The organism is Streptomyces griseoluteus (genome assembly GCF_004784465.1).
GTDB classification, from domain to species: Bacteria; Actinomycetota; Actinomycetes; order Streptomycetales; family Streptomycetaceae; genus Streptomyces; species Streptomyces griseoluteus.
This window is the reverse complement of the sequence record NZ_SRRU01000004.1, coordinates 112,124-168,706: the sequence shown is the minus strand read 5'-3', so window position 1 is coordinate 168,706 and position 56,583 is coordinate 112,124. Positions and strand designations below refer to the sequence as shown.

General features: G+C 70.3%; 51 protein-coding genes (2 of these 51 only partly in view). 25 read left to right on the top strand and 26 right to left on the bottom strand.

Features of this window, described 5'->3' with window-relative positions:
- A protein-coding gene (locus E5082_RS12675) for an inositol-3-phosphate synthase (protein ID WP_086692024.1) crosses the window boundary here: on the bottom strand, nt 1–747 show its 5' portion. 336 nt of this gene lie to the left of the window's left edge; the window shows 747 of its 1,083 coding nt (coding positions 1–747); the start codon lies at nt 745–747; its stop codon lies off the left edge, out of view.
- A gap of 43 nt (nt 748–790) precedes the next feature.
- Nucleotides 791–1,474, bottom strand: a complete 684-nt coding sequence (locus E5082_RS12670) for a PadR family transcriptional regulator (protein ID WP_086692027.1) — start codon at nt 1,472–1,474, stop codon at nt 791–793.
- 718 nt (nt 1,475–2,192) lie between these two features.
- Here E5082_RS12670 and E5082_RS12665 point away from each other — a divergent pair.
- Nucleotides 2,193–4,472 (top strand): transglycosylase domain-containing protein, encoded by a 2,280-nt coding sequence (locus E5082_RS12665; RefSeq protein WP_135791673.1) that lies wholly within the window; start codon nt 2,193–2,195, stop codon nt 4,470–4,472.
- 126 nt (nt 4,473–4,598) lie between these two features.
- Nucleotides 4,599–6,104, top strand: a complete 1,506-nt coding sequence (locus tag E5082_RS12660; protein WP_190045265.1) for a glycosyltransferase family 87 protein — start codon at nt 4,599–4,601, stop codon at nt 6,102–6,104.
- 83 nt (nt 6,105–6,187) lie between these two features.
- Here the strand turns inward: E5082_RS12660 and E5082_RS12655 are convergent, their stop codons facing one another.
- The 3 genes from E5082_RS12655 to E5082_RS12645 all read right to left on the bottom strand — a co-directional run bounded on the left by E5082_RS12655 (nt 6,188) and on the right by E5082_RS12645 (nt 8,976).
- Entirely contained in the window at nt 6,188–7,219 is a 1,032-nt protein-coding gene (locus E5082_RS12655) for an alanine racemase (RefSeq protein WP_135791358.1), read from the bottom strand.
- A 135-nt stretch (nt 7,220–7,354) separates the two neighbouring features.
- Nucleotides 7,355–8,476 carry a lipid II:glycine glycyltransferase FemX gene (locus E5082_RS12650; protein ID WP_135791357.1) on the bottom strand — a complete coding sequence of 374 codons (1,122 nt, stop codon included), beginning with the start codon at nt 8,474–8,476 and terminating at the stop codon, nt 7,355–7,357.
- 182 nt (nt 8,477–8,658) lie between these two features.
- Entirely contained in the window at nt 8,659–8,976 is a 318-nt protein-coding gene (locus E5082_RS12645) for a hypothetical protein (RefSeq protein ID WP_135791356.1), read from the bottom strand.
- A gap of 275 nt (nt 8,977–9,251) precedes the next feature.
- On the opposite strand from E5082_RS12645, the gene rpsF reads away from it, so the two are divergent.
- From rpsF to rplI, 4 genes are all read left to right on the top strand, one after another.
- Entirely contained in the window at nt 9,252–9,542 is a 291-nt protein-coding gene (gene rpsF / locus E5082_RS12640) for a 30S ribosomal protein S6 (RefSeq protein ID WP_003975025.1), read from the top strand.
- Between the two features lie 77 nt (nt 9,543–9,619).
- On the top strand, nt 9,620–10,207 hold the full coding sequence (locus E5082_RS12635; RefSeq protein ID WP_135791355.1) for a single-stranded DNA-binding protein: 588 nt from the start codon (nt 9,620–9,622) through the stop codon (nt 10,205–10,207).
- Nucleotides 10,208–10,247: 40 nt separating this feature from the next.
- Entirely contained in the window at nt 10,248–10,484 is a 237-nt protein-coding gene (gene rpsR / locus E5082_RS12630) for a 30S ribosomal protein S18 (protein ID WP_003949403.1), read from the top strand.
- A gap of 17 nt (nt 10,485–10,501) precedes the next feature.
- Nucleotides 10,502–10,948 (top strand): 50S ribosomal protein L9, encoded by a 447-nt coding sequence (rplI, locus tag E5082_RS12625; RefSeq protein ID WP_030806085.1) that lies wholly within the window; start codon nt 10,502–10,504, stop codon nt 10,946–10,948.
- A 126-nt stretch (nt 10,949–11,074) separates the two neighbouring features.
- On the opposite strand, the gene E5082_RS12620 is transcribed toward rplI, so the two are convergent.
- A complete protein-coding gene (locus tag E5082_RS12620; RefSeq protein WP_135791354.1) occupies nt 11,075–12,412 on the bottom strand; it encodes an MATE family efflux transporter in 1,338 nt (445 codons plus the stop codon).
- Nucleotides 12,413–12,872: 460 nt separating this feature from the next.
- On the opposite strand from E5082_RS12620, the gene dnaB reads away from it, so the two are divergent.
- Both dnaB and E5082_RS12610 read left to right on the top strand, forming a co-directional pair.
- Nucleotides 12,873–14,354 (top strand): replicative DNA helicase, encoded by a 1,482-nt coding sequence (dnaB, locus tag E5082_RS12615; protein WP_030806092.1) that lies wholly within the window; start codon nt 12,873–12,875, stop codon nt 14,352–14,354.
- A gap of 105 nt (nt 14,355–14,459) precedes the next feature.
- On the top strand, nt 14,460–15,848 hold the full coding sequence (locus E5082_RS12610; protein ID WP_135791353.1) for a serine hydrolase domain-containing protein: 1,389 nt from the start codon (nt 14,460–14,462) through the stop codon (nt 15,846–15,848).
- Nucleotides 15,849–15,912: 64 nt separating this feature from the next.
- Here E5082_RS12610 and E5082_RS12605 read toward each other — a convergent pair whose 3' ends face one another.
- Together E5082_RS12605 and E5082_RS12600 are read right to left on the bottom strand one after the other, a co-directional pair.
- Nucleotides 15,913–16,365: a GNAT family N-acetyltransferase gene (locus E5082_RS12605; protein ID WP_135791352.1), complete on the bottom strand. Its 453-nt coding sequence runs from the start codon at nt 16,363–16,365 to the stop codon at nt 15,913–15,915.
- A 10-nt stretch (nt 16,366–16,375) separates the two neighbouring features.
- Nucleotides 16,376–16,834, bottom strand: a complete 459-nt coding sequence (locus E5082_RS12600) for a MarR family winged helix-turn-helix transcriptional regulator (protein ID WP_135791351.1) — start codon at nt 16,832–16,834, stop codon at nt 16,376–16,378.
- Nucleotides 16,835–16,977: 143 nt separating this feature from the next.
- On the opposite strand from E5082_RS12600, the gene E5082_RS12595 reads away from it, so the two are divergent.
- Together E5082_RS12595 and E5082_RS12590 are read left to right on the top strand one after the other, a co-directional pair.
- The gene (locus tag E5082_RS12595) at nt 16,978–18,183 is read left to right on the top strand and encodes an MFS transporter (protein ID WP_135791350.1); all 1,206 of its coding nucleotides are present in this window, start codon (nt 16,978–16,980) and stop codon (nt 18,181–18,183) included.
- Between the two features lie 93 nt (nt 18,184–18,276).
- Entirely contained in the window at nt 18,277–18,696 is a 420-nt protein-coding gene (locus E5082_RS12590) for a GlcG/HbpS family heme-binding protein (RefSeq protein WP_135791349.1), read from the top strand.
- Nucleotides 18,697–18,757: 61 nt separating this feature from the next.
- On the opposite strand, the gene E5082_RS12585 is transcribed toward E5082_RS12590, so the two are convergent.
- The gene (locus E5082_RS12585) at nt 18,758–19,624 is read right to left on the bottom strand and encodes a GNAT family N-acetyltransferase (RefSeq protein WP_135791348.1); all 867 of its coding nucleotides are present in this window, start codon (nt 19,622–19,624) and stop codon (nt 18,758–18,760) included.
- 315 nt (nt 19,625–19,939) lie between these two features.
- Between E5082_RS12585 and E5082_RS12580 the strand changes: the two genes are divergently transcribed.
- The gene (locus E5082_RS12580; protein ID WP_135791347.1) at nt 19,940–21,145 is read left to right on the top strand and encodes a globin domain-containing protein; all 1,206 of its coding nucleotides are present in this window, start codon (nt 19,940–19,942) and stop codon (nt 21,143–21,145) included.
- A 10-nt stretch (nt 21,146–21,155) separates the two neighbouring features.
- Here the strand turns inward: E5082_RS12580 and E5082_RS12575 are convergent, their stop codons facing one another.
- The 5 genes from E5082_RS12575 to E5082_RS12555 form a co-directional block, all read right to left on the bottom strand.
- Nucleotides 21,156–21,638, bottom strand: coding sequence for an NUDIX domain-containing protein (locus tag E5082_RS12575; protein WP_135791346.1), 483 nt, complete (start codon nt 21,636–21,638; stop codon nt 21,156–21,158).
- An 89-nt stretch (nt 21,639–21,727) separates the two neighbouring features.
- The gene (locus E5082_RS12570) at nt 21,728–22,633 is read right to left on the bottom strand and encodes a LysR family transcriptional regulator (protein WP_135791345.1); all 906 of its coding nucleotides are present in this window, start codon (nt 22,631–22,633) and stop codon (nt 21,728–21,730) included.
- Between the two features lie 194 nt (nt 22,634–22,827).
- Nucleotides 22,828–23,985, bottom strand: coding sequence for a cystathionine gamma-lyase (locus tag E5082_RS12565; protein ID WP_135791344.1), 1,158 nt, complete (start codon nt 23,983–23,985; stop codon nt 22,828–22,830).
- Nucleotides 23,982–24,473 (bottom strand): low molecular weight protein-tyrosine-phosphatase, encoded by a 492-nt coding sequence (locus tag E5082_RS12560; protein ID WP_135791343.1) that lies wholly within the window; start codon nt 24,471–24,473, stop codon nt 23,982–23,984. Before E5082_RS12560 ends, E5082_RS12565 begins: the two co-directional genes overlap by 4 nt.
- Nucleotides 24,474–24,480: 7 nt before the next feature.
- The gene (locus E5082_RS12555) at nt 24,481–24,858 is read right to left on the bottom strand and encodes a phage holin family protein (protein WP_135791342.1); all 378 of its coding nucleotides are present in this window, start codon (nt 24,856–24,858) and stop codon (nt 24,481–24,483) included.
- Nucleotides 24,859–24,918: 60 nt separating this feature from the next.
- On the opposite strand from E5082_RS12555, the gene E5082_RS12550 reads away from it, so the two are divergent.
- From E5082_RS12550 to E5082_RS12535, 4 genes are all read left to right on the top strand, one after another.
- Nucleotides 24,919–25,236 (top strand): cupin domain-containing protein, encoded by a 318-nt coding sequence (locus E5082_RS12550; RefSeq protein WP_135791341.1) that lies wholly within the window; start codon nt 24,919–24,921, stop codon nt 25,234–25,236.
- Between the two features lie 130 nt (nt 25,237–25,366).
- Entirely contained in the window at nt 25,367–25,579 is a 213-nt protein-coding gene (locus tag E5082_RS12545) for a DUF5326 family protein (protein ID WP_030806132.1), read from the top strand.
- A 215-nt stretch (nt 25,580–25,794) separates the two neighbouring features.
- On the top strand, nt 25,795–26,652 hold the full coding sequence (locus E5082_RS12540; RefSeq protein WP_229918817.1) for an IclR family transcriptional regulator: 858 nt from the start codon (nt 25,795–25,797) through the stop codon (nt 26,650–26,652).
- A 97-nt stretch (nt 26,653–26,749) separates the two neighbouring features.
- On the top strand, nt 26,750–27,187 hold the full coding sequence (locus E5082_RS12535; RefSeq protein ID WP_030806138.1) for an SsgA family sporulation/cell division regulator: 438 nt from the start codon (nt 26,750–26,752) through the stop codon (nt 27,185–27,187).
- 101 nt (nt 27,188–27,288) lie between these two features.
- On the opposite strand, the gene E5082_RS12530 is transcribed toward E5082_RS12535, so the two are convergent.
- The gene (locus E5082_RS12530) at nt 27,289–28,740 is read right to left on the bottom strand and encodes a YibE/F family protein (RefSeq protein ID WP_135791340.1); all 1,452 of its coding nucleotides are present in this window, start codon (nt 28,738–28,740) and stop codon (nt 27,289–27,291) included.
- A gap of 236 nt (nt 28,741–28,976) precedes the next feature.
- On the opposite strand from E5082_RS12530, the gene thiC reads away from it, so the two are divergent.
- Nucleotides 28,977–30,782 carry a phosphomethylpyrimidine synthase ThiC gene (gene thiC / locus E5082_RS12525; protein ID WP_135791339.1) on the top strand — a complete coding sequence of 602 codons (1,806 nt, stop codon included), beginning with the start codon at nt 28,977–28,979 and terminating at the stop codon, nt 30,780–30,782.
- A gap of 24 nt (nt 30,783–30,806) precedes the next feature.
- On the opposite strand, the gene E5082_RS12520 is transcribed toward thiC, so the two are convergent.
- The 3 genes from E5082_RS12520 to E5082_RS12510 form a co-directional block, all read right to left on the bottom strand.
- On the bottom strand, nt 30,807–31,667 hold the full coding sequence (locus E5082_RS12520; RefSeq protein WP_135791338.1) for a hypothetical protein: 861 nt from the start codon (nt 31,665–31,667) through the stop codon (nt 30,807–30,809).
- Between the two features lie 194 nt (nt 31,668–31,861).
- Complete coding sequence (locus tag E5082_RS12515; protein WP_135791337.1) at nt 31,862–32,935, bottom strand: metallophosphoesterase; 1,074 nt, start codon at nt 32,933–32,935, stop codon at nt 31,862–31,864.
- 299 nt (nt 32,936–33,234) lie between these two features.
- Complete coding sequence (locus E5082_RS12510; protein WP_135791336.1) at nt 33,235–34,347, bottom strand: LacI family DNA-binding transcriptional regulator; 1,113 nt, start codon at nt 34,345–34,347, stop codon at nt 33,235–33,237.
- A 420-nt stretch (nt 34,348–34,767) separates the two neighbouring features.
- On the opposite strand from E5082_RS12510, the gene hisC reads away from it, so the two are divergent.
- The 4 genes from hisC to cydD all read left to right on the top strand — a co-directional run bounded on the left by hisC (nt 34,768) and on the right by cydD (nt 42,199).
- Nucleotides 34,768–35,853 carry a histidinol-phosphate transaminase gene (gene hisC / locus E5082_RS12505; RefSeq protein WP_135791335.1) on the top strand — a complete coding sequence of 362 codons (1,086 nt, stop codon included), beginning with the start codon at nt 34,768–34,770 and terminating at the stop codon, nt 35,851–35,853.
- 208 nt (nt 35,854–36,061) lie between these two features.
- Entirely contained in the window at nt 36,062–37,570 is a 1,509-nt protein-coding gene (locus tag E5082_RS12500) for a cytochrome ubiquinol oxidase subunit I (RefSeq protein WP_135791334.1), read from the top strand.
- 16 nt (nt 37,571–37,586) lie between these two features.
- Nucleotides 37,587–38,591, top strand: coding sequence for a cytochrome d ubiquinol oxidase subunit II (gene cydB, locus E5082_RS12495; RefSeq protein ID WP_135791333.1), 1,005 nt, complete (start codon nt 37,587–37,589; stop codon nt 38,589–38,591).
- A gap of 59 nt (nt 38,592–38,650) precedes the next feature.
- Nucleotides 38,651–42,199, top strand: a complete 3,549-nt coding sequence (gene cydD, locus E5082_RS12490) for a thiol reductant ABC exporter subunit CydD (RefSeq protein ID WP_135791332.1) — start codon at nt 38,651–38,653, stop codon at nt 42,197–42,199.
- 13 nt (nt 42,200–42,212) lie between these two features.
- Here cydD and E5082_RS12485 read toward each other — a convergent pair whose 3' ends face one another.
- Nucleotides 42,213–43,136 (bottom strand): Cof-type HAD-IIB family hydrolase, encoded by a 924-nt coding sequence (locus tag E5082_RS12485; protein ID WP_190045263.1) that lies wholly within the window; start codon nt 43,134–43,136, stop codon nt 42,213–42,215.
- Between the two features lie 107 nt (nt 43,137–43,243).
- Here E5082_RS12485 and E5082_RS12480 point away from each other — a divergent pair, with 107 nt between their 5' ends.
- On the top strand, nt 43,244–44,146 hold the full coding sequence (locus E5082_RS12480) for an LLM class flavin-dependent oxidoreductase (protein ID WP_135791331.1): 903 nt from the start codon (nt 43,244–43,246) through the stop codon (nt 44,144–44,146).
- A gap of 14 nt (nt 44,147–44,160) precedes the next feature.
- Here the strand turns inward: E5082_RS12480 and E5082_RS12475 are convergent, their stop codons facing one another.
- Nucleotides 44,161–44,709 (bottom strand): RNA 2'-phosphotransferase, encoded by a 549-nt coding sequence (locus tag E5082_RS12475; RefSeq protein ID WP_135791330.1) that lies wholly within the window; start codon nt 44,707–44,709, stop codon nt 44,161–44,163.
- A gap of 277 nt (nt 44,710–44,986) precedes the next feature.
- On the bottom strand, nt 44,987–46,741 hold the full coding sequence (locus tag E5082_RS12470) for an SDR family oxidoreductase (RefSeq protein WP_229918816.1): 1,755 nt from the start codon (nt 46,739–46,741) through the stop codon (nt 44,987–44,989).
- A gap of 197 nt (nt 46,742–46,938) precedes the next feature.
- Between E5082_RS12470 and E5082_RS12465 the strand changes: the two genes are divergently transcribed.
- The 4 genes from E5082_RS12465 (at nt 46,939) to E5082_RS12450 (ending at nt 50,617) form a co-directional block, all read left to right on the top strand.
- Nucleotides 46,939–47,901, top strand: a complete 963-nt coding sequence (locus E5082_RS12465) for an ABC transporter ATP-binding protein (protein WP_086689879.1) — start codon at nt 46,939–46,941, stop codon at nt 47,899–47,901.
- Nucleotides 47,891–48,808, top strand: coding sequence for an ABC transporter permease (locus tag E5082_RS12460; protein WP_135791329.1), 918 nt, complete (start codon nt 47,891–47,893; stop codon nt 48,806–48,808). The genes E5082_RS12465 and E5082_RS12460 overlap by 11 nt, the downstream gene beginning before the upstream one ends.
- Before the next feature lie 167 nt (nt 48,809–48,975).
- Complete coding sequence (locus E5082_RS12455; RefSeq protein ID WP_135791328.1) at nt 48,976–49,887, top strand: ABC transporter ATP-binding protein; 912 nt, start codon at nt 48,976–48,978, stop codon at nt 49,885–49,887.
- A 10-nt stretch (nt 49,888–49,897) separates the two neighbouring features.
- Nucleotides 49,898–50,617 (top strand): ABC transporter permease subunit, encoded by a 720-nt coding sequence (locus E5082_RS12450; protein WP_135791327.1) that lies wholly within the window; start codon nt 49,898–49,900, stop codon nt 50,615–50,617.
- 309 nt (nt 50,618–50,926) lie between these two features.
- Here E5082_RS12450 and E5082_RS12445 read toward each other — a convergent pair whose 3' ends face one another.
- The 5 genes from E5082_RS12445 to E5082_RS12425 all read right to left on the bottom strand — a co-directional run.
- Complete coding sequence (locus E5082_RS12445) at nt 50,927–51,730, bottom strand: HAD family hydrolase (protein WP_135791326.1); 804 nt, start codon at nt 51,728–51,730, stop codon at nt 50,927–50,929.
- On the bottom strand, nt 51,727–53,004 hold the full coding sequence (gene serS, locus E5082_RS12440; RefSeq protein WP_135791325.1) for a serine--tRNA ligase: 1,278 nt from the start codon (nt 53,002–53,004) through the stop codon (nt 51,727–51,729). The genes E5082_RS12445 and serS overlap by 4 nt, the downstream gene beginning before the upstream one ends.
- Before the next feature lie 370 nt (nt 53,005–53,374).
- Nucleotides 53,375–54,307 carry a prephenate dehydratase gene (pheA, locus tag E5082_RS12435; protein ID WP_086693466.1) on the bottom strand — a complete coding sequence of 311 codons (933 nt, stop codon included), beginning with the start codon at nt 54,305–54,307 and terminating at the stop codon, nt 53,375–53,377.
- Between the two features lie 111 nt (nt 54,308–54,418).
- Nucleotides 54,419–55,696, bottom strand: coding sequence for an iron uptake transporter deferrochelatase/peroxidase subunit (gene efeB, locus E5082_RS12430; RefSeq protein WP_135791324.1), 1,278 nt, complete (start codon nt 55,694–55,696; stop codon nt 54,419–54,421).
- 8 nt (nt 55,697–55,704) lie between these two features.
- Nucleotides 55,705–56,583 carry the end of a copper resistance CopC/CopD family protein gene (locus tag E5082_RS12425; protein WP_135791323.1) on the bottom strand. The gene runs 1,110 nt beyond the window's last position, so 879 of the gene's 1,989 nt are visible here — the last part of the coding sequence; the start codon falls outside the window, past its right edge — the gene reads right to left on this strand; its stop codon occupies nt 55,705–55,707.

Genomic DNA, 56,583 nt, shown 5'->3' with positions numbered 1-56,583 from the left:
GGGGATCTGGGAGGTGACGGCCTGCGTCTTGGAGATCTTCTTGGACTCCAGGCGCTCACGCTCGAGCATGTTCTTGAAGTCCATGTTGCCGCCGACGTTGAGCTGCATCGTGCGGTCCAGGATCACACCGCGGTCCTCGAACAGCTTCGCCATGACGCGGTGCGTGATGGTGGCGCCCACCTGGGACTTGATGTCGTCACCGACGATCGGCACGCCGGCCTCGGTGAACTTGTCCGCCCACTCCTTGGTGCCGGCGATGAAGACCGGGAGGGCGTTGACGAAGGCGACCTTGGCGTCGATGGCGCACTGGGCGTAGTACTTCGCCGCGTCCTCGGAGCCCACGGGGAGGTAGCAGACCAGGACGTCGACCTGCTTGTCCTTCAGGGTCTGGACGATGTCGACCGGCTCGGCGTCCGACTCCTCGATGGTCTCGCGGTAGTACTTGCCGAGACCGTCGAGGGTGTGGCCGCGCTGGACGGTGACACCGCTCGAGGGCACGTCGCAGATCTTGATGGTGTTGTTCTCGGAGGCGCCGATGGCGTCCGCGAGGTCGAGGCCGACCTTCTTGGCGTCCACGTCGAAGGCGGCGACGAACTCGATGTCCCGCACGTGGTAGTCACCGAACTGCACATGCATCAGGCCGGGTACCTTGGCCGCCGGATCGGCGTCCTTGTAGTACTCGACTCCCTGCACCAGCGACGCGGCGCAGTTGCCGACACCGACGATGGCTACGCGAACCGAACCCATTCCGGTTGCTCCCTGTGTGTACGAGTGAGGCCCTGGTGGGCCGTCACGTGGCGGTGTCGCCGGGCGTATCCGTCCCCGGAAGATCCCTGGGACGGGGCAGGCCGCCCGTCGATCCAGATGTGGTGTCCTGCTGAGCGGACCCGCCGGACTCGGGACCCTTCAGGTCCCGCCCGGCCCGCTCGCTCTCGATCAGCTCGTTCAGCCAGCGCACTTCGCGCTCCACGGACTCCATTCCGTGGCGCTGAAGTTCGAGCGTGTAGTCGTCGAGGCGCTCCCGGGTGCGTGCCAGGGAGGCGCGCATCTTCTCCAGGCGCTCCTCCAGCCGGCTGCGCCGGCCCTCCAGCACACGCATGCGCACATCGCGCGAGGTCTGCCCGAAGAAGGCGAACCGGGCGGCGAAGTGCTCGTCCTCGTATGCGTCGGGGCCGGTCTGCGACAGGAGTTCCTCGAAGTGTTCCTTACCTTCGGCCGTCAGCCGGTAGACGATCTTGGCGCGGCGTCCGGTGAGAGGGGCGGCCAGAGCGTCTTCATGGGTGTTCCCCGGTTCCTCGATCAACCAGCCATTGGTGACCAGCGTCTTGAGGCAGGGGTAGAGCGTCCCGTAGCTGAACGCCCGGAACACACCCAGGGACGTGTTGAGTCGCTTGCGCAGCTCATAGCCGTGCATCGGCGACTCGCGCAGCAGCCCGAGCACGGCGAACTCAAGGATGCCGGAACGACGGCTCATGATCGCCTCCTCTCGGCACACGGCGCTTTTATCTCGCTCTGATGTATCGACTCGATACATCACGACGATAGAACGACCCACGGCATGCGACAAGAGGGTCGGTGGTGAACGGGATCACATCACCGATTCGTACGAGGCAAGTTGCCTGTTTTGGGGTGAACTTCGGGGCTCGGAGGGTTTTGGCGGTGCGTAGTCTGTGCGGCATGCACAACACCGGGAACCAAGGGGCGCTTGGGGAGCGTCGTGATCCTCGGTGCAGTACGGGTGAATGCAGCAACGACCGCATCCGTACTTCGGGGGGACCGGAAACCAGCCGCTGTTTCCAGGCGCGCACGGATGCGCCTGCCCGAGGAGTAATCGTTCGATGAGCGAGCACCGTCGCAAACCGCCGCAGCCGCAGGGAGGCGGACGGGCGGCCCGACGCGGCCAGCCCGGCCCGTCCTCCGGCCGTCCCGCGGCACCGCGAGGCGCCAACGGGGCCTCCGACCACTCCTATGGGTCTCATTCCCAGGGACCGGACGCCTATGGCTCTGGGGGTGATGGGCGTGAATACGGCAGCCGTGCCGAGGCGCGCCGTGCTGCCCAGAGAGGCGGCGGGCGTCGCCGGGGCGCGGACAACGCTCCCCCGGGTGGCGGCCGGGGCCATGACCAAGGACCACCCGGCAAGCCCCGGTTCATCGACTATCCCCGCGTGGGCAAGTACGGCTGGCGTCGCTGGGTGCCCTCATGGCGCCTGGTCACGGGCCTGGGCATCGGGTTCGTGGGCAGTCTGGTTGTCATGGCCGGCGTGGGTTACGCGTTGGTCGGCATTCCGGACGAGAACGCTGCGGCCGAGTCGCAGAACAACGTCTACTACTGGGGCGACGGGACCCAGATGGTGGCCACGGGCACCGGTGTGAACCGGCAGAACCTCACGATCGACAAGATCCCCAAGGCCATGCAGTACGCGGTGATCTCCGCGGAGAACAAGAGCTTCTACCAGGACTCGGGCGTGGACCCCATGGGTATCGCGCGGGCCCTGGCCAATATGGCGCGCGGCGGCCAGACCCAGGGTGGCTCCACGATCACCCAGCAGTTCGTCAAGAACACGTATCTGAGCCAGGACCAGACCCTCACCCGCAAGTTCACGGAGATGTTCATCTCCCTGAAGGTGGGCACGAAGCTCGACAAGAACGAGATCATGCGGGGTTACCTGAACACCTCGTACTACGGCCGTGGTGCGTATGGCATCCAGGCGGCCGCGCAGACGTACTACGGCAAGGACGCCGAGGACCTCACGCCCAGTCAGTGTGCGGTCCTCGCCGCCCTGCTGAAGGGTCCGACGTACTACGACCCCGCGGGTAACGCGGACCTCGACAAGAGTGCCACCGAGGAAGCCAACCGGGCCCGTTCCGAGGGGCGCTGGCGCTGGATTCTCGGTGAGATGCACAAGGACAAGCACCTCAGCGACGCCGACTACCAGAAGGCGGTCAGCAAGTACCCCAAGCCGCAGGGCCGCAAGGCGACCAGGGGTATGAACGGCCAGGTCAGCTACATGGTCGACACGGCGAAGAAGTACGTCCTGAACCACTCCGACATCACGGAGGCGCAGTTCGACAAGGGCGGCTACCAGATCTACACGACCTTCCAGAAGGCCAAGGTCGACGCCCTGAGCGCAGCCGTGAAGAAGATCCAGAAGTCGCGGCTGAACCCAGAGACCAAGGAGAAGGACAAGTACGTCCAGTTCGGCGCGGCCTCGGTGGTGCCCAACGACGGCGCGATCGTCGCCCTCTACGGCGGCGACGGCTACGAGAACGGCCACTTCACGAACAACGCCGACACCTCCGGTGTTCCGGTGGGATCGACCTGGAAGCCGTACGTGCTGGCCGCGGCCATGCAGGACGGCACGTACAACTCCAACGGTGAGGGCATCTCCCCGCTGAGCAGGTACAACGGCAACGACCACCTCAAGGTCCGCCGGCCCGACGGCTCGTACTACCTCAACAAGGACAACTCGTTCTTCTTCCAGGCGAACGAGAGCGACCACCCCTGGGGCTACATCACCCTGCGCAAGGCGATGGAGCAGTCGGTCAACACGCCGTTCGTGCAGCTCGGTGTCGATGTCGGCATGTCGAAGGTCCGGGACATGGCCCGTTCCACCGGCATCCTGGAGGGGAGCATGGCGAAGGACCTGAACCCGTCCTTCGCCATCGGTACCTCCACCCCCAGCGCGATCCGCATGGCGGACTCGTACGCGACGTTCGCCGCATCCGGCAAGCAGGCGGACCCGTATTCGGTCACCACGGTCAAGAAGGACGGCGTGGAACTGTCAGACTTCACCAAGCCGAAGCCCAAGCAGGTGATGGACTCCAGCATCGCCAACAACGTCACCGACGTCCTGGAGAACGTGATCCAGAACGGCACGGGTCAGAACGCCAAGGCGCTGGGCCGCACGGCCGCCGGCAAGACCGGCACCACCGACGAGAACAAGTCGGCCTGGTTCGTCGGCTACACCCGGCAGCTTTCCACCTCGGTGGCGATGTTCCGTGAGAACCCCAAGGATCACCGTCTGCTGTCGATGAACGGGACGGCGGGCACGGACTCCATCCACGGTGGTGACATCCCGACGTCGGTGTGGACCGAGTACATGCGGGCCGCGCTGCAGGGCAAGAACGACCCCGGCTTCCCGGACGCGATCAAGATTGGCAAGATCCACAACGAGGTGGGCGCTCCCACGCCGACTCCGAAGCCGAGCGTTACGGTCACCCAGACGCCGACCGAGTCGTCGAGCCCGTCGCCGAGCGAGTCCACGACGTCGCCCTCGCCCACCGCGAGCGAGACCTGCCGGTTCTTCTGCAACGACAACGGTGGCACTGGACCCGGTGGTGCCGATGGCGGAATCAGCCCCTCACCGACCGAGTCGACCTCACCCGGAACCGGTGATGTCAGGGGCAATGGCAACGCCGGGGCCAATGGGAATGACGGCGGAGGATTGTTCGGAGGTCAGGCAGGCCAGTAGGGCCACCTGCCCGATTGACGTTCCTTTCGACCGTCGTGGGTGTTTCACGTGAAACAAGGGCCGTCGCACCGACCAGGTGCGGCGGCCCTCGGCGCTTTCCCGAGCGAGTACGGCAGGATGTGCCCCATGCCCAGTGCAGAGACGACGCCCGCGCGCGTACGTGAACCGGAGACGGTACGGCCGACGCGGGAGGACGAGATCGCCGCGGCCGGCAGCGAGCTGATCGGCGGCCCCCTCGGGCGACGCGCCCTGACCGGGACGTCCTGGTGGACGCCGGTCCGGGTCGTCGTGCTCGTGGCGATCGGCATGTTCGCCCTCGGGCTCGTCCAGAAGGCCCCTTGCTACGACGGAGCCTGGTTCTTCGGGGCCAGCTCGCAGTACACGCACGCCTGCTACTCGGACATTCCCCACCTCTACCAGGGGCGTGGCTTCGCCGACGGGCTCGTGCCGTACTTCGACAAGCTGCCCGGCGACATGGACTACCTCGAGTACCCGGTGCTGACCGGCGTGTTCATGGAGGTAGCTTCCTGGCTCACACCGGGCAGCGGCGGTATCCAGCGGCAGGAGCAGTGGTACTGGTTCGTCAACACGGGGATGCTGATGGTCTGCGCGGCCGTTATCGCCGTCTGCGTCAGCCGTACCCACCGCCGCCGCCCCTGGGACGGCCTGCTGCTCGCTCTGGCGCCGGCCTTCGCGCTGACCGCCACGATCAACTGGGACCTCCTGGCGGTGGCCCTGACGGCCGTCGCGATGCTGATGTGGTCCCGTGGCCGGGCCGTCGCCTTCGGCGTGCTCCTGGGCCTCGCCACGGCCGCCAAGCTCTATCCCCTCGTCCTGCTCGGCCCCCTGCTGGTGCTGTGCTGGCGGGCGGGCAAGTGGCGGGAGTTCTTCCAAGCGGTCGGCGGCGCGGCGGGCACGTGGCTGGTGGTGAACGTGCCGGTGATGCTGTTCGCCTTCGAGGGCTGGTCGAAGTTCTATACGTTCAGCCATGACCGAGGCATCGACTTCGGTTCGTTCTGGCTGATCTGGTCCCAGAACTCCAGTAACCCGCCGAGCATCGACTTCGTGAACACCACTGCCAGCGCCCTGGTGGTGCTGTCGTTCCTCGGCATCGCGGCGCTGACGTTCACCGCGCCGCGCCGGCCGCGCTTCGCCCAGCTGGCCTTCCTGATGGTGGCGGCCTTCATCCTCACCAACAAGGTCTACTCCCCCCAGTACGTGCTGTGGCTGGTGCCGCTGGCGGTCCTCGCCCGGCCCAAGTGGCGGGACTTCCTGATCTGGCAGGCGTGCGAGGTGGCGTACTTCCTCGGCATCTGGTTCTACCTCGCGTACACGACCAGCGGAGACGCCCACAAGGGTCTGCCCACCGAGGGCTATCACTGGGCGATCGCCCTGCACCTGCTCGGCACCCTGTACCTGTGCGCCGTCGTCGTGCGCGACATCCTCCGCCCGGAGCGGGACGTGGTGCGCCGGGCCGGGGACGACGACCCCTCAGGCGGCGTACTCGACGGCGCGGCCGACCGCTTCGTCCTGCGTGGGCTCCGGCACCCGGAGCACGAGGCGCCCGAGGAGCCCTCTCGGACGGACTGGGGCGGCCCAGAACCCCTGCCCCACCAAGGTCGTTCACTCTGAGCGAACAGACCCCGAGGGCATGAGAAAGGCCGTGCACGAGATTCCGTGCACGGCCTTTCCGTCGGCTTGGGTCCGGTTCGGTCTTAGCGGTCCACGATCCGGTCGAACGTCGTGGTGGTGTGCCGCAGATGGGCCACCAACTCGTCCCCGACCTTCGGCTCGGGAGCGTCGGAGGGGACGAACAGGATCGACACCTGCATGTGCGGCGGCTCCGCGAACCAGCGCTGCTTGCCGCCCCAGACGAAGGGGGCGAGGTTCCGGTTCACCGTGGCGAGGCCGGCCCGCGCCACGCCCTTGGCGCGCGGCATGACGCCGTGCAGGGCCTTCGGGGCCTCCAGGCCCACCCCGTGCGACGTACCACCCGCCACGACCACCAGGTAGCCGTCCGAGGCCACCTTCTGCTGCCGGTAGCCGAAGCGGTCGCCCTTGGTCACCCTCGTGACGTCCAGAACAGCGCCGCGGTACTCGGTGGCGTCGTGGTCGCCCAGCCACAGCCGGGTGCCGATCCGCGCGCGGAAGCGGGTCTGCGGGAATTGCTGCTGGAGCCGGGTCAGTTCATCGGCCTTGAGGTGGCTGACGAACATCGTGTGCAGCGGCAGCCGGGCCGCGCGCAGCCGGTCCATCCACCCGATGACCTCCTCGACGGCGTCCGAGCCGTCGGTGCGGTCCAGCGGCAGGTGGATGGCGAAGCCCTCCAGGCGGACGTTCTCTATGGCCTGGTGAAGCTGCGGCAGTTCCTGCTCGCTGATGCCGTGCCGCTTCATCGAGGACATCACCTCGATGACGACACGGGCACCCACCAGGCCGTACACGCCGTCGACCGACGACACCGAGCGGACCACCCGGTCCGGCAGCGGCACCGGCTCCTCGCCGCGCCGGTACGGCGTCAGCACGAGCAGGTCGCCGCTGAACCAGTCCTTGATGCGCGCGGCCTCGTAGGTGGTGCCGACGGCCAGCATGTCGGAGCCCAGCCGGGTGGCCTCCTCCGCGAGCCGTTCGTGACCGAAGCCGTAGCCGTTGCCCTTGCAGACCGGGACGAGTCCCGGGAACTGCTCCTGCACGTGCTTGTGGTGCGCACGCCAGCGCGCGGTGTCGACGTAGAGCGTGAGCGCCATGGCCGGACCCGGAACCTTTCTCGTGGCTGCGGTGGATTCAGAGGGACGTCCCCGAGGGGGTGTTCGGGGACGGGTGACGGTGAAGCCTTGTGAAGGCTATGGAACCAGAAGGCGGGACGGGCGGCCGCCCGCCGCTCAGCGTCGCGACATGTAGATGTCGAGCGCCTTGTGCAGCAGCTTGTTGAGCGGGAAGTCCCACTCGCCGAGGTACTCGGCCGCCTGGCCGCCGGTGCCGACCTTGAACTGGATCAGGCCGAACAGGTGGTCCGTCTCGTCCAGCGAGTCGGAGATGCCGCGCAGGTCGTAGACGGTGGCGCCGAGCGCGTAGGCGTCGCGCAGCATCCGCCACTGCATGGCGTTGGAGGGGCGGACCTCACGGCCGATGTTGTCGGAGGCGCCGTAGGAGTACCAGACGTGGCCGCCGACGATCAGCATGGTGGCCGCCGACAGGTTCACGCCGTTGTGCCGGGCGAAGTACAGCCGCATCCGGTTGGGGTCCTCGGTGTTGAGGGCCGTCCACATGCGCTGGAAGTACGACAGGGGGCGCGGGCGGAAGTGGTCGCGGACCGCGGTGATCTCGTACAGCCGCTGCCACTCCTCCAGGTCCTGGTAACCGCCCTGGACGACCTCGACGCCGGCCTTCTCGGCCTTCTTGATGTTGCGGCGCCAGAGCTGGTTGAACTGCTTGTGCACCTCTTCCAGCGAGCGGTTGGCCAGCGGCACCTGGAAGATGTAGCGCGGCTGGACGTCACCGAAGCCGGCGCCGCCGTCCTCGCCCTGCTGCCAGCCCATGCGGCGCAGCTTGTCGGCCACCTCGAAGGCGCGCGGCTCGATGAAGTCGGCCTCCATGTCGCGCAGCCGCTTCACGTCCGGGCTCTGGATGCCCTTCTTGATGGTCTCCGCGTTCCAGCGGCGGATGATCACCGGCGGGCCCATCTTGACCGAGAACGCGCCCTGGTGCTTGAGGTGGGCCAGCATCGGCTGGAGCCAGTCCTCCAGGTTCGGCGAGAACCAGTTGATGACCGGGCCCTCGGGAAGATAGGCGAGGTAGCGCTTGATCTTGGGGAGCTGGCGGTAGAGGACCAGACCGGCGCCGACCATCTCGCCGGTGCGCTCGTCGAACCAGCCGAGGTTTTCCGAACGCCACTCCGCCTTCACGTCGGCCCATGCGGGGACCTGCATGTGACTGGCCGACGGCAGGCTCTGGATGTATGCCAGATGCTGCTCACGGCTGATGGTCCTCAGGGTCAGACTCATGTCGGGGCGCTCCTCGGGCTGGTGTGTCCCCATGGGATCAGGGGCTCCGGCTCTCGCGCCGAAGCCTACTGCGCCATGCGAGCGCCCCGAATGGGGCGTACAGCACCGGTGTTCCGGCCCGCTCGCGGACCGGAACATTCCGGGTGCTCGTGATGCCGTCCTGGACGGGCGGCCGGGTGGGGTCAGCTGCCGATGAGACCGCCGAACAGACCGCCGTTGGCCATGCCGATGAGGAAGCCGACCCCGGAGGCGCCGAGCCCGACGACCAGGCCGAAGCGCTCCCGGGTGGTGATCGAGATCCACTGGCCGTAGGCGCCGGTGATCATGCCGACCAGGCCGGCCCAGGAGGCCACCAGGTGGAGGCCGTCGATGAAGCAGGTGACGAAGGCGAGCACGCCCAGGACGAGCGTCACCACCGTCAGGGTGTCCTGAAGTGGATGGGGCTTTCCGTCACTGGCGAAGAGGGAGCCGGCGGTGGTCGGTCGCAATGCCTGTGTCATGAGGCACCTCCTGCGGATCGCGGCGCACTGTAGCGCCCTACACACCCGATGTGTACAGATTGCGGGGTTCCAGGGCCGGATTTCAACCGGAAGCGGGTGGGCGGGTAGTCTGTAACGTCTGCACCGGTGTCTGCCCTGGCCCGTGGCGGCCCACTGTGGACGGTTCCTCGCGGAACCTTCGGTTGTCAGTGGCGGCCGATACCGTTGCTCACGCATCACGACCCTCCTGCCACGGAACGACCGTGGCCGCTGAGTCCAAAGGAGGTGGGTTCCACATGCGTCACTACGAGGTGATGGTCATCCTCGACCCCGATCTCGAGGAGCGTTCTGTCTCCCCGCTGATCGAGAACTTCCTCTCTGTCGTCCGCGATGGCGGCGGCAAGGTGGAAAAGGTCGACACCTGGGGCCGTCGTCGTCTCTCGTACGAGATCAAGAAGAAGCCCGAGGGCATCTACTCGGTCATCGACCTGCAGGCCGAGCCTGCGGTCGTCAAGGAGCTCGACCGCCAGATGAACCTGAACGAGTCGGTCCTCCGGACCAAGGTCCTCCGCCCCGAGATGCACTGAGCTTTTCCGCTCAGCTGATCTCGGGATTCGAGTAGCAGCAACCAAGCAGCCAGAGCAATCCCGCCGAGAGGTTCCCCATGGCAGGCGAGACCGTCATCACGGTCGTCGGCAATCTTGTCGACGACCCCGAGCTGCGCTTCACCCCTTCCGGTGCGGCGGTCGCAAAGTTCCGCGTCGCGTCCACTCCCCGCACCTTCGACCGCCAGACCAATGAGTGGAAGGACGGCGAGAGCCTGTTCCTGACCTGCTCGGTCTGGCGTCAGGCGGCGGAGAACGTCGCGGAGTCGCTCCAGCGAGGCATGCGCGTCATCGTGCAGGGCCGGCTGAAGCAGCGGTCGTACGAGGACCGCGAGGGTGTCAAGCGCACGGTCTACGAGCTGGACGTCGAGGAAGTCGGCCCCAGCCTGCGCAACGCGACGGCGAAGGTCACCAAGACCTCCGGCGGCGCCCGCGGCGGCCAGGGCGGTTACGGCGGCGGCGGCAACCAGGGCCAGGGTGGTGGCGGCTGGGGCGGTGGCTCCGGCGGCGGCAACCAGGGCGGTTCCCAGGCCGACGACCCGTGGGCTTCCGGCGCTCCCGCCGGTGGCAACCAGGGTGGCGGCGGCTGGGGCGGCGGTTCCGGCTCCGGCGGCGGTGGCGGCTACTCGGACGAGCCCCCTTTCTAAGGGCTCGCATCCCACTTCTTGATCACACAGGAGAAACACCATGGCGAAGCCGCCTGTGCGCAAGCCTAAGAAGAAGGTCTGCGCTTTCTGCAAGGACAAGGTCACGTACGTGGACTACAAGGACACGAACATGCTGCGGAAGTTCATTTCCGACCGCGGCAAGATCCGTGCCCGCCGCGTGACCGGCAACTGCACGCAGCACCAGCGTGACGTCGCCACGGCCGTCAAGAACAGCCGTGAGATGGCGCTGCTGCCCTACACGTCCACCGCGCGCTAAGGAAGGGTGACCTACACATGAAGATCATCCTCACCCACGAGGTCTCCGGCCTCGGTGCCGCCGGCGACGTCGTCGACGTCAAGGACGGGTACGCCCGCAACTACCTGATCCCGCGGAAGTTCGCTATCCGCTGGACCAAGGGTGGCGAGCAGGACGTGGCGCAGATCCGTCGCGCCCGCAAGATCCACGAGATCCAGACCATCGAGCAGGCCAACCAGATCAAGGGCCAGCTCGAGGGTGTCAAGGTCCGTCTGGCCGTCCGCTCCGGCGACGCCGGTCGTCTCTTCGGTTCCGTCACCCCGGCCGACATCGCTTCCGCGATCAAGGCTTCCGGTGGCCCCGAGGTCGACAAGCGCCGCATCGAGCTGACCGCTCCGATCAAGACCCTGGGCGCCCACGAGACGTCCGTGCGTCTGCACCCCGAGGTTGCCGCCAAGGTGACCCTTGAGGTCGTCGCGGCCTGATCGCCGTGACCGCTCGGCTCGTTTGAGCTGGTGAGGGGCCGCATCCTTTCGAGGATGCGGCCCCTTTCTCATGTGTTCAGGGCCCTGACCGGGGGCGGAAGCCACGGCACGTTTCACGTGAAACGGTCAGCGGGTCGCGCCCGTCACGATCCAGCGGCCGGAACGGGCGCGCAGCCAGAGGGTCACCATCCGCACCGTCATCATCAGCGTCATGGCCGCCCAGATCGCGGTGAGACCGCCGCCCAGCGTGGGCACGAGCAGCGCGACCGGAGTGAAGACCGCCAGGGTGACCACCATGGCCCAGGCCAGGTAGGGGCCATCACCGGCGCCCATCAGCACCCCGTCCAGCACGAAGACGATGCCGCAGATGGGCTGGGACAGGGCGACCACCAGCAGCGCCGGCAGCGCCACGTCCTTCACCCCGGCGTCACTGGTGAACAGCGGCAGGAACAGCGGCCGCGTGGCCACGACCAGGAGCCCGAGGACCACGCCGGTGGCGATGCCCCACTGCACCATGCGGCGGCAGGCCGCGCGGGCGCCGGGTGCGTCGTCGGCGCCGAGGTAGCGGCCGATGATCGCCTGTCCGGCGATGGCGATCGCGTCCAGGGCGAAGGCGAGCAGGCTCCACAGGGACAGCACGATCTGGTGGGCGGCGATGTCGGCGTCCCCGAGCCGGGCCGCCATTGCGGTGGCGATCATGAGGATGGCCCGCAGGGACAGGGTGCGGACGAGCAGCGGTACGCCCGCCTGTGCGGAGGCGCGGATACCGGCGAGGTCAGGGCGCAGGGAGGCCCCGTGGCGCCGCGCACCCCGGACGACCACCCAGAGATAGACGGCGGCCATGCCGCACTGGGCGATCACGGTGCCCCAGGCGGAACCGGCGATGCCGAGTCCGGCGCCGTAGACGAGCACGGCGTTGAGGGCGGCGTTGGCGATGAAGCCACCGATCGCCACGTAGAGCGGCGTCCTGGTGTTCTGGAGTCCGCGCAGCACGCCGGTGGCGGCCAGGACGGCCAGCATGGCCGGGATGCCGAGAGCGGAGATGCGCAGATAGGTGGTGGCGTAGGGCGCCGCGGTGGCGGAGGCGCCGAAGAGGTCCACGATGCCGGGTGCGAGGGGCAGGACGACGGCGATCACGGCGGCGCCGATGAGCAGGGCCAGCCAGATGCCGTCCATGCCCTGGCGGATGGCGGCCCGCAGATCGTTCGCGCCGACCCGGCGGGCGACCGCCGCCGTGGTGGCGTAGGCGAGGAAGACGAAGACGCTCACCGCGGTGGTGAGGAGCGCGGAGGCCACGCCGAGGCCGGCGAGCTGGGCGGTGCCGAGATGGCCGACGATCGCACTGTCGGCCATGACGAAGAGGGGCTCGGCGACCAGCGCGCCGAAGGCCGGCACGGCGAGTGCCACGATCTCCCGGTCATGGCGTCGCCGGCTGGCCTTGGGGATCGCGGGAGCCTGTGTCATGCGCACCAATCTAACCGTCCACAGGTAAGAGATACAACTAGGCTGTGACCCTTACGCTCGTTTCCGGAGGGCAAGGTTTCGCGCGACGTTCGAGGGGATCTTGGTCCGACTGGGAAAGTTTTTCTTCTGCACAGCCGGTGGACGGTAAAGGTGCAGGTCAGTGCCGTTCCGCCGAGGAGGGCGAGGTCTTGTTCACAGGGCTGTCCACCGGGTCGTGCACAGGTTTCGGGGAGTTCTCCACAGCATATGGACCGTCGTCCACATGGCCTGTGGATAACCAGATTGGCTGACGGTGCCGGGGGGCCTACCGTGGTCCGGCGCCCGCTCCCTCTCCTGGCCGTGGAAACGTCACATTTCCGACGCACCGGAACCGGAGTTGGGCCTCTCATTTTGTCAGTGCCGTGCCGTAGAACAGGGGACACGGCGAGGTCCGCTCCGGCGGACGGGAGGAGGTGGCTCGGTGAGCATTTCCGAGCCCTTGGACGATCCGTGGGCCGACAGCGGTCCCAGCGATCGTCTCCCCGCCTCCCGGCGCCGCGGTGACTCCGGCCGCGGCGGCCGAGACGAACAGCATGAGCGCGGCCGTGAGAACGGCGGCTGGGAAGGCGGGGGTTCCGCCTTCGAGCGGGTGCCCCCGCAGGACCTGGACGCCGAGCAGTCCGTGCTGGGCGGCATGCTGCTCTCCAAGGACGCCATCGCCGACGTGGTCGAGATCCTCAAGGGCCATGACTTCTACAAGCCGGCGCACGAGACGATCTACACGGCGATCCTCGACATCTACGCCAAGGGCGAGCCGGCCGACCCCATCACCATCGCGGCCGAACTCACCAAGCGCGGCGAGATCAACAAGGTCGGCGGCGCCGCCTATCTGCACACCCTCGTCCAGACGGTGCCGACCGCGGCCAACGCCGAGTACTACGCGGAGATCGTCCACGAGCGTGCCGTCCTGCGCCGCCTGGTGGAGGCCGGCACGCGCATCACGCAGATGGGATACGCGGCCGACGGCGATGTCGACGAGATCGTCAACAGCGCCCAGGCCGAGATCTACGCGGTCACCGAGCAGCGCACCAGCGAGGACTACCTGCCGCTCGGCGACATCATGGAGGGCGCCCTCGACGAGATCGAGGCGATCGGCTCGCGCAGCGGCGAGATGACCGGCGTGCCCACCGGGTTCACCGACTTCGACTCCCTGACCAACGGCCTGCACCCCGGCCAGATGATCGTCATCGCCGCCCGTCCCGCCATGGGTAAGTCGACGCTCGCGCTGGACTTCGCGCGAGCCGCGTCGATCAAGCACAACCTGCCCAGCGTGGTCTTCTCCCTCGAAATGGGCCGCAACGAGATCGCCATGCGTCTGCTGTCCGCCGAGGCCCGCGTCGCCCTGCACCACATGCGCTCCGGCACGATGACCGACGAGGACTGGACGCGCCTGGCCCGTCGGATGCCGGACGTGTCGGCCGCGCCGCTCTACATCGACGACTCCCCGAACCTGTCGATGATGGAGATCCGCGCCAAGTGCCGTCGCCTCAAGCAGCGCAACGACCTGAAGCTGGTCGTCATCGACTACCTCCAGCTCATGCAGTCCGGTGGCTCCAAGCGGGCCGAGAGCCGACAGCAGGAGGTCTCGGACATGTCCCGTAATCTCAAGCTGCTCGCCAAGGAGCTGGAGATCCCGGTCATCGCGCTCTCGCAGCTCAACCGTGGTCCCGAGCAGCGCACCGACAAGAAGCCCATGGTCTCCGACCTGCGTGAGTCGGGCTCCATCGAGCAGGACGCGGACATGGTCATCCTGCTCCACCGCGAGGACGCCTACGAGAAGGAGTCCCCCCGCGCGGGCGAGGCCGACCTGATCGTGGCCAAGCACCGAAACGGCCCCACGGCCACCATCACCGTCGCCTTCCAGGGCCACTACTCCCGCTTCGTGGACATGGCCCAGACCTGATCCACGCCCTGGGGGGTGTCCGCTGCCTGATCCGGCCTGACCGACAAGACACCCCCTGGACGGAATGCGCTCGACGTGGCCCGTCCCAGCGGGTGGACTGGGCACATGACGACATGGGACGAAGAGCTGCTGCCGGCGACGCGCCGGGCGTTGACGCACCGGATCGCCGTCGCGCAGGCCGAGGGGCGGGCGCCCTCGCTCGTGGCCGCGGTCGTGCGCGGGGGCCGGGCGGTGTGGCACGGGGCGCGGACCTCGGTGGACGGGCACGGGCCGGACGAGGACGTGCAGTACCGGATCGGCTCCATCACCAAGACCTTCACCGCCGTTCTGGTGCTGCGGCTGCGGGACGAGGGCGTGCTCGACCTCAATGACCCATTGGAGAAGCATCTGCCGGGCACCGGCGCCGGTGAGGCGACCATCGCCGAACTGCTGGCGCACACCGCCGGATTGGCCGCCGAGTCGCCGGCGCCCTGGTGGGAGCGGACACCAGGCTCGACCCGCCCCGAGCTGAGCGACGTGCTCGGTGAGAAGCCCCGGCTGCACCCGGCCGGGCGGCGCCACCACTACTCCAACCCCGGCTACACCCTGCTCGGCTCCCTGGTGGAGGAACTCCGGGGCGCCCCCTGGGAGCAGGTGCTGCGCGCCGAGGTGCTCCAGCCTCTTGGCCTCCACCGCACCAGCGCCCAGCCCGAGGCACCGCACGCGGGCGGCTGGGCGGTGCACCCCTGGGCCGACGCACTGCTGCCCGAGCCGTTGGAGGACCTCGGTCTGATGGCCCCGGCCGGCCAACTCTGGTCCACCACGGGCGACCTCGCCCGCTTCGCCGCCTTCCTGGTCCGGGGGGACGACCGGGTGCTGAGCGCCGAGTCGGTACGAGAGATGCGTACGCCTGCCGCCCCCGCCGAGCCCGCGGACGTGGTGGACGGCGCCACGTACGGTCTCGGGCTCCAGATCCAGCACCGGGACGGCCGGCTGCTCGCCGGGCACTCCGGTTCACTGCCGGGCTTCCTGGCGGCCCTCACGTTCAGCGTGGCGGACGACGTGGCGGCGGTGGTGCTGGCCAACTGCACCAGCGGACCCGCGGTCGGAGCGGTGGGTGCCGACCTCGTCCGCATCGTCGCGGAGGCCGAACCGCGCATCCCCGAGCCGTGGCGCCCCCTGCAGGAAGTCGACCCGTCGGTGCTGGAGTTGGCCGGTCCCTGGTACTGGGGCACGCACCCGTACGTCCTGCGGGTCCTGGCTGACGGCATCACACTGGGGCCGTTGGCCGTAGGCGGCCGGCGTACCCGGTTCCGGCCGAACGGTGACGGCACCTGGACGGGTCTGGAGGGCTACTACGCCTGGGAGTTGCTGGAGGCCGTACGACGCCCGGACGGAACGGTGAGCCACCTGGACCTCGGGTCGTTCGTATTCACACGCCAGCCGTACGAAGAGGGTGCGCCGGTGCCCGGTGGGGTGGACCCGGAGGGCTGGCGGGGGGTCGCCCAGCCGTAGCAAGCCGTATACCGGAGGACCCTGTTTCACGTGAAACAGGGTCCTCTGCTCCATCAATCCCCTGTCAGAGGTTCAGCTTGAAGCCCTCGTGCGAGGCGGTGAAGCCCAGCCGCTCGTAGAAGCGGTGGGCGTCGGTGCGCGTCTTGTCCGAGGTGAGCTGCACCAGGTGGCAGCCGAGACGGCGGGAGGTGTCGACGGCCCACTGGATCAGCTCGCCGCCCAGCCCGCTGCCGCGCTCGTCGGCGTGAATCCGTACGGCCTCGATGAGGGAACGGGTCGCGCCCCTGCGGGAGAGCCCCGGAATGATCGTGAGCTGGAGCGTCCCGATCACCCGGCCGTCGCGGACCGCCACGACGAGATGCTGGTTCGGGTCGGTGTCCAGGCGCTCGAAGGCCGCCAGGTACGGCGTCAGGTCGTCGGGCGACTCGCGTTGGGCGCCCAAAGGGTCGTCGGCGAGCATGGCCACGATCGCCGGGATGTCGTCCGGGGCCGCGGGCCTTATGGCGAGGTCGGTCATGGCCCGCAGCTTATGCGGGGGCGTGCAGCGACTCCACGGCCCTGACCAGCGGGGCGAGTTCGGGGTTCAGCGCCGCCGTGTCCAGCGCCTCGCGCAGCGCCGAATCGTTGGTCGGACGCGCCTTCTCCAGCAGCTCCAGTCCGGCCTCGGTGACGTTGGTGTAGATGCCACGGCGGTCGGTGGGGCACAGATAGCGCTCCAGCAGCCCGCGGTCCTCGAGGCGGGTCACCAGCCGGGTGGTGGCGCTCTGGCTGAGGACGACCGCGTCGGCGACCTGCTTCATCTGGAGGTGGCCGCCGTCCCCGTCGTGCTGCCTGCTGAGCACGTCGAGCAGGGAGTACTCGCGCACGCTCAGCTCGTGCTGCGCCTGGAGGGCGCGCTCGATGTGTGTCTCGATTCTCCCGTGCAGCAGAGACAGGGCCCACCAGCCCTGCGCGAGGGCGGTGAGCGCGGGATCCGTCGCTGTCATTGGGTGTTCCTCCGTTCCACAGCGGCCGACTTCCAGGGTAGAGCACGGGTGCAATATCCAGCGATTGCATTTAACCCGCGTCTGCAACTATTGTGAGGGCACGTAAAGCGCTCCTGCAATCGTTTGGGAAGGTCTACCCCCTCATGCCTCTCGCGCTTCTGGCCCTGGCGATCGGGGCCTTCGGAATCGGCACGACCGAGTTCGTGATCATGGGTCTGCTGCCCCAGGTCGCGGGTGACTTCGGCGTCTCCATCCCCACCGCGGGCCTGCTCGTGACCGGCTACGCCCTCGGCGTGGTGATCGGCGCCCCGCTGATGACCGTGCTCGGCACCAAGGTCTCGCGCAAGCGGATGCTGATGGTGCTGATGGGCCTGTTCATCGCCGGGAACCTGCTCTCCGCCATCGCCCCCGTCTTCGCGGTCATGCTGATCGGCCGGGTGGTCGCGTCCCTCGCCCACGGTGCCTTCTTCGGCATCGGGTCGGTAGTCGCGGCGGAGCTGGTGGCACCGCAGAAGAAGGCCGGCGCCATCGCCATGATGTTCACCGGGCTGACCGTCGCCAATGTGGTCGGTGTCCCGCTGGGCACGCTCATCGGGCAGCAGATCGGCTGGCGGGTGACCTTCGGCATCGTCGCCGTCCTGGGCGTCATCGGCCTCGCCGGCATCGTCAAGCTCGTACCCGAGGTGCCCAAGCCCGAGGGCGTGCATCTGCGGCATGAGCTGGCCGCCTTCAAGAACGCCCAGGTCCTGCTCGCCATGGCGATGACCGTGCTCGGTTTCGGCGGAGTCTTCGCCGCCATCACCTACATCGCGCCGATGATGACCCACGTCGCCGGTTTCGCGGACGGCTCGGTCACCTGGCTGCTGGTGCTGTTCGGCCTCGGCATGGTCGGCGGCAACCTGATCGGCGGCAAGTTCGCCGACCGCGCGCTGATGCCGATGCTCTACGTCTCGTTGGGCGCCCTGGCCGTCGTCCTCGCGCTCTTCACGCTCACCGCGCACAACAAGATCGCGGCCGCCGTGACCATCGCCCTCATCGGTGCCCTCGGCTTCGCCACTGTCCCGCCGCTCCAGAAGCGCGTCCTCGACCAGGCACACGGCGCCCCGACGCTCGCCTCGGCCGTGAACATCGGCGCCTTCAACCTGGGCAACGCCCTGTCCGCCTGGCTCGGCGGCATGGTCATCGCGGCCGGGTTCGGCTACACCGCCCCCAACTGGGTCGGCGCCGTCCTCGCCGCAGCCGCCCTGCTGCTCGCCGTCCTGTCGGCCGCCCTGGAGCGCCGCGGCACCAGGACCGGCGCGGCGCTCACCTCCGACGCGCCCGCCATGCCGGAGCCCGCCCGCCACTGAGGCCGGCCCCGCATCACCCAGACCCCGTCCGCGCCGGTGACCAACCCCGGCCCGGGCGGCCCCACCTCAGGAAATTCCAAGGAGACTCCCACCATGAGCACCACCACCTTCGCCCCGCTCACCATCGAGGACGCCGAGCTGCTCATCGCCACCGCCCGGCGCGCGGCCGAGGACGCCGGTGTCACCGTCAGCGTCACCGTCCTGGACGCCGGTGGCCACCTGCTCGCCTTCCGCCGGGACGACCGGGCCGTTCTGATCTCCGGCGAGACCAGCACCCGCAAGGCGTACACCGCGCTTCAGCTCAATGCGCCGACCGCCGATCTGGTCGACGCCGTGCAGCCCGGCGGCCTCTTCCACACGCTGCCGACCGCGCTGGACCGCCCGCTGCTGTTCATCGCCGGTGGCGTCCCCGTCCACCGCGACGGCCGGCTGATCGGCGCGATCGGCGTCGGCGGCGGTGCGCCGGAGCAGGACCACGGTTTCGCCACCGAGGCCTTGACCGCTCTGGTCTGAGCGAGCCGCACACATGCCGAAGGCCCCCGTGGTACCGCGGGGGCCTTCGGCATACCGGGAATCAGCCCGCGGCCACCGTCAGCGGTGCGAACCTGCGGGTCCAGTCCCCCGGCAGATCGGGCGTGCCGAGCATCATGACCGCGTTCGACATCACCGGAGCCAGCCCCCGCTCCTTCGCCCACACCAGCAACTCCTCGTGGCGCACGTCCAGGTCGGTGCGCAGCGGGCGGTCGCTGTGGGCCGCCAGCGACTCGACGAGCGCCTTGGCCGTCTCGGTGTCGCGGGCGATCAGGGGGCCGACGACATGGGTCCGCATGTTCGGCCACGCGGCGGTGTACCCGATGATCCGGCCGTCCTCCTCCGCCACGCGGACCTGGTCGGCGAAGGCGGGCAGCCGGACGAGGATCGGGGTGCGGTCGACACCGAATACCTCCGCGTCGAGACGGAGGATCGACGGAAGGTCCTCGGCGGTCGCGGCCCGCGTCAGTACCGACGGCTCCGATCCGTCCGGCGTGAAGTGCCCCATGAGCATCTCCGCTTGGCCCACCGTCTTGAAGCCGATCTCCTCGTACAGCGGGCGGCCCAGCGGGGTGGCGTGCAGGGTCAGTGGGGTGCCGTCCTTGGCGGCCACGACGTGGCGCATCAGGCGGCGTCCCACGCCCTTGCGAGAGTGACGCTCGGCGACCAGGACCATGCCGATCGCGCCCAGTTCCACCCGCTGTGCGGAGCCGTACTCCGTGACGACGCACGCGGCGACTAGGCCACCGTCGGGGTCGTCGATGCCGTAACCGTGGCCGGCGGTGAGCAGCAGGCCCCATTTGTGTTCCTCGCGGGCCCAGCCCCGGTCCTCGGACAGATCGGCGCAGGCGGTGAGATCGCGCGGAGTCAGACGGCGGATGGGCAGCGCGGCGAGTGAAGAGATCGGCACGCCGGTCAGGCTGTACGAATCGCACCCCTCACGTCCACCGGATTCGGAGACCTCTTACCGGTTCCGGCCAGATTCTCCGCTCGGGGCAAGCCACTGATGGCCGGCGCTGTTTCACGTGAAACGTCGGCCTGTCGCGGCAGCCAACAGCGTAATCGGACGAAGCCCGCCACAGCCGTCTTTCCGGTTAATGGGACGCGATACCGGCCCACGGTGCCACGCTGCGGAACGAGTGCTGCGGTCCTCCGCCCCGGCGGGGATCACGCGCTTCCGAGGGGGAGAGCGCAGACCGCCGCAAGAGTGCGAGCGAGGGCACACATGGAAGCTCCGGCCACTCCATCGGGGGACGACGGCCCGGCGGACGGCGTCGGCCGACGGCCACGGCACGCAGCCGCGCCTTCCCGCGCGCGGGCATCCTGGGACGCGCTGCTCATCCGCCGCACGATGGCGGAGATCGCGCCCCTGGCCGACAAGGTCACCTCCTACTTCTACGCCCTGCTCTTCGTTCGCCACCCGGAGCTGCGTCCCCTGTTCCCGCCCGCCATGGACACCCAGCGGGACCGGCTGCTGCGTGCCCTGCTCACCGCGGCGGAACACATCGACAACGCCCCGGTACTCGTCGACTACCTGCGCACCCTCGGCCGGGGCCACCGCAAGTACGGCACCCGGCCCGAGCACTATCCGGCCGTCGGCGCGTGTCTGATCGGCGCCCTGAGCGCGTACGCCACCCACACCTGGAACCCGCAGACGGAGGCGGCCTGGGGCCGGGTCTACGCGACCATCTCCCAGGTCATGATCGAGGCCGCCGAGACGGACGGGCGGGCCACTCCGCCCTGGTGGCACGCCGAGGTCGTGACCCACGACCTGCGCACCCCCGACGTCGCCGTGATCACACTGCGTCCCGACCAGCCGTACCCCTTCCTGGCCGGGCAGTACGCGAGCGTCGAGACGCCCTGGTGGCCGCGTGTGTGGCGGCACTACTCCTTCGCCTCCGCGCCCCGCGCCGACGGCCTGCTCACCTTCCATGTGCGGGCGGTTCCGGCGGGCTGGGTCTCCCATGCCCTGGTGCACCGCGCCTGCCCAGGTGACGTGGTGCGTCTCGGGCCGCCGGTCGGCTCGATGAGCGTCGACCACGCCACCGACAGCGGCCTGCTCTGCCTGGGCGGCGGCACCGGCATAGCCCCTATCAAGGCCATGGTCGAGGAGGTCGCCGAGTACGGCGCGCGCCGCCCGGTCGAGGTTTTCTTCGGCGCCCGCAACGACCACGACCTGTACGACATCGACACCCTGCTCCGGCTGCGGCAGGCCCATCCCTGGATATCCGTTCGCTCGGTCATCGACCGGGAGGACCGCCATCTGCACGACGCCGTGCGGGCGGGCGGCCCCTGGCGGGACTACGACGCCTATCTCTCCGGCCCGCCGGGCATGATCCGCAGCGGTGTCTCCGTGTTGCAGGCGCTCGGCGTGCCGGCGCGCCGCATACGCCACGACCCGGTCGACGACCTGGTGGTCATCGGCTCCTGAGCGGCCCTGGTCAGCCGAGGTCGGGGGCGTGCATCGCGCGGACGCCTTCGATGTTGCCGTCCAGGTAGTGCCGCAGCGACAGCGGGACGAGGTGGACGGAGGCGATGCCGACCCGGTTGAACGGGATGCGGACGATCTCGTACTCCCCGGCCGGCTCCTCCATCTCGGGGCCGTGGCGGAGCGAGGGGTTCATGGACTCCAGGCGGCAGACGAAGAAGTGCTGAACCTTCACGCCGGTCGCGCCGCCGTCCTCGCCGATGTGCTCCACGGTGTCCACGAAGCAGGGCACGACATCGGAGATCTTGGCGCCGAGTTCCTCGTACACCTCGCGGTGCAGGGCGTCGACGACGGTCGGGTCCTCGGCCTCGACGCCGCCACCGGGGGTGACCCAGTAGGGATCGACACCGGGCTTGGTGCGCTTGATCAGGATCAGGTCGTCACCGTCCAGCAGAACGGCGCGGGCGGTGCGCTTGACCACGGGTCGGACGGTCATGGGAACAATGTGGCCCGGCCGGTTCCACGTGAAACATCGCGGGCGGCCCCGGACTCGTCGCGGGGAGGCATTCGCGGAGGAATGCCCGCTCAGCACCACTGTGAGGCGGCCCGCTGGAGCCACTCGTGCGCCCGCGTCACATGCGGCAGCGCCAGCGAACCGGTTCGCACCACCAGGAAGTAGGTCCGCAGTGGCGGCACGGCCGGGTCGTGCAGCAGGACCAACTCGGCCCGGTCGAGGGCGGCGGCGCACAGATAGCGGGGCAGCACCGCGAGCCCCGCCCCCGAGGCAGCACAGGCCAGCACCGCGCGCAGGTCCGGCACGATGACCGTCCCCGAGGCGCCCGGACGGGTGTCGAACACGCAGGTCCAGTAGCGCGTGACGAAGGGCAGCGACTCGTGGACCTCGACCACGGGCAGGTTCTTCAGCGCGGCCGCCCCCGTCCCCCCCAGCGCGTCCGGCCCGAGCCGCTCGGCCCAGCGCGGGGCGGCGACCAGCACATGCTCCTCGTCCCAGAGCGGGCTCGCGCTCAGCAGGGCACCGCGCGGTCGGACCGTACTGATGGCCAGCTCGTGATGGCCCGCCGCCAGCCCTTCCAGGACTTCCTCCGCCGTGCCGAAAGAGGCGCGGAGGGCGAAGCCCTGGCCGTCGGCGCCGGTCAGCTCCGTCAGGGCGGGTAGGGCGCGTTCGGTGGTGAACTCCGGAGGTCCGGCCAGATGCAGGGTGCGCAGCGAGGACTCGTCGTCCAGGCCGCTCTCGGCTATCTCGACCAGGGCGTCGAGATGGGGCGCGGCCTTGTGGGCCAGTTCGTCGCCGATGGTCGTGGGAGTCACCCCGCGTGCCTGGCGCAGGAAGAGGGGGCGGCCGAGCTGGCGCTCCAGCGTGCGGATCTGAGAGGTGACGGCGGGCTGGGAGAGGCCCAGCAGCGCGGCGGCGCGGGTGAAGGAGCCGGCCCGGTGCACGGTGACGAAGGTCCGCAGCAGGGCCAGGTCCATTGTGGGGCCCCCTTTCCCTGCCTCCTCGGGCAGGCCGGGCAGGCCCCAACTATAAATAAGTCGATAGGTCTCTGTCGTTACCGTGATTGGACACTGACGCAGAGTCAACTAACCTTGTTGGCGCGGTTCTTCGCGCGCGGAACCGGGGACGGTCCGAGCCACGAGGGGGGAGGCTCGGACCGTCCGCACCGCTTTCAGCCGGCGGACTCGGCGGACTTGTCCAGGGCCCGCAGCACGTCCGCCACCAGGTCCTCGGCGTCCTCGGCCCCGACCGACATGCGGATGAACCCGTCCGGCACCGCGTCTCCGCCCCAGCGGCCACGCCGCTCGGCCGTGGACCGCACCCCGCCGAAGCTCGTCGCGTCCTCGACCAGCCGCAACGCCTCCAGGAACCGCTCGGCGTGCTCCTGCGTGGGCAGCGTGAAGGAGACCACGCATCCGAAGCGGCGCATCTGCCGCGCGGCGACCTCGTGCGACGGGTCGTCGGGCAGCCCCGGATACCGCAGGCCGGAGACCTCGGGGCGGCCGCGCAGCGCCTCGGCCACCGCGAGCGCCGTGGCGTTCTGCCGGTCGACGCGCAGCGGGAGCGTGGCGATCGAGCGGTGGGCGAGCCACGCCTCCATCGGGCCGGGGATGGCCCCGACGATCTTCCGCCAGCGGCGCACCGCGTCCATCGGCTCGCCCGCGCGGCCGACGACGTACCCCAGCAGGACGTCGCCGTGCCCGCTGAGCTGCTTGGTGCCGCTGGCCACGGCGAAGTCGGCGCCCAGCTCCAGCGGACGCTGCCCGAGCGGCGTGGCGAGGGTGTTGTCCACGGCCACCAGCGCACCGCGGGCGTGGGCCTCCTCCACCAGCCGCCGGATGTCGCACACGTCGAGCCCGGGGTTGGACGGCGACTCGATCCACAGCAGCTTCGCCCCGTCGAGCACGTCGAGCTGGGCGTCACCGCCGGTGGGCGCCGTGCGCACCTCGATGCCGAACGCCTCGAGCTGGGCCCGGGCCAGGGGGAGCGCCTGGTAGCCGTCCGAGGGCAGCACGACGGTGTCGCCGGTCTTGAGCTGGGAGAAGAGCACGGCCGAGATCGCCGCCATGCCGGAGGCGAACACCAGCGTCTCGGCGTCGTCGGCACCGGGCACCTCCAGCTCGCCGATGGCCCGCTCCAGCAGGGTCCAGGTGGGGTTGCCGTCGCGGCCGTAGGAGTACGGGCCGCTCACCTCGCCGGGCAGGTGGAAGTGCGCGGCGAAGACCGGCCCCGGCAGGGTCGGCTCGTGCTTCACCGGCTCGGGAAGACCGGCGCGAACGGCGCGGGTGCCGTCGCCGGGGGAGTCCGGGTGTGCGGCAGTGTCGTTCATACGGGCCGTTCCTCCAGATGTTCGCGTACGGAGTCGAGCAGTCCGGCGCTCGCCGCCTCCACCATCTCAAGGCACTCCTCGAAGCCGTCGCGGCCCCCGTAATAAGGGTCCGGGACATCGAGGTCGGCGCCGGCCGACGGGTCGTACGAACGCAGCAGGCGCACCTTGCGGGCGTCCTCCTCGGTGGGGGCGAGGCGGCGCAGGACCTTGAGGTGGCCGGTGTCGAGGGCGATCACGAGGTGGAGCCGGCCGAACCAGGACGGCTGGAACTGCCTCGCGATGTGCTCGGTGCCGTAGCCGTGCTCGTCGAGGACCGAGACGGCGCGCGGGTCGGCGGCATCGCCCTCGTGCCAGCCGCCGGTGCCGGCGCTGTCGGCCTCGATCAGGCCGCCGAGCCCCGCCTCGGCGACGCGCGCCCGGAAGACCGACTCGGCCATCGGGGAGCGGCAGATGTTGCCGGTGCACACGAAACACACGCGGTAGGCCATGACCGGATCAGTCCTCGTCGGGCAGGACGAGGTTCAGCGCCCAGGAGACGATGGAGATGATCAGACCGCCGAGCACGGCCGTCCAGAACCCCTCCACGTGGAAACTCAGGTCGAGCTGCCCGCACACCCACGAGGTCAGCAGCAGCATCAGCGCGTTGACGATCAGGGTGATCAGGCCGAGGGTCAGGATGAACAGCGGGAAGGTGAGCACCTTCACCACCGGCTTGACCAGAAGGTTCACCAGCCCGAAGACCAGCGCGACCACGATCAGCGTGCCGACCTTCTTGCCCGTGCTGTCACCGGTGAGGGTGATCTTGTCGAGGAGCCACACGGCGACCGCGAGGGCGCCCGCGTTGGCGATCGTCTTGACTAGGAGATTCTTCATGTGTCTGATCGTTGCAGACCAGGATCAGAGTGGGCGGCGCGGCAAGGGCGGACGACGGCGATGAAGGTATTCCGGCTGGACGATCTGGAGGCGGAGCGCGCCGCGAACGATGGCGCCTACCTCCAGTTCCTGCGGGAGCGGAACATGTCGGTCGGCCTGTACGCGCTCGACGCCGGGTCTCACGACCCCCAGAACCCCCACTCCCAGGACGAGGTGTACTTCGTGGTCAGCGGCCGGGCCTCGGTCTCGGTCGGACTGGAGACCACCGAGGTCGCGCGGGGCAGCGTGATCTACGTGCCCGCCGGGGTGTCCCACAAGTTCCACCACATCAGCGAGGATCTTCGGGTCCTGGTGGTGTTCTCGCCCCCCGAGGGCTGAGGGTCGGGTCTCAGGGTTCCCTAGGGGATGGATCAGGGGACGACAAGGGGTGCGACACCCCCACGGAGGCCCTCGCCGGCCCTAGCATCGAAGCGGGACATCGAGAACCGCTAGCGCAAAGGACAGGGCGATGCGAGAGATCTTCACGGGCTTGCCGTGGTGGGTGAAGTGGGTCGCGGTGCCGGTCATCGCGCTGGTGGTGTTCGGTGGCCTGATAGCGACCGTGGTCGGCTTCCTGATCGGCCTGCTGTTCAAGCTCCTGCTCTTCGTCGCCCTGGTCGGCGGACTCATCTACGTGGTGCGGAAGTTCACGGCGGGCTCCTCCTCGCGCGGCGACTGGTGAGGCGCGGGGGTGACGGGGAGCGGAACACGGGGCGGTAACACGGAACGCCGGTTCCCTCGGGGGAGGGAAGTTTCCCCGGCAGGCCGTCCGCGCGCGGTGGTGGACGGTTAGAGTCCGGAACTCCCGTGGGGCCCCGAACCCCACGGGCGGCACGCACCCCACCCGTGTCCACCCCGCACGGGCCGCCCCCACCTCCGCGCTTCGGGAGTAAATCCTTGGCCACGGTCGACACCGCCCCGGCAGGACCCCACGCACCCCCGGCTCCCGCGCGGTCCTGCGCGCCCCCGATGCAGCGGCCACCCGCCGCCACCGCCCCCGACAAGCATTCCGCGACCCTCATCGGGTCCGTCCAGCGCGCGATGCGCCTGCTGGAGACGGTCGCCGCGCACGAGTACGGCGCCCCCGCCAAGCAACTGGCCCGCGAGACGGGGCTCGCGCTCCCCACGGCGTACCACCTGCTGCGCACCCTGGTGCACGAGGGCTATCTGCGCCGGGACAAGGGGCGGTTCTTCCTCGGCGACGCGGCGGACCGGCTCAGTAGCAGCGGAGCGCAGCAGAAACGTCGCAGCACGGTGACCGACACCCTCGCGCACTGGCGCGATGCGATCGGCGCCCCGGTGTACTACGCGATGTACCGGGACGGCGAGATCGAGGTCATGTGCGTGGCCGACTCACGGGAGACGCCGGCGGTCGCCGAGTGGGCCGACTTCCGCGAGACGGGACACGCCCACGCCGTAGGGAAATGCCTGCTCTCCCAACTGGACGACGACGCCCGCCGCGACCACCTCGCGCGCTACCCGGTCCGCTCCCTGACCCCGTACACGGTCCGCGACAACGATGCCCTGCTCAGGCGGCTGGCCAGGACCCGGCGCATGGAACCGGTGATGGAGCGGCAGGAGTACGCTCTTGGCGCAGTCTGCGCGGCAGTGCCGATCACTGTCGGTACAACCGCGGCGACGATGGCGATTTCCCTCCCGACCCGTCAGGCGGATCAACTCCCGTGCATGACAAGGAGGTTGCAGGCGGAAATGGGCCGCCACATGGGCGCACTGGCGCTCTCTATCAGCATCTGAAAACTCACTCCTTGTGATCTGCCATGTACGTTCAGCTAGATTTGACCCCAGTCAGGGATTAAACCCGGCCAGTCGATGTCTTATGACGGGGTAGGCGATGCGCGAGTCCGTACAGGCAGAAGTCATGATGAGCTTTCTCGTCTCGGAGGAGCTTTCCTTCCGTATTCCGGTGGAGTTGCGCTACGAGACGAGTGATCCCTACGCGGTGCGGCTCACCTTCCATCTGCCCGGTGACGCCCCGGTGACCTGGGTCTTCGGCCGGGAGTTGATGATCGACGGAGTCGGCCGGCCGTGCGGCGAGGGGGATGTGCACATCTCCCCCGTCGACTGCGAGGTGCTGGGCGAGGTGCTGATCCGCCTTCAGGTGGGCGGCGACCAGGCGCTGTTCCGCTCCTCCACGCCGCCGCTCGTGGCGTTCCTCGACCGCACCGACAAGCTGGTGCCGCTCGGGCAGGAGGGTGCGCTGGCCGACTTCGACACCCACCTCGACGAGGCGCTGGGCCGCATCCTGGCCGAGGAGCAGAGCGCGGGCTGAAGTGGCGGGGCCGAGGGGAGCCAGGCGCTCGACCAGGCTCCGTGAACCTTTGAAGAAACGCTTCTGCAAGGGCTCGGGGTCCGACGCCCCCGGCGCCCCGCTCAACGCTTCCGACGCCGCCCCCGGCCGCCCGAGGCCGCGACGGGCTGGGCGCCCGCCGCAGCGGCCGTACCGGGGGTGGGGCGGTCCGCCGAGACGACCAGGGCGGCGAGCGCGGTGGTGACCGGCACGGAGGCGACCAGGCCGATCGAGCCGACCAGCGTGCGCACGATCTCCTCCGCGACCAGCTCGCTGGTGGCCACTGTACCCACCCCGCTCTGCGCGATGGAGAACAGCAGCAGGAGAGGCAGCGCGGCGCCCGCGTAGGCGAGGACGAGGGTGTTGACGACGGACGCGATGTGGTCGCGGCCGATGCGGATGCCCGCCCGGTACAGCCCGCGCCAGCCCATCGAGGGGTTGGCCTCGTGCAGCTCCCACACGGCCGAGGTCTGGGTGACCGTCACATCGTCCAGCACGCCCAGCGAGCCGATGATGACGCCCGCGAGCAGCAGACCGCTCATGTCGATCGACGGGTAGAGCCCGTGGATCAGGCCGGTGTTGTCGTCCGTGTTGCCGGTGAGCGCGGCCCAGCCGATGAACTGCGAGCCGAGGAGGCCGATCAGCAGCAGCGAGACCAGCGTGCCGAGCACCGCGACGGAGGTCCGCGCGGAGAGGCCGTGGCACATGTACAGGGCGATGAGCATGATCGCGCTCGACCCGACCACCGCCACCAGCAGCGGGTCCGAGCCCTGGAGCACCGCGGGCAGGATGAACAGGGTCAGCACCAGGAAGCTGACGGCCAGGGCCACCAGCGCCATGACGCCGCGCAGCCGGCCCACCACCACGACGGCGACCGCGAAGATCCCGGCGAGCAGGGCCATGGGGAACTTGCGGTCCAGATCCGTGACCGCGTACTGGAGTTCCTTCGGCGCCTTGGGCTCGTAGGCGACCACGACCTTGTCGCCCTGGTGCAACTGCCGTGTCTGGTCCGGCTGCACCAGCTCGGTGAAGGTGCGGCCCTTGTCCTTACCGGTGTCGACCCGGACCGTGGCCTTCTTGCAGGGGCCCTTCTTGTCCCCCTGGGCTGAGGGATCGCCGCCCGTGGCGGAGGGATCGCCGACAGGGGCCTGCCCGCCCGCGCCACCGACCTGGCAGCTCACGGAGGTCACCGTGGTGACGGTGGCCTGCTGCGTCTGGCGGTCGAAGCCCACGCCGGTGCGCTGGTGCGGGGGCGCGCCTCCGGGCCAGAGCACCACCAGACCCACCACGACGGCCGCGCTGAACGGGATCAGGATGGCCGCGATGACCTTGCGCAGATGCTTGGACACCGGCGCGGCGGGGCCGTGGCTGTGGGAGTGGCCGTGACCGCCCCCAGAGCCGTGCCCGCCATGCCCACCGTGCCCATGCCCATCGTGCCCGTGCCCATGTCCACCCCCGTCGCCGGGACCTGGTCCGGGGCCGGGCCGGTGGGGTGGGCCGGGAGGAGGGTAGGGAGGCTGCTGTGTCGTGGTCACGGCCCGATCATTGCAAGAACGGGGGAGGCCCACTGTTCATCCCGTCACATGGGGCGCTAGCGTGGAGGCACCTTTGCACACGCGGGAGCTCGGAGCACCGGGCTGAGAGGGCGCTGACCTCTGTCGTTGCGATGTTTCACGTGGAACGTGGTTCCCCGTGAACATCTGCGGACGGGAATCGCTGCGTCGACCGCCGAACCTGTTACCGGGTAATGCCGGCGTAGGGAGTAGGTCTCATGACCAACAAGGACGCACGCACGCCTGCCTCCACGCAGAACGCGACGAACAGCTCGCCGGGCGAGGAGACTGGGAAGTCCATCGGCTGGCACAAGGCGTATGTCGCGGGTTCGCGCCCCGACCTGCGCGTGCCGGTCCGTCAGGTGCATCTCACCAACGGGCGGTCGGTCACGCTGTACGACACCTCCGGCCCGTACACCGATCCGGAAGCCGACACCGATGTCCGCCGGGGGCTCGCCCCGCTGCGGGAGAACTGGATCGTCGCCCGTGGCGACACCGAGGAGTACGCGGGCCGTCCGGTCCGCCCCGAGGACGACGGGCTCAAGCACACCTCGCCGCGCGGCGGGCTGCGCAACCTGGACGCCGTCTTTCCGGGACGGCCCCGGCAGCCCCGGCGCGGACGCGCGGGCCGGGCGGTCACCCAGCTCGCGTACGCCCGCCAGGGGGAGATCACGCCGGAGATGGAGTTCGTGGCACTCCGGGAGAACGTCGCTCCCGAGGTGGTCCGCGACGAGATCGCGGCCGGCCGCGCCGTGCTGCCTGCCAATGTGAACCACCCGGAGATCGAGCCGATGATCATCGGCAAGCGGTTCCTGGTGAAGGTCAACGCCAACATCGGCAATTCGGCCGTCACTTCCTCGATCGAGGAGGAGGTGGAGAAGATGACGTGGGCGACCCGCTGGGGCGCGGACACGGTCATGGACCTCTCCACCGGCCGCAACATCCACACCACCCGCGAGTGGGTGCTGCGCAACTCCCCCGTACCCATCGGCACCGTGCCGCTCTACCAGGCGCTGGAGAAGGTCGACGGCCGGGCCGAGGAGCTGACCTGGGAGATCTACAAGGACACGGTGATCGAGCAGGCCGAACAGGGCGTGGACTACATGACGGTGCACGCCGGTGTGCGGCTGCCGTACGTCCCGCTCACGGCGAACCGGAAGACGGGCATCGTCTCGCGCGGCGGCTCGATCATGGCCGCCTGGTGCCTGGCGCACCACAAGGAGTCGTTCCTGTACGAGAACTTCGAGGAACTCTGCGAGATCCTCGCCGCCTACGACGTCACCTACTCGCTCGGTGACGGCCTGCGGCCCGGTTCCATCGCGGACGCCAACGACGAGGCGCAGTTCGCGGAGTTGCGCACGCTCGGGGAACTCAACCGGATCGCCAGGCGTTTCGATGTACAGACGATGATCGAGGGCCCCGGTCATGTCCCGATGCACAAGATCAAGGAAAACATCGACCTTCAGCAGGAGATCTGCGATGAGGCTCCGTTCTATACGCTCGGCCCGCTGACCACCGACGTCGCGCCGGCCTACGACCACATCACCTCCGGCATCGGCGCCGCGATGATCGCCTGGTGGGGCACGGCGATGCTCTGCTACGTCACGCCCAAGGAACACCTGGGCCTGCCGAACCGGGACGACGTCAAGACCGGCGTCATCACCTACAAGATCGCCGCCCATGCGGCCGACCTCGCCAAGGGGCACTCCGGCGCCCAGGAGTGGGACGACGCACTCTCGGACGCCCGCTTCGAGTTCCGGTGGGAGGACCAGTTCAACCTCGCCCTGGACCCGGACACGGCACGGGAGTTCCACGACGAGACGCTGCCCGCCGAGCCCGCCAAGACGGCCCACTTCTGCTCCATGTGCGGGCCGAAGTTCTGCAGCATGAAGATCTCGCAGGACATCCGGCGCGAACACGGCGGCAACCGGGCCGAGATCGAGGAGGGCATGGCCAGGAAGTCCCTGGAGTTCGCGGCCACGGGCAACCGGGTCTACCTGCCGATCGCGGAGGACCGGCCCTAGTCATACGGGACGCCGGCCGGATGCTCAGTCCGGCTGGTGTTCCGGCCCGCCGAAGTCCGGGCTCGAGTAGTCCGGGCTGCTGAAGCGGGGCCGGTCGGTGGCCGTGCCGTCGTCGGGGCTGGTGAAGCCGGGGCGGCCGTAGCCGAGGCGGGGCATCCGGCTCGGGCCGGGGGCCGGCAGGGGCTGGGCGGCGGGGGCGCCGGGCTGGGCGAGGGCGTCGCGGAGGAAGGGCAGGATGCCGCGTTCCAGCAGGGCGTCCCGCCACTCCTCGCCCGCCCGTGCCACCGCCTCACGGGCCTCCGCCTGGGCGGCGGCCTCGGCGGAGGAGCTGTTGCGCAGCGCGGTGAGCAGCAGCGCCACCCCGGCGGCCAGGATCGCCGCCGCCGCCACGGCGCCGAAGACCCAGCCGACGGTGACCATGGTCCGGCCGAACTGCTGGCCGGGGGCGACCATCCGCAGGAGGTAGCCGACCAGCAGGAAGATCACGGCGGCCGTCCCGGCGAGCACGGGGGCGAGCACGGCGACCATCGCGCTGGCGCCCGCACCGGCGCCCTCGGCCGTCTCCCCGAGGGCGGCGGCGAGCCCGAGTGCGCCCGACTCCGTCTCCGCCGGGGCGGCTTCGGCGACGGCCGTCTCGGCGGCCGGCGCCGGATGGCGCAGCTCCTCGCGGACCTTGACGTAGTGCTGGTACTCGGCGGCGGCCGCCGCCGTGATGAGGGCCGTGGCGCTGAGCGCCATCGTGCGCAACTGCTCGGGGTTGAGCCGCTGTCCGATGCCGGACAGCTCCGGGTGGTCCGGTGCGGAGCGCAGCGCCTCATCGAGGAGCCGCTCGAATTCCCGGCGGTCCTCGCTCAGCAGGTGCTGCGGAACGCTGTTCATGTGCATCCCCCGATGCTCCGTAGGGCTTGGGGCTCGCATGGGGACGAGCCGTCGGGCAGAAACGGAGGGGAGCCTGCTACGGATAAGCCGATGGTAGAGCTGTCATACCGCGCGGTGACAGGGGGTTGCCGGAAATTGGGGCGATGCCCGGTGCCCCTTCCGCGCCGCTCCGGCCGGGGGCCGGGCGACGCGGTGAAGGGTCAGGCGTCCAGCGGGAGTTGCTGGACCAGCAGCTTTCCGGCCATGGTCACGCCGCCGTCCATGGCGATGGCGAGGCCGTCGGCGTAGACGTGCGGGCCCTCGACGTGGGGCTCGCCCCGCTCCTCGCCCTCCTCGGAACCGACCTGGCCGAGCAGATAGGGAATCGGGCTGTGGCCGTGAACGACCCGGGAGCCGCCGTACGTATCCAGGAGGGAGCGCACCGCGTCGGCGCCGCCCTCGTCGCGGAAGGAGAAGCGCTTGGTGAACTTGCGGAACAGGTCCCAGACCTCGTCCGCGTCGTTGCGGGTCAGCGCGTCGCGGACGGTGTCGTTGACCGCCTCGATCGAGTCGCCGTAGTCGAGGTAGGCGGTGGTGTCGGAGTGGAGCAGCAGATGGCCGTCGACCTCCTCGACCGCGTCCAGCCGGGCCATCCACTGGAGGTGGTGGTCCTGGAGGCGGTCCATGTCGGTCTTCTGGCCGCCGTTGAGCAGCCAGGCCGCCTGGAAGGTGGCGGTGCCCGCGCCGGAGTTGACCGGGGTGTCGCCGAACCGCTTGGCGCCCAGCAGCAGCAGTTCGTGGTTGCCCATGAGCGCCTTGCAGTAGCCGCCGGCCGCCGCGGCCTCGGCGGACAGCCGCATCACCAGGTCGATGACGCCGATGCCGTCCGGGCCCCGGTCGGTGAAGTCGCCGAGGAACCACAGCCGGGCGGTGCCCGCGCACCACTGGCCCTCCTCGTCGACCAGGCCCTTCTCCCGCAGCGCGCTCAGCAGCTCCTCGATGTAGCCGTGGACGTCGCCCACGACGAACAGCGGACCGGGGCCCTCTTCGGGCTGCGGCGCCGGGGCGGGAGCGGGCTCGACGGGCGGCGGGAGGGTGTCGCCGCGCCGGATGACCGGCAGGTCGCGCTCGGTCGGGGTGTACCCGTCGGGGTGCTCCTCCTCGTGCGGAGGGACGACGTCACCGGGGTGCACGTCGGCGTACGGACCGGTCTCATGGACGTACGCGGGCACCCGGAAGTCGCGCAACGTCGCCGTACGCTCCGTCTCGGGTCCCAGACCGGCCCCCTGAGTCATCAGACCCCTCCACCATCGCGCCGAAGCTGCACCGCTTCGGACTGCCTGGTCGCAGCGGCCCGCGGTGTCGTGCGCCCATCATAGGAATGCGCGTCGCGCCATGTGATGACCCAGGGGTGGTGAATCACGGTGAGGTTCCTGATCGCTGGGGCTTTCGTCCCGATTGGGCAGGAGTCCGGTCGGTTGCCCGCCCGGGATCGGCTGGTCGCCGGGCGGTCGTCCGCCCCGGTTCGCCGAGGCGCGGCGGACCCCGCCACACCTCGCGGACCTCTCCGGACCCCCCTCGGGCCGGTTCTCCGTCAGCCCCGCTCCGGCACCCGCGGCGGGCTGACCGTGGTGCGCGGCGGACGGCGCTGGGAAGAGGTGCGCACGATCAGCTCCGTCGGTATCACCTGCTCGACCGGCTGGTCCGACTCGACCCCCTCGATGGCGTCGATGAGGAGCTGCACGACCGCCGTGCCGATGCGGCGCGGCTTCAGCGAGAGCGTGGTGATGGGGGGCTCGGTGGTGGCGTACACGGTGGACTCGCTGCAGCACACCAGCAGCAGGTCGTCCGGGACGCGCAGGCCGTAGCGCCGGGCGGCGGCGAGCAGGTCGGTGCCGTTGGGGTCGAAGAGGCCGTAGACGGCGTCCGGGCGGTCGGGGCGGGCGAGCAGCCGGTCGGCGGCGACGGCGCCCGCACACGGGTCGTGCGCCGGGTACGCCTCGTAGACCGGGTCCTGGCCGACCCGCTCGCACCAGCGCAGATAGGCGGTGGTGGACAGGTGCGTGTACGTGTCCGTGGTGGTGCCGGTGAGCAGACCGATGCGCCGGGCCCCGGCGGCGGCGAGGTGGTCGAGGATGCCGAGGACGGCGGCCTCGTGGTCGTTGTCCACCCAGGCGGTGACCGGGAGGGAGCCGGCTGGGCGGCCGTCGGAGACGACCGGTAAACCCTGCCGGACCAGTTCGCTGACGACCGGGTCCTGGTCGGAGGGGTCGATGACGACCGTCCCGTCCAGAGCGACGTTGGACCACACGTCGTGCCGGGAGGTCGCGGGCAGGATGACCAGGGCGTAGCCGCGGGCGAGCGCGGCGGAGGTTGCGGCCCGTGCCATCTCGGCGAAGTACGCGAACTCGGTGAAGGTGAAAGGTTCATCCCCGTACGTGGTCACGGTCAGGCCGATCAGGCCGGACTTGCCGGTACGGAGGGTGCGGGCGGCGGCCGAGGGCCGGTAGCCCAGTCGGTCGGCGACCTCGCGGACATGGCGGCGGGTGGCGTCCGGGAGCCGCCCCTTGCCGTTGAGGGCGTCGGAGACGGTTGTGATGGAGACCCCGGCGGCGGCGGCCACGTCTCTGATGCCGGCCCGTCCGGGCCGGCTGCCCCGCCGGGAGGTTTCCGCGCGGCTCACCTGGTGCTTCCCTGCTGCTGTCATGGCGAGCCGATAGTAGGGCTCTTCCGGTGGGGTAGGGCGGACGCATATGCATGCGTTGACAGGCACGTTTCTGCATGGTCGTCAGACCCCAACCACCTTTGAAAGCAAGTCAGTTGGCCGGTCCAATGGCAGTACGTGTCTTGTCGACGCGCGTGGGCCTGCCAAGGGCTCCATGTCTCGAAGAGGTCTCAACTCACCTTCACGGGGGATGCGCGCCACGGCGCGAGCTACCGGCGCATGGACAAATGCGCGGTGCGCCCCCTAAAGCGCAGCCAGTCGCCCGGCGCGGCCCCCGAGATGTCCCCGGCGCCGCGGAAGCGGGGACGCACCGGTACGCAAGCGCGCCGAATCCTCATAAGGTGAGGAGCATTGGATGCCGGCGGCGTCGACGGTCCGCCGGTGGTCGCGAGGAGGACTGCGGTGAGCGAGACGAGCCCCAAGCTGCGCGCCGAGCTGGAGGGTATCCCCACCTACAAGCCGGGCAAGCCCGCCTCGGCCGAGGGTCCGGTCGCCTTCAAGCTGTCCTCCAACGAGAACCCCTATCCCCCGCTGCCGGGTGTGATGGAGCGGGTGGCGGCGGCCGTGACCGAGTTCAACCGCTACCCCGACATGGCGTGCGGCGGTCTGATGGCCGAGCTGGCGGAGCGTTTCGGCGTCCCGGTCTCCCACCTGGCCACGGGCACCGGCTCGGTCGGCGTGGCCCAGCAGCTCGTGCAGGCGACCAGTGGTGCGGGCGACGAGGTCATCTACGCCTGGCGTTCCTTCGAGGCGTACCCGATCATCACGCGGATCAGCGGGGCCACGCCTGTGGAGGTGCCGCTCACGCCCGGCGATGTGCACGACCTGGACGCGATGGCGGACGCGATCACCGAGCGGACCCGGCTGATCTTCGTCTGCAACCCCAACAACCCGACCGGCACCGTGGTGCGGAGGGCCGAGCTGGAGCGGTTCCTCGACCGGGTGCCGAAGGACGTGCTGGTGGTGCTGGACGAGGCGTACCGGGAGTTCGTCCGGGACACCGAGGTGCCCGACGGTGTCGAGCTGTACCGGGAGCGGCCGAACGTCTGCGTGCTGCGCACCTTCTCCAAGGCGTACGGGCTGGCCGGGCTGCGGGTCGGTTTCGCCATCGCGCACGAGCCGGTGGCGGCGGCGCTGCGCAAGACGGCGGTGCCGTTCGGCGTCAGCCATGTCGCGCAGGAGGCGGCGATCGCCTCGCTGCAGGCCGAGGACGCGCTGCTCGGCCGGGTCGGCTGCCTGGTGTGCGAGCGTGCCCGGGTGGTCGACGCGCTGCGCGCGCAGGGCTGGACCGTTCCCGAGACGCAGGCCAATTTCGTGTGGCTGCGGCTGGGGGAGCGGACCATGGACTTCGCGGCGGCGTGCGAGGACCACGGGGTGGTCGTGCGGCCGTTCGCCGGTGAGGGGGTGCGGGTGACGGTCGGGGAGAACGAGGCGAACGACCTGTTCCTGAAGGCGGCGGAGGCGTTCCGCCGCGAGGTGGCGGGCTGACGCCGGTCCGCAGTCCATGACGTGAGGGGCCCTGCCGGGAGGCGGGGCCCTTCGTCGCAGGGCCCCCCTTGTGGGTGCCGAATACGTGTGCGCCATAATGGCTTGTGAATGTGAACGCTTTCACAAGCTCCGACCGGATTGCTCCATATGTGGGGGGCATAAGCGGCGAAGGCCGCACCGGAACGGCGAGGTAAGGAGGGGTGACGACGTGGAACTGGCGTTGGCACCGGAGACCCTGGCGCGCTGGCAGTTCGGCATCACCACCGTCTATCACTTTCTGTTCGTCCCGCTGACGATCTCCCTGGCCGCCCTCACGGCCGGGCTGCAGACGGCCTGGGTGCGCTCGGAGAAGGAGGTCTACCTCAGGGCCACCAAGTTCTGGGGCAAGCTCTTCCTGATCAACATCGCGATGGGCGTGGTCACCGGCATCGTGCAGGAGTTCCAGTTCGGCATGAACTGGTCGGAGTACTCGCGCTTCGTCGGGGACATCTTCGGCGCCCCGCTGGCCTTCGAGGCGCTGATCGCCTTCTTCTTCGAGTCGACCTTCATCGGGCTGTGGATCTTCGGCTGGGACAAGCTGCCGAAGAAGATCCACCTGGCCTGCATATGGATGGTCTCGATCGGCACGATCCTCTCGGCGTACTTCATCCTCGCGGCCAACTCCTGGATGCAGCACCCCGTCGGCTTCCGGATCAACAAGGAGCGGGGGCGCGCCGAACTGACCGACTTCTGGGCCGTGCTGACCCAGAACACCGCGCTCGCCCAGGCGTTCCACACCCTCTCCGCGGCCTTCCTGACCGGCGGCGCCTTCATGGTGGGCCTGGCCGCCTACCACCTGGCCCGGCGCCGGCACATCAAGGTGATGCGGACCTCGCTGCGCCTCGGCCTGGTCACCGTGGTCATCGCCGGACTGCTCACCGCCATCAGCGGCGACACCCTCGGCAAGGTGATGTTCAAGCAGCAGCCCATGAAGATGGCCGCCGCCGAGGCCCTGTGGGACGGTCAGAAGCCCGCGCCCTTCTCGGTGTTCGCCTACGGCGACGTGGACAAGGGCCACAACACCGTCGCCGTCGAGGTGCCGGGCCTGCTGTCCTTCCTCGCCAACGACGACTTCACCTCGTACGTCCCCGGCATCAACGACGTCAACAAGGCCGAGCAGCAGAAGTTCGGGCCCGGTGACTACCGGCCCAACATCCCGGCCGCCTACTGGGGCTTCCGCTGGATGATCGGGTTCGGCATGGCCTCCTTCACCCTCGGGGCGCTCGGGCTCTGGCTGACCCGGAAGAAGTTCCTGCTCCCCGGGCACCTGCGCACCGGTGACGACGAGGTGCCGCATCTGGTGCTCTTCGGGGGGCGGGCGCTGGGCCCGAAGCTCACCCACTGCTTCTGGCGCGTGGCCACCTGGACGATGGCCTTCCCGCTGATCGCCAACTCCTGGGGCTGGATCTTCACCGAGATGGGCCGCCAGCCCTGGGTGGTCTACGGCCTGTTCCAGACCCGCCAGGCGGTCTCCCCCGGTGTCTCCCAGACCGAGGTCGCCATCTCCATGGCCGTCTTCACCGCGCTGTACGCGATCCTCGCGGTCATCGAGGTCCGGCTGCTGGTCAAGTACGCCAAGGCCGGACCCCCGGAGCTGACCGAGGCCGACCTCAACCCGCCCACGAAGATCGGCGGCGACCACCAGGACGCCGACCGGCCGATGGCCTTCTCGTACTAGCGCTGGGGGAACAGCCATGGAACTGCATGACATCTGGTTCGTACTCATAGCCGTGCTGTGGACCGGCTACTTCTTCCTGGAGGGATTCGACTTCGGGGTCGGTGTGCTGACCCGGCTGCTCGCCCGGAACCGGCCCGAGCGGCGGGTGCTGATCAACACCATCGGCCCGGTCTGGGACGGCAACGAGGTGTGGCTGCTCTCCGCGGGCGGTGCGACCTTCGCCGCCTTCCCGGAGTGGTACGCCACCCTGTTCTCCGGCTTCTATCTGCCGCTGCTGCTCATCCTGGTCTGCCTGATCGTGCGAGGGGTTGGCTTCGAGTACCGGGCCAAGCGGCCCGAGGAGAAGTGGCAGCGCAACTGGGAGTGGGCCATCTTCTGGTCCTCGCTGATCCCGGCGTTCCTCTGGGGCGTGGCCTTCGGGAACATCGTGCGGGGCGTGCAGATCGACCAGCACTTCGAGTACGTCGGCGGGCTGGCCGACCTGTTCAACCCGTACGCCCTGCTCGGCGGCGCGGTGACGCTCACCCTGTTCACCTTCCACGGGACGGTGTTCACGGCGCTCAAGACCGTCGGCGACATCCGCACCCGCGCCCGGACCCTGGCCCTGCGCCTCGGCCCGGTGACCGTCGTGCTGGCGCTCGGCTTCCTGGTCTGGACACAGCTCCACAGCGGGGACGGCGCGAGCCTGGTCGCCCTCGTCGTGGCGGCCGTCGCCCTGGTCGGCGCACTGGGCGCCATCTGGCGGGTGCGGGAGGGATGGGCGTTCGCGCTGTCCGGGGTGACCATCGCGGCCGCCGTGGCGATGCTCTTCCTGTCGCTCTTCCCGAACGTGATGCCGTCCACCCTCGACGCGGACTGGAGCCTGACGGTCACCAACGCTTCGTCGAGCCCGTACACCCTGAAGATCATGACCTGGTGCGCCGTCATCGCCGCCCCGTTGGTCATGCTCTACCAGGCATGGACCTACTGGGTCTTCCGCAAGCGCATCGGTACCCAGCACATCGCCGAAGCCGCACACTGACCGCCTCAAGGGTATGTTTCACGTGAAACACACTCTCGGGACTGAAGGACACGTTTCACGTGAAACCGATCGATCCCCGTCTGCTGCGCTACGCTGGTGCCACGCGTTTCTTCCTGGTGGCGGTCGTCCTCCTGGGCGGGCTCGGCGCCGGCCTGGTCATCGCCCAGGCCATGCTGATCGCCGAAGTCGTGGTCGGTGCCTTCCAGCACGGAAAGTCGGCAAGTGACCTGGTCATGCCGCTGGCCCTGCTGGCCGGTGTGGCCGGTGGACGGGCGTTGGTCTCCTGGCTCACGGAGCTGGCGGCGCACAAGGCCAGCGCTGCCGTGAAGTCCGAGCTGCGGGAGCGGCTGGTCGAACGGGCCGCGGTGCTGGGTCCCGGCTGGCTGAGCGGCCAGCGCACCGGCTCGCTGGTGACCCTGGCCACGCGCGGGGTCGACGCCCTGGACGACTACTTCTCGCGGTACCTCCCGCAGTTGGGGCTCGCTCTGGTCGTTCCGGTGGCGGTACTGGCGCGGATCGTCACCGAGGACTGGGTCTCGGCGGCGATCATCGTCGCCACCCTCCCCCTCATCCCGGTCTTCATGATGCTGATCGGCTGGGCCACCCAGTCCCGGATGGACCGCCAGTGGTCGCTGCTGTCCCGGCTCTCCGGACACTTCCTGGACGTGGTCGCGGGGCTGCCCACGCTGAAGGTGTTCGGCCGGGCCAAGGCGCAGGCCGAGTCCATCCGCAGGATCACCGGCGAGTACCGCCGCGCCACCATGCGGACCCTGCGGATCGCCTTCCTCTCCTCCTTCGCGCTGGAGCTGCTGGCCACCCTCTCTGTCGCGCTGGTCGCCGTCACCATCGGCATGCGGCTGGTGCACGGCGGGATGGACCTGTACATCGGCCTGGTCATCCTGATCCTGGCGCCGGAGGCGTACCTCCCGCTGCGCCAGGTGGGCGCGCAGTACCACGCGGCGGCTGAGGGGCTGGCGGCCGCCGAGGAGATCTTCGCCGTGCTGGAGACGCCGGTCCCGGCCACCGGTGCCGCGCCCGTCCCGGCCGGCTCCCTCGCCTTCGACTCCGTGACGGTCCGCTATCCCGGCCGCTCGGCCGACGCCGTCACCGATGTGTCCTTCTCCGTGGAACCCGGCGAGACCGTGGCCCTGATCGGGCCGAGCGGCGCGGGCAAGTCCACCCTGCTCAGCGTGCTCCTCGGCTTCGTCCGGCCCACCGAGGGCCAGGTCCGCGTCGGCGGTGCCGACCTCGCCGACCTCGACCTGGAGGAGTGGCGCACCAAGATCGCCTGGGTCCCGCAGCGGCCGCACCTGTACGCCGGGACCATCGCGGAGAACGTACGCCTGGCCCGCCCCGACGCGGACGACACCGCCGTACGCCGGGCGCTGGCGGACGCCGGTGCGCTCGAGTTCGTGGACGCGCTCCCCGCGGGCGCCGACACCGTGCTCGGTGAGGACGGGTCCGGGCTCTCCGCAGGCCAGCGGCAGCGGCTCGCCCTGGCCCGCGCCTTCCTCGCCGACCGGCCGGTGCTGCTGCTGGACGAGCCCACCGCCGCGCTGGACGGCGCGACCGAGGCCGACGTCGTCGCGGCGGTACGACGCCTCTCCGTCGGCCGCACGGTGCTGCTCGTCGTGCACCGGCCTGCCCTGCTGGAGGTCGCCGACCGGGTCGTGCGGCTGGAGCTGTCCGAGCCGGCCGCCGCGCCCGAGCCGGTCATGGCCGAGGTGCTCGGCCCCGAACTCGCCGCCGCCGCGCTGGACGCGCACGTGCCCGAGCCCGCCGGCGGCGAAGCCTTCTTCCCCGAGCCGGACGACGCCGACGACGACCGGGACGCGTCGGCGCCCGAGGTGACGGGCCTGGAACGGGGCATCCTGGCCCGCGTCCGTTCCGTGGCAGCCGCCCGGCGCGGCCGGCTGCTCTTCGCGCTGCTGCTCGGCAGCCTGGCCCTCGGCTGTGCCGTCGGTCTGATGGCGACCTCCGGCTGGCTGATCTCCCGCGCCTCACAGCAGCCGCCGGTGCTCTATCTGCTGGTCGCGGTGACGGCCACCCGGTTCTTCGGCATCGGCCGCGCGGTCTTCCGGTACAGCGAGCGACTGGTGTCGCACGACGCCGTGCTCCGCATGCTGGCCGACACCCGCGTCGCCGTCTACAAGCGGCTCGAGCGGCTGGCCCCGGCCGGGCTGCGCGGCACCCGGCGCGGCGATCTGCTCAGCCGGCTCGTCGCCGACGTGGACGCCTTCCAGGACTACTGGCTGCGCTGGCTGCTCCCCACCGGTGTGGCGGTGGTCGTCTCCGCCGCCTCGGTCGGCTTCACCGCCTGGCTGCTCCCGGAGGCGGGAGCAGCACTGGCCGTCGGCCTCCTGCTCGCCGGAGTCGGCGTCCCGCTGATCACCGCGGCGGTCGCCCGGCGCACCGAACGACGGCTGGCGCCCGCCCGGGGCGTGCTGGCCACCCGTGTCACCGACCTGCTCACCGGCACCGCCGAGCTGACCGTCGCCGGTGCGCTGCCCTCGCGTACGGCGGCCACCCGGAAGGCCGACGGCACCCTCACCCGGATCGCGTCCCGCGCGGCCGGGGTCACCGCGCTCGGCGACGGCCTGACCGCGCTGATCTCGGGCCTGACCGTCGCCGTCGCCGCGCTGCTCGGCGCGCAGGCGGCGGCCGGCGGCCGTATCCACGGCGTGCTGGTGGCCGTGGTCGTCCTCACCCCGCTGGCCGCCTTCGAGGCGGTGCTCGGTCTCCCGCTGGCCGTCCGCTACCGCCAGCGGGTCGCCCGCAGCGCCGAGCGGGTCTACGAGGTGCTGGACGCCCCGGTGCCGGTGCACGAGCCCGAGCACCCGCGCGAGGCCCCCGCCTCGCCGTTCCCGCTCGTGCTGAGCGACCTGACCGCCCGCTACGAGGACCAGCACCGGGACGCCCTCCACGGGCTCGACCTCACCCTGGACCGGGGTCGCCGGATCGCCGTGGTCGGCCCCTCGGGCTCCGGCAAGACCACCCTCGCCCAAGTGCTGCTCCGCTTCCTGGGCCCCGGCTCCGGCACGTACACGCTGGCCGGGGTGGAGGCGGCCGAGATGGACGGTGACGAGGTACGGCGGCTGGTCGGGCTGTGCGCCCAGGACGCCCACCTCTTCGACAGCACCGTCCGGGAGAACCTGCTGCTCGCCCGCAAGGACGCGACCGAGGCGGAGTTGCGGGACGTGCTGCTGCGGGCCCGGCTGCTGGACTGGGTGGACGGGCTCCCCGAGGGCCTGGACACGCACGTCGGCGAGCACGGCGCCCGGCTCTCCGGCGGCCAGCGGCAGCGGCTGGCGCTGGCCCGCGCGCTGCTCGCTGACTTCCCGGTGCTGGTGCTGGACGAGCCCGCCGAGCACCTGGACCTGCCCACGGCGGACGCCCTCACCGACGACCTGCTGGCCGCGACCGAGGGCCGCACCACGCTGCTGATCACGCACCGGCTCGCCGGTCTCGCCGCGGTCGACGAGGTGCTCGTCCTCGACGCGGGCCGCGTGGTGCAGCGCGGCCCCTACGCCGAGCTGCTCGCCGTGGAAGGCCCGCTGGCCGCGATGGCCCGCCGCGAGGCGGAGGCGGAGGCCCTCGTCGTGCTCTGAGCGGCGGGGCCGGTCAGACCCGTCCGGCGAGGAGGTCCTCGATCACGCGGGCCACACCGTCCTCGTTGTTGGCGTGGGTGCGGCCGGTGGCGGCGGCCAGCGTGTCGGGGTGGGCGTTGCCCATGGCGTAGGAGCGTCCCGCCCAGGTCAGCATCTCGATGTCGTTCGGCATGTCGCCGAAGGCGACGACCTCCTCCTGCGAGATGCCGCGCTCGGCACAGCACAGGGCCAGGGTGCTGGCCTTGGAGACACCGGGTCCGCTCAGTTCCAGCAGCGCGCTGGGGCTGGACCGGGTGACGTTGGCGTGGCCGCCGATGGCGATCCGGGCGAGGGTGAGGAAGGCGTCCGGGTCGAGGTCGGGGTGGTGGGCCAGGATCTTCAGCACCGGCTGGCTCGCCGCGACACCGTCCGGCGCGAGGAGTTCCTCGGCGGGCCGCAGGGTGTCCGGGATCTCCAGGTGCAGCTTGGGATAGGCGGGCTCCTGGTGGAAGCCGTAGGTCTGCTCGACCGCGAACAGGGTGCCGGGGGCCGCCTCGCGCAGCAGCTGGACGGACTTCAGGGCGTTCTCCCTGGCCAACTCGCGGACCTTCACGAAGCGGTGGGCGCCGGGACCGCCGTGCAGGTCGACCACGGCGGCGCCGTTGCCGCAGATCGCCAGGCCGTGGCCGTGCACATGCTCGCTGACGACGTCCATCCAGCGGGCCGGGCGGCCGGTGACGAAGAAGACCTCGATCCCCGCCTTCTCGGCCGCGGCCAGCGCGGCGACGGTCCGCGGGGAGACGGTCTGGTCGTCGCGCAGCAGGGTGCCGTCGAGGTCCGTGGCGATCAGGCGCGGCGGGAGGGAGCCCCCTCCTCGTCCGGACGGGGCCGACGGCTGTGCGGGGGCCGGGGTCCCCGGCTGTCTGGTCGCTGAGGTCACCCGAGCATTCTCGCGCATATGCGCGCACGATCGTGCGGCGCGGGGCACGGATGAGGGCAGGTACGCGTCAGATGCGTTCGGAATCCGGTCCCGGCCGGCCATCCGGGCGTCGTAGGCTCGTCGGCATGGCCCTTCGTCTCAGTACCGTGATCCTCCCCGTCGACCGCTGGAGCGAAGGGGGTCGGGCGAAATGGCAGCGGGCCGAGGAGCTCGGCTTCCATGCGGCGTACACCTACGACCATCTGTCGTGGCGCTCGTTCCGGGACGGGCCGTGGTTCGGGGCGCTGCCGACGCTGACGGCCGCCGCGGGGGCGACCGAGCGGCTGCGGCTGGGAACGCTGGTGACCTCGCCGAACTTCCGGCACCCGGTGACCCTGGCCAAGGAGCTGATCTCCCTGGACGACATCTCCGGCGGCCGGGTCACCCTGGGCATCGGCGCGGGCGGCTCCGGCTTCGACGCTACGGCGCTCGGGCAGGAGGCGTGGTCGCCGGGTGAGCGGGCCGACCGGTTCGCGGAGTTCGTGACGCTGCTGGACCGGCTGCTGACCGAGGACGCGGTGTCGTACCCGGGCGACCACTACTCGGCGGTCGAGGCCCGCAACATTCCGGGCTGCGTGCAGGAGCCCCGGCTGCCGTTCGCGGTGGCGGCGACGGGCCCGCGCGGGCTGAAGCTGGCGGCGCGGTACGGGCAGGCGTGGGTGACCACGGGCGACCCGAAGCTGTTCGAGACCGGTACGCCGGAGCAGTCGGTGCTTGCGGTGGAGCGGCAGATCGGCCGGCTCACCGAGGCGTGTGCGGAGATCGGCCGGGACGTGACCGGCCTGGACAAGATCATGCTGACCGGGTTCACCCCGGACCGCGCCCGTCCGCTGGACTCCGTCGACGCGTTCGTGGACTTCGCCGGCCGGTACGCGGCGCTGGGCATCACCGAGCTGGTCATCCACTGGCCCATCGCCGACTCGGACTTCGCGGCCGACCAGGCCGTCTTCGAGAAGATCGCCACCGAGGCCGTCGCCCAGCTCGGCTGAGCGGCCGGAGGATCTCAGCGCGGCTCGGAGAACCGCAGGTAGCGCGGCGGGACGGAGTCGGTCAGCCAGACGCCGTTCGCGCTGACGTGGAAGACATGGCCGTCGCGGTGCATGGCGCCCGCGTCCACGGCGAGGACCACGGGACGGCCGCGGCGGGCGCCCACCCGGGTCGCGGTCTCGCGGTCGGCCGAGAGGTGGACGGCGTGCCGGTTCATGGGGCGCAGCCCCTCGGCGCGGATCGCGTCCAGGCTGCGGGCGACGGTGCCGTGGTAGAGGTACGGCGGCGGGGTCGCCGGGGGCAGGCCGAGCGCCACCTCGACGGTGTGGCCCTGGCTGGCGCGGATCCTGCCGCCCTCGACGGCGAAGCGCCGCTTGTCGTTGACGGCCACGACATGGTCCAGCTCGGCGCGGCTGATGGGGAAGCCGTGGGCGGCCGCGGCGGCGAGCAGCGTGTCGATCTCCACCCAGCCGGCCGGGTCCAGGGTGAGCCCGATGCGCTCGGGCTGGTGCCGCAGGTGCTTCGAGAGGTACTTGGACACCTTCACAGTGCGTCTGTCATCCATCACCTCTGATATACCCATTTCTCTCATACGATGCTTTTCGTATCGTCCTCTCTTAGGGCTGCCCCGCGTTTTCCCGCCAGGTGTCCGCCCCTCCCCAGCCTTCCGGAGAGACGCGGATCACGCGCATGATTCAGGCGGGCAGGTTTGATCCACAGCCAATGCCCGTTATCCACAACCTTTTTGACGACTCTGTGGACAACCGGCGCCCGTTTCAGGCAGGTTGATCAACTTCCGAGTGCTTCACGGCAGATGGAGCCCCCGCAGCCGACCCCTCGACTCACAACTTCGGCTCCACCCGCGCCAATTTACGCAGCGCCCCCGGCACGAACCGCGACAGCAGATACGCCCCCCGCGCCTCCGGAGTCACCGGCACCACCGCCCGGTTCTCCGCCACCGCGTCCAGAATCGCCCTGGCGACCTTCTCCGGCGGGTAGTTGCGCTTCCCGTACAGCCGCGACGACCGCTCCTGACGCCGCCGTGCCTCGCTCTCGTCCACCCCTGTGAAGTGTGTCGTCGACGTGATGTTGGTGTTGACGATGCCGGGGCAGATGGCCGTGACTCCGATGTCCTTGGCGGCGAGTTCGGCACGCAGGCACTCCGACAGCATCAGCACCGCCGCCTTGGACGTGCTGTACGCCGGAAGCGCCCGCGAGGGCTGGAAGGCGGCCGCGGAGGCGATGTTGACGATGTGGCCGCCCTGCCCCCGCTCCGCCATCCGGCCCCCGAAGAGACGGCAACCGTGGATCATTCCCCACAAGTTGACGTCCAGCACCTCGCGCCAGTCGTCCGGAGTCGTGGTGAAGAAGGAGCCGGAGACGCCGATGCCCGCGTTGTTGACCAGCACGTCCACCACGCCGTACTCGCGGTGCACCCGCTCGGCCAGCTTCTCCATGGCCTGCTCGTCCGAGACGTCCGCCGTCTCCGGCCAGGCGCCCGACGCGCCCGCCGCCAGGGCCAGTTCGGCGGTACGGGCAGCCGTCCCGGCATCCCGGTCGACCGCCACCACCCGCGCCCCCGCCTCCGCGAGGGCCAGCGCCGTCGCGCGCCCGATGCCGCTTCCCGCACCCGTGACCAGTGCCAACTGACCGCCGAAACGGGCGGCATGACGACTACCGCCGCCCCGCGACGGCTCGCCCTGCTCCACGGAGGTCACGAACTCCTTGATCCATCGCGCCAGTTGGTCGGGCCGGGTGCGCGGCACCCAGTGCTTGGCCGGGAGTGTGCGCCGGGTCAGCCTCGGCACCCACCGCTCCAGGTCGTCGTAGAGCCGCTCCGAGAGGAAGGCGTCGCCCTGCGGGGTGATGAGCTGCACCGGCACGTGTGCGACGGCGTCCGGGCGGGGGTGGCGCAGCCGGGGGCGGACGTTGTCCCGGTACAGCCAGGCACCGTGGGCCGCGTCCGAGGGCAGCGTCGCCGTCGGATAGTCGCCGGCCGGGACCTTCTCGGCCCGCTCCAGCAGCTTGGGCCAGCGCTTGCCCAGTGGCCCGCGCCAGGCCAGCTCCGGCAGCACCGGCGTGTGCAGCAGGTACACGTACCAGGATCTGGCGCCCTGGCCGAGGAGCTGGCCCACCCGGCGCGGGGTGGGGCGTTTCACGCGGGCGTCGATCCAGTGGCCGAAGTGGTCCAGTGACGGGCCCGACATGGAGGTGAAGGAGGCGATGCGGCCCCGTGTCCGCTCGACCGTCACGAACTCCCAGGACTGCACCGAGCCCCAGTCGTGCCCGACCAGGTGCACCGGCCGGTCCGGGCTCACCGCGTCGGCAACCGCGAGGAAGTCGTCCGTCAGCTTGGCCAGGGTGAAGCCGCCGCGCAGCGGCTTCGGCGCGGTGGAACGGCCGTGGCCGCGCACGTCGTAGAGGACCACATGGAAGTCGTCCGCCAGGCGGGCGGCCACCTCGGACCAGACCTCCTTGCTGTCCGGGTAGCCGTGCACCAGCACCACGGTGGGGCGCCGTGGATCGCCCAGTTCGGCCACGCACAGCTCGATCCCGCCGGTGCGCACCCGCCGCTCACGTGCGTCCTTCAGCGTCACTTGTCCTCCGCCCGCGTCCGTCCGACTCCGTCCAGCGAATGTGGCAGTTGTTAGAGGTCGCGTCAACAGGGGGGATGGGCCCCCTCCCCCCAGGGCCCATCCCCCCTAGGGCCCCGTACTACCCGAGACGGACCCCAAGACGGCTCTGAGGTCTGACGACCCGCGTGCCCCACGTCACTACCGTCGGGGACGTGACTGTGATCGTGACCGAGAGCCTGAGCAAGCGGTTCCCCCGGGTGACCGCGCTCGACCGGCTGTCCGTGGACATCGGACCCGGTGTGACGGGACTCGTCGGTGCCAACGGCGCCGGCAAGTCCACCCTGATCAAGATCCTGCTGGGTCTGTCCCCCGCCACCGAGGGCCGTGCCGCCGTGCTCGGCCTCGACGTGGCGACCGAAGGCGCCGCCATCCGCGAGCGCGTCGGCTACATGCCGGAGCACGACTGCCTGCCGCCCGACGTCTCGGCCACCGAGTTCGTCGTGCACATGGCGCGCATGTCCGGCCTGCCGCCCACCGCCGCCCGCGAGCGCACCGCCGACACCCTGCGCCACGTCGGGCTGTACGAGGAGCGCTACCGCCCCATCGGCGGCTACTCGACCGGCATGAAACAGCGGGTCAAGCTCGCCCAGGCGCTGGTGCACGACCCCCGGCTGGTCTTCCTGGACGAGCCGACCAACGGCCTCGACCCGGTCGGCCGTGACGAGATGCTCGGCCTGATCCGCCGCATCCACACCGACTTCGGCATCTCGGTCCTGGTCACCTCGCACCTGCTGGGCGAGTTGGAGCGCACCTGCGACCACGTCGTGGTCGTCGACGGCGGCAAGCTGCTGCGGTCCAGCTCCACCACCGACTTCACCCAGAGCACCACCACGCTGGCCGTCGAGGTCACCGACAGCGACACCCACCCCGACGGCACCCGCGCCCTGCGCGAGGCGCTGCACGCGCGCGGGATCGACACCCACGACGACGGCGGCGGCCTGCCCGGCGCCGGCCACATCCTGCTGCTCACCGCGCAGGGCGAGGAGACGTACGACCTGGTGCGCGACACTGTCGCCGGGCTCGGTCTCGGCCTGGTGCGGATGGAACAGCGGCGCCACCACATCTCCGAGGTGTTCACCCGCGACGAGCAGCGGAAGGAGGCAGTCGGCCATGGCGGTTGACCAGCCTGTCCCGACGGCACCGGCGCCCTCGGGCGACCAGTCCCGCATCCACGACATCGGCTACCGCGGCTACGACGGCCCCCGCCTCGGCCGCGCCTACGCCCGCCGCTCGCTGTACTCGCAGTCCCTGCGCGGCGCCTACGGCCTTGGCCGCTCGGCCAAGTCCAAGGTGCTGCCGATGCTGCTGTTCGCGGTGATGTGCGTGCCGGCCGCCATCATGGTCGCCGTCGCGGTGACCACCAAGGCGCACGACCTGCCGGTCCCCTACAGCCGGTACGCGATCATCATGCAGGCCGTGATCAGCCTGTTCGTCGCCTCCCAGGCACCGCAGTCCGTCTCCCGCGACCTGCGCTTCAAGACGGTCCCGCTGTACTTCTCCCGGCCCATCGAAACCGCCGACTACGTGCTGGCCAAGTTCGCGGCGCTCGCCTCGGCCCTCTTCATCCTCACCGGCGGTCCGCTGATCGTGCTCTTCGTGGGCTCGCTGCTCGCCAAGATGGGCGTGGCCCACCAGAGCGAGAAGTTCGGCCAGGGACTGGTCACGGTGGCCCTGCTCTCCCTGCTGTTCGCCGGGATCGGCCTGGTCATCGCCGCCGTCACCCCGCGCCGCGGCTTCGGCATCGCCGCCGTCATCGCCGTCATGACCATCTCCTACGGCGCCGTCTCCACCCTCCAGGCCATCGCGGACTCCCGGGACAACAGCGGCTCGGTGCCGTGGATCGGGCTGTTCTCCCCGGTCACCCTGATCGACGGGGTCCAGTCGGCGCTGCTCGGCGGCACGTCGTCGTTCCCCGGCGGGGTCGGCCCGTCCACCGGCGAGGGCTTCGTCTACCTGATCGTCGTCCTCGGCCTGATCGCCGCGAGCTACGGCCTGCTGCTGCGTCGCTACAAGAAGGTGGGCCTGTGACCGCCCTCCCGTCGCCCGCCACCACCCTTCCAAGGAATGGGCTGCGCCCATGAGCGCACTTTCGATCCCGTCGCCCGCCACCACCCTTTCAAGGAATGGGCTGCGCCCATGAGCGCACTTTCGATCCCGTCGCCCGCCACCACCCTTTCAAGGAATGGGCTGCGCCCATGAGCACACTCTCGATCGACCACGTCTCCCGCTGGTTCGGCAACGTGGTCGCCGTCAACGACATCACCATGACCATCGGCCCCGGCGTCACGGGCCTCCTCGGCCCCAACGGCGCGGGCAAGTCCACCCTCATCAACATGATGGGCGGCTTCCTCGCCCCCTCCACCGGCACCGTCACCCTCGACGGGCAGCCGGTGTGGCGCAACGAGACGGTGTACCGGCACATCGGCATCGTCCCCGAACGCGAGGCGATGTACGACTTCCTCACCGGCCGCGAGTTCGTCGTCGCCAACGCCGAGCTGCACGGTCTCGGGGCCAAGGCCGCCCAGCGCGCCCTGGCCACCGTGGAGATGGAGTACGCCCAGGACCGGAAGATCTCCACCTACTCCAAGGGCATGCGCCAGCGCGTGAAGATGGCGTCCGCGCTCGTCCACGACCCCTCGCTGCTGCTGCTCGACGAGCCCTTCAACGGCATGGACCCGCGCCAGCGGCTGCAGTTGATGGAGCTGCTGCGCGCCATGGGCGACGAGGGCCGCACCGTGCTGTTCTCCTCGCACATTCTGGAGGAGGTCGAGCAGCTCGCCCGGCACATCGAGGTCGTCGTCGCCGGACGGCACGCGGCCAGCGGTGACTTCCGCAAGATCCGCCGCCTGATGACCGACCGCCCGCACCGCTATCTGGTCCGCTCCAGCGACGACCGCGCCCTCGCGGCCGCCCTGATCGCCGACCCGTCCACCGCGGGCATCGAGGTCGACGCCGTCGAGGGCGGGCTGGTCGTCCAGGCCGTCGACTTCGGCCGCTTCACCACGCTGCTGCCCAAGGTCGCCAGTGACCAGGGCATCCGGCTCCTCACGGTCTCGCCCTCGGACGAGTCCCTGGAGTCCGTCTTCTCGTATCTCGTCGCGGCGTAGGAGGCCGAAGATGTACGACCCCACAGTCGCCCGGCTCACCTACCGGGCCCTGCTCGGCCGCCGCCGCGCTCTCGTCCTCGGCGCCCTGCCCCTGCTGCTCATCGTGATCTCGGTGGCGGTACGCCTGCTGACCGGCGCCGACGACCAGGTCGCCGCCGACGTGCTGGGCGGGTTCGCGCTCGCCACCATGGTGCCGATCATCGGCGTCATCGCGGGCACCGGCGCGATCGGGCCGGAGATCGACGACGGTTCCGTGGTCTATCTGCTGTCCAAGCCGCTGAAGCGGCCCACGATCATCTTCACCAAGCTGATCGTCGCCGTCGCGGTGACCATGGTGTTCTCCGCGCTGCCCACCCTGATCGCGGGCCTGATCCTCAACGGCAACGGCCAGCAGGTCGCCGTCGCCTACACGGTCGCCGCGCTCGTCGCGTCCATCGCCTACTCGGCGCTGTTCCTGCTGCTCGGCACGGTCTCGCGGCACGCGGTGGTCTTCGGCCTGGTCTACGCCCTGGTCTGGGAGGCGCTGTTCGGCTCGCTGGTCTCCGGCGCCCGCACCCTGAGCGTCCAGCAGTGGTCGCTCGCGGTCGCGCACAAGGTGGTCGGCAGCAACCTGATCACCTCGGACGTCGGCCTCCCCGCGGCCACCGCCCTGCTGATCGTGGTCACCGTGGCCGCCACCTGGTACGCGGGTCAGCGGCTGCGCGCGCTGACCCTGGCGGGCGAGGAGTAGCCACCGCCGGCGCCGGGGTTAATTCGCTGGCGCCGGGCTCCCGGGCGGAGGCACAGTGGGGGAGCCGACGCCGGGTTCAGGGAGCCCGGCGCGCCCCCGTACCGGGAGCGGAGCCGGACGGCGTCATGTCCGGCTTCCGTCAGGACGGTCCCAGGGCGGGCTCCGGTGCGGTTACTCCACCGTCGAGCCCGCTCCCGCACAGGGACCGTCCGGGGCGGCCGCTTCGAGCACGCGATGTCGCTCTCGCGTGGGCCGCCCACCCGGAGAATTCGCCGGGAGGCGGGGCAGGACCACGCCGTGCCCCGCCTCTCAGCCGAGCAGTCGCTCCAGCACCACCGCGATGCCGTCCTCCTCGTTGGAGGCGGTCACCTCGTCGGCCACGGCCTTGAGTGCGGGGTGGGCGTTGCCCATGGCAACGGTGTGCGCGGCCCAGGCGAACATCGGCACGTCGTTCGGCATGTCGCCGAAGGCGATCGTGTCGGCCGCCTTCAGCTTCAGCCGCCGGGCCGCCAGCGACAGGCCCGTCGCCTTGGACAGCCCCAGCGGCAGCAGCTCCACGATGCCCTCGCCCGCCATGACGACGGTGACGAAGCCGCCCGCCGCGCGCGAGGCCGCGTCCGCCAGCTCGTCCGTGGACAGCGTCGGATGCTGGATGTAGATCTTGTTCAGCGGGGCTTCCCACAGGTCGGCCACGTCCGTGAACGGCTTGCCCGGCAGCCGGCCGGCGACCGCGTAGCCGGGGCCCACCATGACCTCGCCGTCCAGCCCGTCCCGGCTCGCAGCCAGGTACAGCGGGCCCACCTCGGCCTCGATCTTGGCCAGGGCGACGCCCGCCAGCTGCCGGTCCAGCGTCACCGAGGTCAGCAGCCGGTGCTGTCCGGCGTCGTAGACCTGGGCGCCCTGGCCACAGACGGCGAGGCCCTGGTAGCCGAGGTCGTCCAGTATGTGCCGGGTCCAGGGGACCGCCCGGCCGGTGACGACGATGTGCGCGGCGCCCGCGGCCGTGGCGGCGGCGAGCGCCTCACGGGTGCGCGGCGAGATCGTCTCGTCGCCGCGCAGCAGCGTGCCGTCCAGATCGGTGGCGACCAGGCCGTACGGGAAGGGGTTGCTCACTTGGCGACCGGCTCCAGGACTTCCCGTCCGCCCAGGTAGGGGCGCAGGACCTCGGGGACACGGACCGAGCCGTCGGGCTGCTGGTGGTTCTCCAGGATCGCCACGATGGTGCGCGGTACGGCGCACAACGTGCCGTTGAGCGTGGCCAGCGGGCGGACCTGCTTGCCGTCGCGCATCCGGATCTGCAGCCGACGGGACTGGTACTCCGTGCAGTCCGAGGTGGACGTCAGCTCGCGGTACTTGCCCTGGGTCGGAATCCACGCCTCGCAGTCGAACTTGCGGGCGGCGGAGGAGCCCAGGTCACCGGTGGCCACGTCGATCACGCGGAACGGCAGCTCCAGCGAGGTCAGCCACTGCTTCTCCCAGTCCAGCAGGCGCTGGTGCTCGGCCTCGGAGTCCTCCGGGGCGACGTAGGAGAACATCTCCACCTTGTCGAACTGGTGGACGCGGAAGATGCCGCGGGTGTCCTTGCCGTGGGAACCGGCCTCGCGGCGGAAGCAGGGGGAGAACCCGGCGTAGCGCAGCGGCAGCCGGTCCGCGTCGATGATCTCGTCCATGTGGTACGCGGCGAGCGCCACCTCGGAGGTGCCGACCAGGTAGAGGTCGTCCTTCTCCAGGTGGTACACGTCCTGCGCGGCCTGGCCGAGGAAGCCGGTGCCCGCCATGGACTGGGGGCGGACCAGCGCCGGGGTCAGCATCGGGGTGAAGCCGGCCGCGGTGGCCTGCGCGATGGCCGCGTTGACCAGGGCCAGCTCCAGCAGGGCGCCGACGCCGGTGAGGAAGTAGAAGCGGGAGCCGGAGACCTTGGCGCCGCGCTCGGTGTCGATCGCGCCGAGGATGTGGCCGAGCTCGAGGTGGTCCTTGGGCGCGAAGCCCTCCGCCTCGAAGTCGCGGATCTCGCCGTGCGTCTCCAGGGTGACGAAGTCCTCCTCGCCACCGACCGGGACGGAGGGGTGGACGAGGTTGCCGAGTCCGAGCAGCAGGCGCTGGGTCTCCGCGTCGGCCTCGTCGCGCTCGGCCTCGGCCGCCTTGACGTCGGCCTTGAGCTGCTCGGCACGGCTGAGCAGCTCGGCCCGCTCCTCGGGGGTGGCCTTGGGGATTAGCTTGCCGAGCTGCTTCTGCTCGGCGCGCAGCTCGTCGAAGCGGACACCCGATGACCTGCGCCGCTCGTCGGCAGACAGGAGGGAGTCGACGAGCGCGACGTCCTCTCCACGGGCACGCTGGGAGGCGCGCACACGGTCAGGGTCCTCACGAAGCAGGCGAAGGTCAATCACAGGCCCAAGGCTACCGGTGCGCGCAGACCGGCCGGGACCCATATACCCAGGGCGTGCGTGCGCGTCCACACCCCGCGGGAAGTTATCCACAGGCTGTGTGGAGTGACTGTGGATTTCGGAATTGATCATTCCGAGGCGCTCGTCTCCCGTGGAATTCTCGGTTCAAACTCCCTGGATAGCCACTTTCGAGTGGAAAGTGGTCGCCCTAAAAGCTGAATTGATGGAAACAGGTGGACGAAGGGTGATCCGCGTTGGGCTGAATGCAGCCGCGGACTGTGAACCGATTTGTCGACCCTCTGGGTCTTGTTGTCGACTTGTCCCCAGGTAGAGAAGCGGGCCTGTGGATAACTTCTGTGGATAACGCGGACCGCTAGAAACGGCCGTCCTGGCAGCGGGTCACCCAGTCGGAGGCGGCCAGGAACTCCTGGTCGGACGTGCCCGGCTGAAGGGGCCGCGCCCCGCCCGGCGCGATGTCGGCACGCGGATAGGAGCCCAGGAAGCGCACCTGGAGACAGACCCGCTTCAGCCCCATCAGTGCCTCCGCCATCCGCCGGTCGGAGATGTGCCCCTCGGCGTCCACGCAGAAGCAGTAGTTTCCGATGCCCTCGCCGGTCGGCCGGGACTGGAGCAGCATCAGGTTGATACCACGGGTGGCGAACTCGTCGATCAGGTCACGCAGGGCGCCGGGGTGGTCCTCCCGCTGCCACAGCACCACCGAGGTCTTGTCGGCACCGGTCGGCGCGGCGGGCCGGGCGGGCCTGCCCACCAGCACGAACCGGGTCTGCGCGTTCTCCGCGTCGTGGATGTCGGTCTCCAGCGGCACCAGACCGTACCGGGCCGCCGCGAACTCGCCCGCGAAGGCCGCGTCGTACCGGCCTTCCTGGACCAGACGGGCGCCGTCCGCGTTGGAGGCGGCCGACTCCCACAGGGCGTCGGGGAGGTGGGCGCGCAGCCAGTTGCGGACCTGCGGCTGGGCGGCGGGATGGGCGGTGACCGTCTTGATGTCGGCCAGCTTCGTGCCCGGCCGGACCAGCAGCGCGAAGGTGATCGACAGCAGCACCTCGCGGTAGATCGTGAGTGGCTCGCCCGCGACCAGTTCGTCCAGCGTGGTGGTGATCCCGCCCTCGACCGAGTTCTCGATCGGCACGAACGCGGCCTCCGCCTCGCCGGTGCGCACCGCGTCCAGCGCGGACTGCACCGAGACGTACGGGATCAGCTCGCGGGTGGCGGCCTCCGGGAGAGTACGGAGGGCGACTTCGGTGAAGGTGCCTTCGGGACCGAGATACGCGTAACTCGCTGGCATGCCCTCACCCTAATGGCCCTGCGGCGAGCCGGCCCGGCCGTCTCATGCCGGCCACCCTTCCGGGTGGTTTCGATCCCGGACGCCTGCGAAAGGTGCGTCCGGGATGCCTGGTCAGCTCTCCAGCAGCCGCTGACCCACGTACTCGCCCTTCGCCGCGCCCCCCGGCACCGCGAACAGCCCGCTCGCCTCGTGACGCAGGTACCGCGACAGCGCGTCGCCCCGGTCGAGCTTGCGCTGCACCGGCACGAAGCCGCGCAGCGGGTCGGCCTGCCAGCAGATGAACAGCAGCCCGGCGTCGGGGGTGCCGTCCGCGTCGTAACCGTCGTGGAAGGAGAAGGGGCGGCGCAGCATCGCGGCCCCGCCGTTCTGGTCGGGCCGGGTGATCCGGGCGTGCGCGTTGAGCGGGACGACGTACTCGCCCTGCGCGTCCGCCTTCTCCAGGTCCATCGGCGTGGTCTCGTCGCCGCCGGACAGCGGGGCGCCGTCCGACTTGCGGCGGCCGATCACCGCCTCCTGCGCCGGGCGCGCCAGCTTCTCCCAGTCGTCCAGCAGCATGCGGATGCGGCGGACGACGGCGTAGGAGCCGTTCGCCATCCAGGCGGGCTCCCCCGAGGCGGGAACGAAGATCCGCTGGTCGAAGTCCGGCTCGGCGGGCTTGGGGTTGCGGGTGCCGTCGATCTGGCCCATCAGGTTGCGCGTGGTCATCGCATGCGCGGTGGTGCCCGGCGAGCGGTTGAAGCCGTTCATCTGCCAGCGGACGCGGGCCGCGTCGCCCGCCTCCTTCTGCAGGGTGCGCAGCGCGTGGAAGGCGACCAGCGCGTCATTGGCGCCGATCTGCACCCACAGGTCGCCCTCGCCGCGCTTCCTGTCGAGGTGGTCGGCGGAGAAGTCGGGCAGGGGGTCCAGCGCGGCCGGCCGCTGCTTCTCCAGTCCGGTGCGGGCGAAGAAGCTGTGCCCGAAGCCGAAGGTGACGGTCAGCGAGGAGGGTCCGGCGTCGCGGGCCACATCGGTGTCCTCGTGCGGGGCCGCCTCGCCCGCCATCAGCCGTTCGGCCGCCACCGACCAGCGGCGCAGCAGGGCGGCCGCCTGCTTGCGGCCCGCGCCCGGCTTCAGATCGAAGGCCACGAGATGACCGTGGGCCTGGAGTGCGTCGGTGATGCCGGGCTGATGTTTCCCGTGAAACATCGCGCGGTCCGTGCCGATCGAGGTGAGCGGCGTGGCGGGGGCGGGCGCGGCGGCGTACCCCAGGGCGCCGCCCGCCGCGCCGAGCACGAGGCCGGTGGCACCGGCGGTGCCGAGCAGGGCACGGCGGGAGACGCCCCGGCCCGGCTCGGGGGCGGACTGCTCGGCTTCCGGGGTTCGGGTCTGGGGGACGGACGGGTCGGGCATGGTGCGGTTCAGCCGATCTGCGCGTTCTTGGAGACGGTCACCTGGTCGATGTCGGAGGTCCGTACGGTGACGGCGACCTCCCAGTCTCCCGCCATGGGGACCTGGACACCGTTCGCCGCCCAGTGGCCGGTGGTGATGTGTTCCGGCGCCACCGGGAGCGGGCCGATCTTCTTCGCCTTCAGGGTGAGGGCGACCTTCACCTCGGGGATGTCGTACGGGCGGCCGTCGGGCCGCTGGACGTACAGATGCATCTCGTTGGCGCCGACGCGGGCGGGGTCGAGGTCGATCCGGACCAGGCCCTTGCCGTTCTTGCCGCCGGTGTCGAAGGGCATGTCCAGGGTGAGGGCGCCGGAGGTGTCGGCCGGGGAACTCGCGGCCGGAGCCGTGGCCGCCCTGGCCTCCTGCTCGGTACGGCCCGGCTCGGTCTGCGTGAGCGCGGTGGTCACCGCGAGCAGCACAACGGCGACGCCGGCCTCCGCCAGCACCGACCGACGCAGCCCGGCCCGGCTCGGGTCGGCATCCCGCACCCGCTTGCGCCGTGCGGTCTCGACGGCGGCCCGCTGCCGAGCGAGCTGCGCGGCCCGGCCGGGGTCGGCGGGATTCTCACCCTCCGTCGGCCGGGCTTCTGCGGCCTCGGTGACGGCAGCACCGGACGGCACGGTGGCGGCCAGGGGCGCCTGCACCTCCGTCTCGGCCGGCGGGGCATCCGCGGCTGCCTCGGACGCCTCTTCAGCCGTACCCCCGTCCGCGAGCCTGCCCGTCCACCGCCGGGAGATCCACGCCAGTCCCACCATGACCGCGACAAGCCCCAGCTTGACCAACAGCAACTGCCCGTACCGGGTGTCGGTGAAGGCCGACCACGAGCCGAGCTGACGCCAGGACTGGTA

What these genes read in the sequence shown, in the direction of transcription:
- E5082_RS12595 (WP_135791350.1), top strand. Translation starts at nt 16,978, where the DNA reads ATGCCTCTCGCGCTTCTGGCCCTGGCGATCGGGGCCTTCGGAATCGGC.
- E5082_RS12575 (WP_135791346.1), bottom strand. Translation starts at nt 21,638, where the DNA reads ATGACCGTCCGACCCGTGGTCAAGCGCACCGCCCGCGCCGTTCTGCTG.
- thiC (WP_135791339.1), top strand. Translation starts at nt 28,977, where the DNA reads ATGACCAACAAGGACGCACGCACGCCTGCCTCCACGCAGAACGCGACG.
- E5082_RS12600 (WP_135791351.1), bottom strand. Translation starts at nt 16,834, where the DNA reads ATGACAGCGACGGATCCCGCGCTCACCGCCCTCGCGCAGGGCTGGTGG.
- cydB (WP_135791333.1), top strand. Translation starts at nt 37,587, where the DNA reads ATGGAACTGCATGACATCTGGTTCGTACTCATAGCCGTGCTGTGGACC.
- efeB (WP_135791324.1), bottom strand. Translation starts at nt 55,696, where the DNA reads ATGCCCGACCCGTCCGTCCCCCAGACCCGAACCCCGGAAGCCGAGCAG.
- E5082_RS12655 (WP_135791358.1), bottom strand. Translation starts at nt 7,219, where the DNA reads ATGGCGCTCACGCTCTACGTCGACACCGCGCGCTGGCGTGCGCACCAC.
- E5082_RS12535 (WP_030806138.1), top strand. Translation starts at nt 26,750, where the DNA reads ATGCGCGAGTCCGTACAGGCAGAAGTCATGATGAGCTTTCTCGTCTCG.
- rplI (WP_030806085.1), top strand. Translation starts at nt 10,502, where the DNA reads ATGAAGATCATCCTCACCCACGAGGTCTCCGGCCTCGGTGCCGCCGGC.
- E5082_RS12455 (WP_135791328.1), top strand. Translation starts at nt 48,976, where the DNA reads ATGAGCACACTCTCGATCGACCACGTCTCCCGCTGGTTCGGCAACGTG.
- E5082_RS12605 (WP_135791352.1), bottom strand. Translation starts at nt 16,365, where the DNA reads ATGACCGACCTCGCCATAAGGCCCGCGGCCCCGGACGACATCCCGGCG.
- E5082_RS12480 (WP_135791331.1), top strand. Translation starts at nt 43,244, where the DNA reads ATGGCCCTTCGTCTCAGTACCGTGATCCTCCCCGTCGACCGCTGGAGC.
- E5082_RS12450 (WP_135791327.1), top strand. Translation starts at nt 49,898, where the DNA reads ATGTACGACCCCACAGTCGCCCGGCTCACCTACCGGGCCCTGCTCGGC.
- E5082_RS12485 (WP_190045263.1), bottom strand. Translation starts at nt 43,136, where the DNA reads ATGCGCGAGAATGCTCGGGTGACCTCAGCGACCAGACAGCCGGGGACC.
- E5082_RS12620 (WP_135791354.1), bottom strand. Translation starts at nt 12,412, where the DNA reads ATGACACAGGCTCCCGCGATCCCCAAGGCCAGCCGGCGACGCCATGAC.
- E5082_RS12545 (WP_030806132.1), top strand. Translation starts at nt 25,367, where the DNA reads ATGCGAGAGATCTTCACGGGCTTGCCGTGGTGGGTGAAGTGGGTCGCG.
- E5082_RS12520 (WP_135791338.1), bottom strand. Translation starts at nt 31,667, where the DNA reads ATGCACATGAACAGCGTTCCGCAGCACCTGCTGAGCGAGGACCGCCGG.
- E5082_RS12550 (WP_135791341.1), top strand. Translation starts at nt 24,919, where the DNA reads ATGAAGGTATTCCGGCTGGACGATCTGGAGGCGGAGCGCGCCGCGAAC.
- E5082_RS12650 (WP_135791357.1), bottom strand. Translation starts at nt 8,476, where the DNA reads ATGAGTCTGACCCTGAGGACCATCAGCCGTGAGCAGCATCTGGCATAC.
- E5082_RS12660 (WP_190045265.1), top strand. Translation starts at nt 4,599, where the DNA reads ATGCCCAGTGCAGAGACGACGCCCGCGCGCGTACGTGAACCGGAGACG.
- E5082_RS12610 (WP_135791353.1), top strand. Translation starts at nt 14,460, where the DNA reads ATGACGACATGGGACGAAGAGCTGCTGCCGGCGACGCGCCGGGCGTTG.
- pheA (WP_086693466.1), bottom strand. Translation starts at nt 54,307, where the DNA reads ATGCCAGCGAGTTACGCGTATCTCGGTCCCGAAGGCACCTTCACCGAA.
- E5082_RS12560 (WP_135791343.1), bottom strand. Translation starts at nt 24,473, where the DNA reads ATGGCCTACCGCGTGTGTTTCGTGTGCACCGGCAACATCTGCCGCTCC.
- rpsR (WP_003949403.1), top strand. Translation starts at nt 10,248, where the DNA reads ATGGCGAAGCCGCCTGTGCGCAAGCCTAAGAAGAAGGTCTGCGCTTTC.
- E5082_RS12475 (WP_135791330.1), bottom strand. Translation starts at nt 44,709, where the DNA reads ATGGATGACAGACGCACTGTGAAGGTGTCCAAGTACCTCTCGAAGCAC.
- E5082_RS12645 (WP_135791356.1), bottom strand. Translation starts at nt 8,976, where the DNA reads ATGACACAGGCATTGCGACCGACCACCGCCGGCTCCCTCTTCGCCAGT.
- E5082_RS12565 (WP_135791344.1), bottom strand. Translation starts at nt 23,985, where the DNA reads ATGAACGACACTGCCGCACACCCGGACTCCCCCGGCGACGGCACCCGC.
- E5082_RS12580 (WP_135791347.1), top strand. Translation starts at nt 19,940, where the DNA reads ATGGAAGCTCCGGCCACTCCATCGGGGGACGACGGCCCGGCGGACGGC.
- E5082_RS12510 (WP_135791336.1), bottom strand. Translation starts at nt 34,347, where the DNA reads ATGACAGCAGCAGGGAAGCACCAGGTGAGCCGCGCGGAAACCTCCCGG.
- E5082_RS12570 (WP_135791345.1), bottom strand. Translation starts at nt 22,633, where the DNA reads ATGGACCTGGCCCTGCTGCGGACCTTCGTCACCGTGCACCGGGCCGGC.
- E5082_RS12590 (WP_135791349.1), top strand. Translation starts at nt 18,277, where the DNA reads ATGAGCACCACCACCTTCGCCCCGCTCACCATCGAGGACGCCGAGCTG.
- E5082_RS12460 (WP_135791329.1), top strand. Translation starts at nt 47,891, where the DNA reads ATGGCGGTTGACCAGCCTGTCCCGACGGCACCGGCGCCCTCGGGCGAC.
- E5082_RS12515 (WP_135791337.1), bottom strand. Translation starts at nt 32,935, where the DNA reads ATGACTCAGGGGGCCGGTCTGGGACCCGAGACGGAGCGTACGGCGACG.
- rpsF (WP_003975025.1), top strand. Translation starts at nt 9,252, where the DNA reads ATGCGTCACTACGAGGTGATGGTCATCCTCGACCCCGATCTCGAGGAG.
- E5082_RS12635 (WP_135791355.1), top strand. Translation starts at nt 9,620, where the DNA reads ATGGCAGGCGAGACCGTCATCACGGTCGTCGGCAATCTTGTCGACGAC.
- E5082_RS12670 (WP_086692027.1), bottom strand. Translation starts at nt 1,474, where the DNA reads ATGAGCCGTCGTTCCGGCATCCTTGAGTTCGCCGTGCTCGGGCTGCTG.
- E5082_RS12555 (WP_135791342.1), bottom strand. Translation starts at nt 24,858, where the DNA reads ATGAAGAATCTCCTAGTCAAGACGATCGCCAACGCGGGCGCCCTCGCG.